Origin of the sequence: Rheinheimera sp. NSM (genome assembly GCF_052380015.1) — a bacterium.
In the GTDB taxonomy this organism is placed as follows: Bacteria; Pseudomonadota; Gammaproteobacteria; order Enterobacterales; family Alteromonadaceae; genus Alishewanella.
In genome coordinates this window covers 747522-805192 of sequence record NZ_JBQTCI010000001.1, presented here as the reverse complement: position 1 = coordinate 805192, position 57671 = coordinate 747522, and the positions used below count along the sequence as shown (strand labels likewise).

Below are 57671 nucleotides of genomic sequence, written 5' to 3'. Positions count from 1 at the left end.
ACCCAAAAATAAGCTGTCGAAAAGCGGTATTAAAATAAACAACAACCCAGCAATTAGACGTTTTTGCATTACTTTGAAGCTCCGGTTTGTACTTGGACCAAATGCTGCTTACGCAGTATCTTTTGCTCAGCGGCAGCTATACTCAACCTGGCGCTGAACTGGCGCAGTTGTTCATCGCTAAAACACAGCTGATAAAACTGCTGCAGGTAATCGGCAACCTGAGCAATATGCATAACATTTACCGGCAGCGGCGTTTTAAACTCTGCGCTTGGGCCAAACGCTACCATTGAATGCACCTTGTCGGCCCCTGTCTTATCTAAGCCAAGCGCGTATTTTACTGCCTCGGTATGTTTATAGTTTTGCCTAAGCGGGTTCATAAAGCGGTGTTTGCGGCGAAAGTGCTGCACTGTCCACTCAGCTTGCTTTTCACCGCCGAAAATCCAGCCCTGATAGTTTTTTACTTCAATTACAAAGATGCCGTAGGGGCTGACGATAAGGTGGTCCACTTCAGTTAAATCACCCTGCGCCGTTTGCAACACCAGATTACGGTAATGCCGGTAGCTTATCGGCAGCTTAGCCACAAGTACTTTATGCAGCGTCCACTCACCAACCGCACCAATAAGTTTGGCGGAGTATTTTCTTACCAATAAGGAAAGCAGGACGATAAAACTGCCAAACAACATAACATACACCAACAAGCCTCCAAACATTGCCTGCACGGGTGCAAACAAGTTCTGTAATACGTTAGCAGGCTTCAGGGGTTGAGGTGTACTAACGGTTTGTTTAGCAGGCAGTACCACTGCTGAAGCATTAACCGTTTTGCTCCTTGCCACATTTTGTGCTGCAGGTTTTGTCGCAGCAGGTTCAGCCGAGATATTGGTCAGGTTAAGCTGATGCGTTGGTGCAGGTATCGGGTTTTGGCAGTGGTTGTTCAACTCACGGCGCGCATCTTGGTAATTACGGCTATTCGGCTGGCCGAAAAAACGCTCGGTTTGCTGTTGCAACAACAAACAAGCCCCTTCGGTATATTGCTTTTGGCCAAAAGCCAGCGGGGAGATAAACAGTAATAGCGGTAAAGTAAAACGCATCCAGCGCATGTGACGTCCCTGAATTATGGAATCCCGATGCTAACAAGAGAAGAATTTCTCGGCAAGTAGCATATGTCCGATTGATCGCTGTCGCTTAACTTTTGTAGGCAGAATTCATTGGGCTTTCGCGCTTCTCAGAATATCAATCACAATGACCGGATTGATATTCTGATCATTAAATAGCCAATCATAATTTTTCCCTGCTAATCGCTTGACCCAGAGAGACTTTTATATAAACCTGACAACAAAGAATTCAGATTGTAAGAATTATTAGTTAAATTTTCTTGGTATCGACTCAAAGGTTAAAAATGGACTACAACGGTAAACTGCACTCTTTAAGGAAAAAGTTAGATAAAGACAAAACTGTCACCCTAGAGCTACCGGCTAAATTCACTTTTAAAGATCACGGTATTTTTGATTTCGAGCCTGCATTACGTTTTTTTAATTGGGACTTGGAAAATGTGCCTGTTAGAGTAGATTTTCGTCAATGTAGTACTGCCAACTACCAAGCTCTTTCCCTTCTAGTTGCCTACCTTTGGAAACTTCGTAATCAAGGTTGTAGAGTAAGTATAATTGAAAGTGAAAGCAAAAATGGTGCAAGTGAAATGTGGCGAGCAATGGGAGCAAGGGGCCTTTTTGACGTCGCAATCCATGAAAACCAGAATTTCAAATCAAACAATAGAAAGCCACTACTAGCAATAAGAAATAGTAACGATTTTAAGTTAGCCATTTCAAGAGTAGAGAAATACACCGCTGGTTTCAACGTAGAATACCTTAATACTTTAAGATATGTTCTTAGCGAACTACTCTACAATACGCTTGAGCACGGTAAAACTTTTTTCAATTTTCGCGGTAGTGACAAAAGAGTTCCGTCTTTAATTCAGTTCACTTGGTACCAAAAAGGAAATGAAATTCATTTCATCGTCGCAGATACTGGCATTGGGATCAGAAAACACATTGAACAGGCGTATCCGGGTCAAGAGTCTGATGAAGAAGCTATAAAGTTAGCGATAAAACCTCAAGTATCAGGCACTTTTGGGTCAACAGATCCTTACAAAGAGAAAAACAATGCTGGTGTAGGCTTATTTCTATCAACAAACATTATCAGAAGATTGAATGCTGATATGCATATTGTTTCTGGAAATGGGGTTCTTCACATATCACCTAGAGATATAACTGGCAAAACACTCAAGGAAAGTTGGAACGGAACATTTGTACTGGTTTCTGTAAAGCTCGAACAAGATGTTTCATTTGCTCTACATCAAATGATGCAGGAGTTTCGGATTGAGGCAAAGAAAGAGCAAGATAAAGGTGATCGAGAGGAAAAGCTCAACACCTACTATTTAAGTATAAAAAACTTTTTTGGCTCGTACGCAGAGGACAAAGAAGCAGCTATTAAGTTTAGAGACTCAAGGTTATTCCCAGAGATTAGAGAAGGTAAATCGGTCATTATCGATTTTGACGGAGTTGCTAGTGCACCACACAGTTTTTTATCAGGTTTATTTGCTTCACCCATTAAGACTTTGGGAATGAAAGCATACAAAGTCCTCAAATTTGTAAATACTTTACCCGAAATAAGAGAAACTCTTGATTTCATTCTGGATGAGAATACCGATAGCTAAGCTTAGGTACATTAAAAACAAAGGCCGCAAATGCGGCCTTTGTTTTTCTACTCACTCAGAAAAATTACTTTTTCTTCGCTTTCGGGTTTGGCAGGTCGGTGATTGAGCCTTCGTACATCTCGGCAGCTAAGCCGATAGACTCGTTCAGTGTTGGGTGAGCGTGGATGGTTAACGCGATATCTTCAGCGTCGGCACCCATTTCTACTGCTAAGCAGATTTCGCCCAGCATTTCACCGGCGTTGATACCAACAATAGCGCCACCCAGAATACGGTGGGTTTCTTTGTCGAATATCAGCTTAGTGAAACCTTCAGTGCGGGCTGAGGCGATAGCACGGCCTGACGCTGCCCATGGGAAGGTAGCGGTTTCAATTTTTAAGCCCTGCTCTTTGGCTTCTTTCTCGGTAACGCCGGTCCAGGCCATTTCCGGGTCGGTGTAAGCTACTGACGGAATGCAGCGCGGGTCGAAATAGTGCTTCTGGCCGGCAATCACTTCAGCCGCTACGTGGCCTTCGTGTACTGCTTTGTGCGCTAACATCGGCTGGCCGATAACATCCCCGATAGCATAGATATGGCCAACGTTGGTGCGCAGTTGCTTATCTACGTTGATAAAGCCACGCTCGTCTACGTTAACACCGGCTTTCGCCGCGTCTAACAGCGCGCCGTTTGGCTTACGGCCAACAGCAACCAGAATTTTGTCGTAACGTACGGCTTTCTCAGGTGCGTTTTTGCCTTCGAAGGTTACGTATAAGCCGTCTTTTTTCGCTTCTACGCCAACAACCTTGGTAGACAACATAATGTTGTAGTTGTCTTTGTTGTACTTGGTGTAGGCTTTTACGATGTCGGCATCAGCTGCTGGTACTAACTGATCAGCAAATTCTACTACTGATACTTTAGAACCCAGTGCACGGTATACGGTGCCCATTTCCAGGCCGATAATACCGCCGCCTAATACCAGCATTTCGCCCGGAATGTCTTTTAATTCCAGTGCGCCGGTTGAATCGATAATACGGTCGTCATCTTTTGGAATAAACGGCAGTGATACCGGCTCTGAGCCTGCAGCAATAATGGCGTGTTCAAACGTAATTTTAGTGTCGCCAACCTGTAAGGTGTTCGCGCCGGTAAATTTACCGTAACCGGTAACTACCTTAACTTTACGCATTTTCGACATACCGGCCAGGCCGTTAGTCAGCTGGCCGACTACTTTGTCTTTCCAGCTACGAATTTTGTCTAAATCAATTTTCGGCTCACCAAAGGTAACGCCGTGTGATGCCATATCGCGGGCATCGTCAATTACCTTAGCAACGTGTAATAAGGCTTTAGATGGGATACAACCCACGTTTAAACACACGCCACCTAAGGTGCTGCGCGCTTCAACCAGGGTAACTTCTAAACCTAAGTCTGCGGCACGAAATGCTGCAGAATAACCACCAGGGCCTGCGCCCACGACTACTACCTGAGTTTTGATATCGTTGCTCATCGTATTACCTTTTCATTGAGTCGGTGTTCTGACAGCGTCACTTTGTAGGGTACGGCTATCAGGCGAAAAAAGTGGCAGAATTTTAACATCCTGCCTGAGCGATGTCCCGTAACTTTTCAGCACGGGACACAAAATTCGCTCTTGGCGAAACATTACATAATGATCTGACGAATATCGGCCAGATAGCTGGCCAGGGTGGCAGTAAAGCGGGCTGCCAGGGCGCCGTCAATTACCCTATGGTCGTATGACACGCTCAGCGGCAACATCAGCTTAGGTTCAAACTCTTTACCGTTCCATTTTGGTTTAATGTCCGATTTAGACACACCCAAAATAGCCACTTCCGGCGCGTTAACAATAGGCGTAAACGCCGTACCGCCAATGCCGCCGAGGCTGGAGATGGTAAAGCAGCCGCCTTGCATATCAGCAGAGGTTAACTTGCCCTCGCGCGCTTTTACCGAAATGTCCTGCAGCTCGCGTGACAGCTCGATAATGCCTTTTTTGTTTACGTCTTTAACTACCGGTACAACCAGGCCGTTTGGCGTGTCTACCGCTATACCCAAATGCACGTATTTTTTCAGAATTAAACTGGCGCCATCTTCTGACAACGAGCTGTTAAAGGTCGGGAACTCTTCCAGCGCTTTGGCCACCGCTTTCATAATAAACACCAGCGGCGTGTACTTAACGCCAAGCTTTTTCTTCTCGGCCAGGCTGTTTTGCTCTTTACGGAAGTCTTCCAGCCCGGTGATATCGGCTTCGTCGAACTGGGTAACATGCGGAATACGCACCCAGTTACGGTGTAAATTGTTGCCGGATAACTTCTGGATCCGCGACAGCGGCTTGCTTTCTACTTCACCGAATTTGGCAAAGTCGACTTTGGGCCAGGCGATTAGATCAAAGCCCATGCTGTTGCCAGCGCCGGAACCTGAAGACGCCGCACCGCTTTCAGCTTGTTTTACCAGCTGCTTCACGTAGTTTTGCACATCTTCTTTTACTACGCGGTCTTTACGGCCTGTGCCTTTAACCTTGGCCAGGTTAATGCCGAACTCACGCGCTAAACGACGGATAACCGGTGAGGCATGGGCATAGGCGCTGTTTTCGACAAAGCCGTCGGCCGCTGTTGCAGAAGCAGCCGGAGCCGCTTCAGCTTTAGCTGCCGGAGCTTCGGTTTTCGTTTCAGCTTTAGCTTCTGCTTTTGGCGCTTCGGCAGCGGCTTCACCGTTGCCTTTACTATCGCCCTCAGTCTCAAAAACCATTATCAAGCTGCCGGTAGACACCTTATCTCCGACGCTGATTTTAATTTCTTTAACCTTACCGGCAAACGGCGCCGGTACTTCCATACTGGCTTTGTCGCCTTCAACGCTAAGCAAAGATTGCTCTTCGCTTACCGTGTCGCCCACTTTCACCATAATTTCGGTAACTTCAACGGCATCACCGCCGATATCCGGCACTTTAACATCCTGCACGCTGGCGGCAGCTTTGCTTTCCGTTTTGGCTTCGGTTTTGCTGTCGGCTTTTGGCTCTGCTTTAGCTTCTTCTTTCGCCGGGGCAGCGTCTTCACCTTCAAAGGTCATAATCAGGCTGCCGGTTTTAACCTTGTCGCCTACTTTTACTTTAATTTCTTTTACTACGCCGGCGTCATTGGCCGGTACTTCCATAGAGGCTTTATCGCCCTCTACGCTGAGCAGTGACTGATCAGCGGCTACCTTGTCGCCGACCTTAACCAGGATTTCGGTGACTTCAACTTCATCAGCACCAATATCCGGAACATGAATTTCAATAGTCATGTGTAATCCTCTTATGCGTACAGCGGGTTGGTTTTGCCAGCGTCGATGCCGAATTTCTTAATTGCATCTACCACTACCGCTTTTTTCAGTTCGCCCTGTTTTACCAGCTCGCTCAGTGCCGCTACTACGATATAACCGGCGTTCACTTCAAAGTGACGGCGCAGGTTTTCACGGCTGTCAGAACGGCCGTAACCGTCGGTGCCCAGCACCTTGTATGACGTAGCCGGAATAAAGGCCCGTACCTGGTCGGCATAGTTTTTCATATAGTCGGTCGCAGCAATCGCCGGCGCGTTGTTCATTACCGTAGCAATGTAAGGTGTTTTGGCTTTCGCGTCCGGGTTTAGCATATTGAAGCGCTCGCAATCCTGGCCATCACGTGCTAACTCGTTAAACGAGGTTACCGAGTACACGTCAGACGCTACGCCGTAGTCTTTGCTGAGTATTTCTGCGGCTTTGCGCACTTCATTTAAAATAGTGCCCGAGCCCATCAGCTGTACTTTACCGCGGTCGCCGTTTAAGCTTTCCAGCTTATAAATACCACGGCGAATACCCTCCTCAGCGCCTTTTGGCATAGCCGGGTGGTGGTAGTTTTCATTCATTACCGTAATGTAGTAATAGATGTTTTCCTGCGCTTCGCCGTACATGCGGTGGATACCGTCGTGCAGAATCACCGCCAGCTCGAAAGCATAGGTTGGGTCGTAGGAAATACAGTTTGGCACTGTGCCGGCCAGAATATGGCTGTGGCCGTCTTCGTGCTGCAAGCCTTCGCCGTTCAGCGTGGTACGCCCTGCAGTAGCACCTAACAGGAAGCCGCGCGCTTGCTGATCACCGGCCATCCACGCCATATCGCCAACCCGCTGGAAGCCGAACATGGAGTAATAGATGTAGAACGGAATCATCGGTAAATCGTTGGTGCTGTACGACGTGGCCGCCGCCACCCAGGACGACATAGCGCCCAGCTCGTTAATACCTTCCTGCAGTACCTGGCCGCCGATATCTTCTTTGTAGTAGCTCACTACAGAGCGATCTTCCGGGGTATAGGTTTGGCCGCCCGGGTTATAAATGCCAATTTGGCGGAACAAGCCTTCCATACCAAAGGTACGGGCTTCGTCGGCAATAATCGGCACTATTTGCTTACCGACATGTTCGTCTTTCAGCAGAATATTCAACGCCCGCACATAAGCCATGGTGGTAGAGATATCACGCTTTTGCTCTTCGAGCAGGCCGTCGAAGGCGCTCAGCGCCGGTAACGTCAGTGGCTTGGTAAAGTTAGGCAACCGCACCGGGGTGTAACCGTTTAATGCCGCACGACGGTCGTGCAGGTATTTCAGCTCCGGCGAGCCTTCCGGCAGCTTAATGTACGGTAAATCGGCTACCGCTTCTTCGCTGATATAATCTTCCAGGCCTAAACGCTTGCGCAGTTGCAGCACATGCGTCATATCCATTTTTTTCACCTGGTGGGCAATGTTTTTGCCCTCTGCCGCTTCACCCATGCCGTAGCCTTTTACGGTTTTGGCCAGGATAACGGTAGGTTTATCGGTGCATTCCTGCGCCGCTTTAAAGGCTGCATACAGTTTGGACGGCTCATGACCACCGCGTTTTAAGTCGAAAATCTCTTCGTCGGTCATATCGGCAACTAAGGCCGCGGTTTCCGGATAACGGCCGAAGAAGTGCTTACGTACATAGGCACCGTCGTTGGCTTTATAGGTTTGGTAATCGCCGTCTACGGTTTCGTTCATCAGTTGCAGCAATTTACCGGTGGTGTCTTTGGCCAGCAGTTTATCCCAACCACGGCCCCACACTACTTTAATAACATTCCAGCCGGCGCCGCGGAACAAGCCTTCCAGCTCCTGGATAATTTTACCGTTACCCATTACCGGGCCATCCAGCCGTTGCAGGTTACAGTTAATTAAGTAACACAGGTTGCCCAGCTTCTCACGGGCAGCAAAGCTTACCGCACCGCGTGATTCCGGCTCGTCCATCTCGCCATCACCCAAAAAGGCATATACGCGCTGCGCACTGGTGTCTTTTAAGCCACGGCCGTGTAAATACTTTAAAAACCGTGCCTGATAAATAGAGGCGATTGGACCCAAGCCCATAGACACGGTAGGGAATTGCCAGAACTCCGGCATTAATTTCGGGTGCGGGTAGCTGGATAAGCCTTTACCGTCTACTTCCTGGCGGAAGCTGTCCAGTTGCTCTGCCGTTAAGCGGCCTTCAACAAAAGCACGGGCATAAATACCCGGCGAAATATGGCCCTGATAATAGACCAAATCGCCGCCGTCTTTTTCGTTTGGCGCACGGAAAAAGTGGTTAAAGCAGGTTTCGTAAAACGCCGCAGAAGACTGGTAAGACGCCATATGGCCGCCTAAATCCAGCTCTTTTTTCGAGCCGCGCAGTACTATCATAATGGCATTCCAACGGATCACCGAACGGATACGTCGTTCCAGGTTAACATCGCCCGGGTAAGCCGGTTCTTGCTGCGTAGGAATGGTATTAATGTAGTTAGTGGTGACGCCGGTAGGCATGGCTACACCGTCTAACCTTGCTTGCTCTAACACTTGTTCCAGCAGGAACTGCGCCCGCTCGACCCCTTCAGTGCGAACAACCGATTCCAGCGCTTCAAGCCACTCTTTGGTTTCCAGAGCGTCGATGTCAACTTTACTGACTTCAGACATATCGAGGTTTCCTTTGGTTATGCACGCCTGTGCTATAAATGCCCATGTGCGTTAAATGAGTTATCAGCCTTGTTGGGTGCGACGTAACGAACGTTCAATACGGGAACGCTCTTTACCTACATCCAACAGGGCTTCTTCGATAAAGGCCAGATGACCATTGCTGGCCTGGCGCGCCTTCTCCGGCTCGCCGTTAATGACCGCTTGCATCAGCCGTTGCCGATGCGAGTTCAGCTGGCTGACAATGCCTTCCTTCTGCTGCAGGGTTTCCAGGTTAACCCGGATATTCTGCTCCACCAGTGGCGTTAAGCCGCGCACTAAATGCAGTAACACCACATTATGTGACGCCTCTGCCACCGCTAAATAAAAACTGCCCACCGCTTTGGCTTCCGCATCAATGTCGCACAGCTGCTGTGCCTGACATATAGCGTCATAATGTGCGGTAATCTGCGCAAAATCTGCTGCTGTGCCACGCAGTGCCGCGTAATAAGCACAAATGCCTTCTAAGGCGTGGCGAAACTCCAGTAAATCAAATTGTGACTCGGGGTGACGCGCAATCAGCTCAAATAACGGATCGGTAAGGCCAACGGCCAGGTTATCGCAGACATAGGTGCCGCCGCCCTGGCGCCGGCTCACCAAACCTTTGGCTTCCAGCTTTTGAATAGCTTCACGCAATGATGGCCGTGACACAGCAAACATTTCTGCCAGGTCGCGTTCCGGTGGCAGCTTTTGCCCCGGGGCAAAACTGCCTTCAAGCAACATGTTTTCCAGTTGCTCGACTATGCGATCTGAGAGTTTCGCCGGTTTAATTTTAAAATCTGCCATGCGCCGCCATATTTTTCTGTCTGCTGTTGTCCTGCTGCAAGACCAGCTTTCGCCCAGCTGTAAATTGGTCTTACCAATTTATTTTTAGTGGCGTTAAGGTAGCAGTTTCTGCATAACAAGTAAATAAAGCAGAGAATCTATGCAAAGGCAAAAGCAGAAAATAGTTAGAGTAATAACTCAATAATGCATGGGTATGACAGTGGCTGGAAAAATTGGTCTGACCAGAGTGGCAGGGCGATGACGATACCAGCCCGGCTGCCGGCGATAACTTCCGCTGTGCTCGCCACAACGGGCTTTCGGCAGTCCTGCCTTCAAGCTGGCGGACCGGCTACGCCGATGCAATTTGTTCCGGACAAATTGCTTATCCGCCTTCGCTTCGCGAAATGAGTTTGTGGCTGCGCTATCGGAGTTAACACCTGGTTGAAACAGCCGCAGCGAAGTGACTTTTTTGCAGCACCCTGAAACGCCCGGACGGCGTTTCAGGAGCCTACAAGGAAGTATTTACGGCGTGTGTCGCAAAAAATGTCCGCAGCGCAGGCGCGCTACGGAGTACGGTAGTTAGTAGCTTAACCAGCTGCTACCCCAGCCAGCCGCTTAACGTTAAAATGGCGGTAAAGGCTAAAAAGAACAGCATATTGCGTTTGGCTAACTGCACCATATAGCTGCTGTCTTCCAAAGTGTTTAAGCTCTCTGCCGGCAGCGGCTCTGCTGCGGCAGCAACATCCACCACCACTTGCTCGTTGTTGGCGGTAAAATCAAGGAAGTAGCCCAGCAGTGCGGTCGAAGCACGGGAGAAATGCCCTACCAGCGCAAAGCCCAAACCAAACAACCGTGCCGGAAACCACAACGCCCAGTGCGCTGTACAGTGTACGGCCTTGTTATTGTCGCCCAGGCAAACGGCATAATCGGCAGCATGCTCTTCCGCTACGGCTTCCTGCAGGTGACGTACCAGCACATAGGTAATCACACCAAAGGCACCGAGCAGTAAAAACCAAAATACCACGGCAGCGTAATAACGGAAGTTTAACCACACCAGCAACTGACCATAGCTGCTTTGCTCGCGCTGGCTGCCCATATCACTGCGTATTTGCTGCATGGTAATAAAAGCGGCTTCTTCGTCGCCCCGCTCCATCGCATTTAAATACTGCTTATACAGCTGACGGTAATGCCAGCAACCGATAGCAAGCAGCAACACCAGGGTGTTAACCACCAGACTGACTAAATGGTTATCCAGCAAACACAGCAGCAACATTACCACCGCGCCCGGCAACGCCAACCACAGGTACTGGCCCAAGCTGTGCGATGACAACTTATGCAATGCCGAGCCGGCAGTAAAGCGCACATAGGCACGGCAATAACGGCTGGCTTGCCAGGCATCGCTGCGCACAGCTAAGCGCTCAATAATTAATGCCAGCAGCATACTGATTAATGTCATACAAAAAACTCCTTTATCGCGCTTTTTATAGCATTGCGGTAGCGCATCCAGTCAAACGCGATGCCGGGGTCGGTTTTACGCCCCGGCGCAATATCACAATGGCCCACTATACGCTGTGGCGTAATAGCCGGATGTTGCTGCATTAAAAAATATGTCAGCTTAATAAGGCTTTGATATTGCTGCTCAGTATAAGGCAAATTGTCGGTGCCTTCTAACTCAATACCAATGGAAAAATCGTTACAACGCTCGCGGCCGGCAAACCGGCTAACCCCGGCATGCCAGGCACGCTTGGCAAAGGGCACATAGTTAAAAATGCGGCCGTCGCGCCAAATTACGCAGTGCGCCGATACCCTAAGCCCGGCTAAGCCGGCAAAGTCCGGGTGGGCGCTGCAATCCAGTGTGCCCATAAACAGCGCGTCGACAAAGCTTTGCTCAGGCAACAGCGCAAATTCAGCAGCCGGCAGGCTGATATTGTGGATCACCAACAGGCTGATGCTCTCGCCTTCAGGGCGGGCATCACAGTGCGGGCTTGGCCGCAATACCATAGCAGGAGATTCGACGCTCATCAGAAATTTTGCCTTTGTACGGCGGTGTCAGTAAGCTATGCGCTATTGTCACTGCCGGAGGCTGTTAATGCAAGCGCCTGAACCATCAAACAAATATGGTAAGACCTTTGCCATCATTGCCTGGCTTATTTTAATGGCACTGCTGTTTGTGTTTTTTCAGGACACCATCAGCAAACAGCTTAACCCAAACCAGCAACTGCGCAGTGTACAAGGCAGCGCTGGTGAAACCCGCACCGTGCTTATCCGTAACAAAAGCGGCCACTATGTCGGCACCTTACTGGTAAATAACCAACCGGTAGATTTTATGCTGGACACCGGCGCTACCACAGTAGCCATTGCCGCCGCTACGGCAGAAAAGCTCGGCCTGCCGTTTGGCACGGCTATCAAAGTTAATACCGCCAATGGCATCGCCGATGCGTGGCGCAGCCGCATTGCCCGCTTGCAGCTGGGTGATATAGTGCTGCACGATATTCCGGCCAGCATTGTGCCTAATCTGGGCGGCACCGAGATATTATTGGGCATGAGTGCACTTAAACAGTTAGAATTCCACCAACAAGGCAACCAGCTTACGCTGATCCAGCACAACTGACTTTTACATACGGCTGTTTTACCAAAGGCTATAGCAAATACTATGCATACTAACTTTTCGACCTTACTGCAGCAGGAAACAATCCGCGCGGTGTCTAATGCTCTGGCAGAAGACTTAGGCTTTTTGCCATTGGCAGAGGGCGATATTACGGCATCTTTGATCCCCAAAGCGCAACAAGCCAGTGCGACCATTATTACCCGCGAAGACTGCGTGGTATGCGGCACCGCTTTTGCTGATGAAGTGTTTCGCCAACTGGGCAACGAAGTGCAAATTAGCTGGCAGGTAAAAGATGGCGACAAAGTGCCGGCCAACAGCCAGCTGTGCCGCTTAACCGGCCCGGCGCGTATTCTGCTTACCGGTGAGCGCACTGCGCTTAACTTTCTGCAACTGCTAAGCGCCACGGCTACCACCACTGCCCATTACGTGCAGTTTTTACACGGCAGCACTACCCGGTTATTAGATACCCGCAAAACCCTGCCAGGCTTGCGCTTTGCACAAAAGTACGCGGTAACTACCGGCGGTGGGAAAAACCATCGCATCGGTTTGTTTGATGCCTTTTTAATTAAAGAAAACCATATTGCCGCGGCCGGCTCTATTGCCAATGCAGTAACCACAGCGCGGCAGAATTTTCCCGGTAAACCGGTAGAGGTAGAAACAGAAAACCTCGCTGAGCTGCAACAAGCCCTTAACGCCGGCGCCGACATTATTATGCTGGACAACTTTAGTCTGGCCGATATTAAGCAAGCGGTAACGCTTAATGCCGGCAAGGCCAAACTGGAAGTATCCGGCAATATTACCAGCGAGCGCTTAAGCGAACTGGCCGCTACCGGAGTAGACTATATTTCCAGCGGGGCACTAACCAAGCATGTGCAAGCCATTGATTTATCTATGCGGTTAAATATTCAGTAGCAAAACAGCAACTCGTCTGACGTCTGGTGGTTAAACTTCTGCTACAGTGGGCCTGTCTCAAGGAACGAGACAAGCCAGCAGGAATACCTAATGCAATTAACCGGTAGCGTAGTATTTTGGCGTGACGACAAAGGCTTCGGCTTTGTATTGTGCCAGCAAACGCAGCAAAAACTGTTTTTTCATATCCGCGATCAAACCGGCACTAGCGGCCGGCCACAACCCGGCGATCAGCTGCATTTCAACCTGGCAAAAGACAAGCGCGGCCGTGACATCGCTGCACCCTGGCGCTTAAGCAGCACAAAAAACGCGGCCCCAAACACAGCCCAAACCACAGCAATAGCCGTCAACATTCGCCACAGCCCCAAACCCACAGATAACAGTATTCACTATGCCAACCAACTGGCGTTGTTATTTCGTATTGCCTTTCTTATCGCCGTGCTGGCCGCATTACTATTTGGCCGCCTGCCCTATGTGCTGCCGCTGCTGTATCTGGAGGCCAGCATTTTTACCTACTGGCTGTACAAAGCCGACAAAGAAGCGGCCATTGCCCGGCATGGCAACCGGCTGGCAGAGGAAAGCCTGCAGCTATTTGCGCTAATTGGTGGCTGGCCGGGCGCTTATCTGGCGCAGCGCCAACTGGCTCACAAGCGCAGTAAGCAGTCGTTCCGGCGCGAATTCGGCTTTGTTATCCTGGGTAATGCCTTATTGGTCAGCTGGTTGTTATCGCCCTGGGGTGAGCAATTTTTAGCCCGCATGGCGTTGTGGGCCGGCTAAAACTGTCGAAAAAAACCGCAAACACCTGCTAAACTGAATGCGCTGGTTGGCGTCTGAGTAACGATAAACGGCATTCAGATTGGTTGCAGAAAAAAGTTAGAGTAACTTAACTAGTACTTTTATACTATATAGCTTGTAACAAAACCGCTCACTTACCGGACAAATTCCCTTAAAAAGCAACAATTTAGGCAAATGCGATGGAATTACTAACATTTCGCTTGCGCCAAAGGTAAAAATGCTCAAAATAACAACCAGCCTACATGGCTAAATAAAAATCAGGAGAAGTTAAAATGACTAATATGAAACGTGTACAACAAGGTTTTACCTTAATTGAGTTAATGATCGTTGTAGCAATTATCGGTATTCTGGCTGCAGTAGCAGTACCGCAGTACCAGGTTTATACCCAGCGTGCTACCTCTACCTCTCAGGTAGTATCGGCTATGCGTCCGGTGCAGTTGGCTATCTCGGAATGGGCTGCTGAATTCAATGAATTACCTACAGCTGTTCAATACAACGGCCGTGCAGCACCTGTTACAGCTGCAGGCGCAGGTACAAGAACAGGTATGATTGAAACTGTTGCTTATGACGGAGCAGGTGCAATTACAGTAACTTTCCGTAACGATGATGATGTACCTGCTGATTTACGCGGTGAAACTGTGATTATTACAGCAGCTGTGAATAACGCAGGTGCAACTTCGTTTACTGTAACTGGTGGTTCATTAGTTGCCTCTTTACGTCCACGCTTGCCTAACGCTGAGCGGGCTGTTGCGACTCCATAATTTAGAGTCTGTTGTATTGTTTAAAGTGCGGCTATAGCCGCACTTTTTATTTCGTCAGGTTTTTTGTCACACCGGGAAATGACATTCTGTGTAAAATTCACCCTGATCGCTACTAAGCGATAGACAAGACGTGTAATAGATCAGCTTTTGTTAGTAGTTAACGGCAGTGATTATCAATGACAGATGCATTTGAATATTCGTTGGAAAGCTTATCAGAAACATTTTATGAACTTTTTCTGTTAGCTTTGCTATTTTTCCTACTGAACTTATTAGTTAAAGGAAAAAAAGCTGTTAGTAATACTTGGGCGGCCTTACCAAACGGGGTGTTTAATCTTTTGCTAATGGGCCTGAATGCAGTAGTGATTCCACCGATTGTATCCGCCTTGGCAACACTAATAAACCCACATAAGGTTTCTCCATATTTATCAGAAATGTGGGAGAGTTCCCCTGCAATCTTCGTTATTTTCACTACTGTATTTGTCGGTGATTTCGTCGGCTATTGGCGTCACAGATTAGAACACACTCGTTTACTGTGGCCAGCGCACAGTATTCACCATTCTGATGACAAAATGACATGGTTGACTTTGCAACGATTTCATCCAGTAAATCGCATATCAACTTATATGATTGACTCGTTTATATTAATAGCTCTCGGATTTCCGGTTTATGCCATTATAGCGAATAACTTAGTCCGTCATTATTATGGCTACTTTATCCATGCCGATCTTCCATGGACATATGGAAAATGGGGTTTGCTCTTCGTGTCACCCGCCATGCATCGTTGGCATCATGCTGAAGAACGAATGGCCCATAATACTAATTATGCAACAGTATTTTCTATCTTTGATAGGGTTTTTGGCACCTACAGGGTTCCGGGCGTTTGCGATGTTGCTCTTGGCGTTCGAACTATTGGAACCATGGGCTTTGTTAAACAAATGCTCTATCCGTTTAAACTTAACTCTTATACCAAGCCTGCAGATTCACATCTGCCAGAAAAAGCATCAACTAAGTGAGTACTAAAAAAAGAACAGCATGTCCGCCTTTATCGCGCCCTACGGTACTATAAACTTGAATAACCGGTGTTTAATGGCATAATCAGTCAATTATGCGAAGTCTTATCAGCAAAATCAGGATGTTTGCGTTTAATGGCCGTAACTACTACCTCTACTTTATTTAAACGCTTAGTGCAGCTGGGCAGCATTAACAGCGAGCTGGCCACCAAAGCTATTACCGATAAAGGCAGCCAGTTTAAAAACCTGCCTGAGCTGTTGATCAGCGAAAAGCTGATTAGCGCTACCGATTTAGCCCGTGCTGCCGCCGGCATTAGCCAGGCCATTAGTATGGACCTGGAACACTACGACGTTATCAGTGTTCCGGAAGATTTGCGCAATGAAAAGCTGATCCGCAAAACCGATATGCTGCCGCTGGGTAAACGCGGCCGTAATATGTATCTGGCCGTAGTAGACCCGACCAATATTCAAACCATTGAAGACTTTGAATTTAACACCGGCTTAAACGCCGAAGTGGTGGTAGTAGAATACGATAAGCTGCATAAGCTGATTGATAAGCTGTTTGATAACAGCCTGGGTGGCGATTTTGATAACAGCGACTGGGATTTAGGCTCGCTGGGCATAACCCAAGACGACGACGACGAAGGTGGTGCCGGCGTCCAGGTTGATAAAGAAGACCAGCCGATTATCGCCTTTATTAATAAAATGCTGCTGGATGCTATCCGTAAGGGCGCATCCGACTTACACTTTGAGCCGTACGAGAAAACCTACCGCATCCGCTTTCGTATCGATGGTATTTTGCATGAAGTGGCCAGCCCGCCGGTGGCATTATCTACCCGGTTGTCGGCACGGTTAAAAGTGATGTCACGGCTGGATATCGCGGAAAAACGCGTGCCGCAAGATGGCCGCATTAAGCTAAAGCTATCGGCAAAAAAATCCATCGACTTTCGCGTTAGCACCCTGCCCACCTTGTGGGGTGAAAAAATTGTAATGCGTATTCTGGATTCTGACAGCGCCATGCTCGGCATTGATGTGCTGGGCTATGAAGAACAGCAGAAGCAACTGTATCTGGATGCGCTGGCACAGCCACAAGGCATGATTTTAGTGACCGGCCCCACCGGCTCGGGTAAAACCGTATCGCTGTATACCGGCTTAGCTATTTTAAATACCACTGAAACCAATATCTCTACCGCCGAAGACCCGGTAGAGATTAACCTGGCCGGTATTAACCAGGTGCAGGTTAACCCGCGCGCCGGTTTAACCTTTGCCTCGGCATTAAAATCGTTTTTACGCCAGGACCCGGACGTAGTAATGGTGGGTGAAATACGTGATCTGGAAACCGCCGAAATTGCCATTAAAGCGGCGCAAACCGGCCACCTGGTATTATCTACGCTGCACACTAACTCTGCACCGGAAACTTTAACACGGTTATTAAATATGGGCGTGCCATCGTATAACGTGGCCAGCTCGGTCTCGCTGATTATTGCCCAGCGCCTGGCGCGGCGCCTATGCAGCCACTGTAAACAACAAGAACATTTGCCGGAAGTAGAGCTGTTAAAGCAAGGTTTTAGCGCAGAGCAGCTACCCGGCATTAAAGTATTTAAACCGGTAGGCTGTGACCACTGCACCAACGGCTATAAAGGCCGTGTTGGTATCTACGAAGTAATGCCGGTAAGCAGCGTGATGGCCGATATTATTATGCAGGGCGGTAACTCGCTGGATATTGCTACCCAGGCACAAAAAGAAGGTGTAAATAACCTGCGCCAGTCCGGGTTAATTAAAGCCGCCGCTGGTTTAACCAGCCTGGCAGAAGTAAACCGGGTGACTAAAGGCTAGTGACAAGTGACAACAGAATTTGACTTTTTGCGCCACGGCGCAACAACAGGAAACCATTATGGCTCAGGCACAACAATTTAAAATAAAAGAGCTGGAAGCATATACCTATAAAGGCGTTAACCGGCGTGGTAAAAAAGTCGACGGCGAAATTAAAGGCACCAGCGCTGCCGAAGTAAAAGCACTGTTACGCCAGCAGGGTATTACGCCCTCCGGCGTAAAGAAAAAACCCAAATCGTTATTTGGTGACGGTAAAAAAATTACTGCGCTGGATATTGCTATCTTTACCCGACAAATTGCTACCATGCTTGGTGCCGGCGTGCCACTGGTGCAATCGATCGACCTTATTGCCAACGGTGCCGACAATAAAAGCCTGCGCACTTTAATGCAGAAAATTTCGGTAAAAGTACAAGCCGGTTTGCCGTTATCAGAAGTATTACGCGAACACCCGAAGTATTTTGATGAGCTGTATTGTGACCTGGTTAAATCCGGCGAGTCATCAGGCTCGTTGGACCAAATTTTTGATCGTTTAGCCATTTATAAAGAAAAAGCCGAAGCGCTGAAATCGAAAATTAAAAAAGCCATGTTTTACCCGGTAGCCGTAGTTATCGTTGCCGCTATTGTTACCTCTATTTTGTTAATGTTTGTGGTGCCACAGTTTGCCGAGATTTTTGCCGGCTTTGGCGCAGAGCTGCCGGCCTTTACCCAATTTGTACTGGGTTTGTCTGAGCTGATGCAGGCTTATTGGTGGGTAGTGCTGGGCGGTATTATTGCTACCGGCTTTGTGGTTAAAAAAGCCTATGCCGGCAATTTAAAATTCCGCACTATGATGGACGGGCTGCTGATTAAACTGCCGGTGATCGGTAATATCCTTAATAAAGCGGCGGTGGCGCGTTATGCCCGCACCTTATCTACTACCTTTGCCGCCGGTGTACCGCTGATAGAAGCGTTAGAATCGGCAGCCGGCGCCTCCGGTAACGAAGTATATAAAAATGCCATCTTATATATTCGCGAAGAAGTGTCATCCGGTAACCAGATGTATCTGGCAATGAAACAAACCGAGCAGTTTCCGGAAATGGTTATTTCTATGGTGTCGATAGGTGAAGAAACCGGTGCGCTGGACAGTATGTTATCTAAAGTAGCCAATATATATGAGCAGGAAGTCGATGATGCGGTAGATGGTTTAACTGCGCTGTTGGAGCCGCTGATTATGGCGGTGTTGGGCGTAGTAATCGGCGGTTTAATTATTGCTATGTACCTGCCTATTTTTGGTATGGGCGACATTATCTGATGCAGCAACTGGCCGAACTGTTTGGCGCTTACCCGGCGCTGTTTATTGCTGCCACGGCTTTATTAAGCCTGATTATCGGCAGCTTTTTAAATGTGCTGATTTACCGCCTGCCGAAGATGATGGAAAACGAGTGGCAGCAGGAATATCAGGCTTATTTTCAACCCGACAGCAATACAGCGCCGGCAGCTAAGTTTAACCTGGCGGTGCCGCGCTCGGCTTGCCCGGCCTGTAACACGCCGGTGTTAGCGCGTGATAACGTTCCGGTACTGAGCTGGTTGCTGCTAAAAGGCAAATGCCGCAGCTGCAGTGCGCCAATAAGCCCGCGTTATCCGCTGGTTGAAACCCTCACTGCCATTATGTCTGCCGTGGTAGCAGCGAAACTAGGTTTTGGTTGGCCGGCCGCCGTGCTGATTGTGCTTACCTGGGGCCTGGTAGCGCTAACCTTTATTGATATTGATAAAATGCTGCTACCGGATCAGCTTACCTTACCACTGCTGTGGCTGGTGCTGTTATTCAGCCTGACTGATTCAGCCTTTGTTAATCCGGCCCAGGCTATTGTCGGTGCCGCTGCCGGTTACCTGAGCTTATGGAGTGTATACTGGCTGTTTAAATTGCTGACCGGTAAAGAAGGCATGGGCTACGGCGATTTTAAATTGCTGGCCATTTTCGGCGCTTTACTTGGCTGGCAGCAGTTGCCGCTGATTATTTTATTATCCTCTGCGGTGGGCGCTGTAGTTGGCGTAACCCTGATAACGCTGCAGGGCAAAAGCAAAGCCACACCTGTTCCGTTTGGCCCTTATATTGCAGCTGCCGGCTGGATTGCTATGCTGTGGGGTACACAGATAACAGACAGCTATCTGCGTTATCTTGGCCTGTAACCGGTGTCACGCTACATTGTTGGCCTTACCGGCGGCATAGGTTGCGGTAAAAGCACCGTAACGGCGTTATTTGCCGGGCTGGGTGTGCAATATGTTGATGCCGACATTGTCGCCCGCGAGGTGGTAATACCGGGTACCGATTGCCTTAATGCCATTTGCCGGCATTTCGGTGACAGCATTTTGCAAAGCAATGGCGAGCTGGACCGCGCTGCGTTGCGGCAACGCATATTCAGCAACAGTGCCGACAAAAGCTGGCTGGAACAGTTGTTACATCCGGCAATACGCCAGCAGCTGCTGCAACAGTTGGCAGCACTGACATCACCTTATGCACTTTTAGTCGCGCCGTTGTTGCTGGAGAATAAGTTACAGCAGTATGTACAGCGTGTACTGGTGATAGATTTGCCCGAAAGCATACAGCTAAGCCGGGCCGCCGCGCGCGATAACGCCGGTGAGATACAGATAAAAGCCATTATGGCGGCGCAGATAAGCCGCAACGAGCGGCTGAAACTGGCCGATGACATTATTACCAACGACAGCAGTATTGCTGATTTAACGCCGCAAGTTGCCGCCCTGCACCAACGTTATTTGCAGCTGGCACAGGCGTACTAAGCCGGCAAGCTGTTGCAACAGGGTGTGAAACCGCAACGCGATGACAGAACTTACCTACGAACATCCGCTTAACGAAAAACTGCGTACTTACCTGCGGCTGGAACACTTGCTGGCACAGCTGCAACAGCTGAACGCCTTAGCGGACCAGTGGCAACAACAAGCCTTTTTTAACGGCCTGTTCGACTTAATCGAAGTATTAGACCGCAACGATGTGCGGCCGGATCTGATTAAAGACACCGAACGCTGCGAAACCGCACTGGTGGCCTGGGCCAAACACCCTTCGGTGTCCGACGATAAGTTAAAGCCGGTATTACAACAGGCGGTTAAGCTGCAAAGCGACTTGCTGCGCAGCGGCAAGTTTGTCGGTAACTTAAAAGAAGATAAGTTTTTAGCCCCGCTACGCCAGCGTTTTTCTATCCCGGGCGGCACTTGCTTTTTTGACGTACCACAATTGCACTACTGGTTTAACCTGCCACTGCAAGAGCGCCAACTAATGGCCACCGCTTGGTGCGCAGAGTTTAACTTATTGCAGCAAGCCTTAAGTTTTGTGCTGGGCTTTAGCCGCGAAAAGGGCCAGTTCAGTGAGCTGGTGGCGCAAAACGGCTTTTATCAAAGCAATACCGAGCAACATGAATTACTGCGCATCCGCTACCCGCTGGAAGCCGGCGTGTACCCCACGGTAAGCGGCAACAAGTACCGTTATGCCATACGCTTTATGCAATTGAGCGATGACAGCGGCCGCAGCAACAGCGGTGAAGATATCAGCTTTAAACTGGCCTGCTGTTAATACTGGTAATTTACGCAGCCCTGGTTAAACTACGCGGCAAAACACCAGCCACAGCCAGGGCCTGCCCGGCACTTTTTGTAAACTGACAGATGTGGCTGATAAAAGCGGAGATTAAACATGAACGTAAAATGCCCAACCTGCGATAAAGCGGTAGTCTGGTCGGCTGCATCGCCTTTCCGGCCATTTTGCTCTGAACGCTGCAAATTAATTGATTTGGGCGACTGGGCAGCAGAAAACCACCGCATACCGGACAAAGCCCCGATAGACGCAGCCCTGTCAGAACAATATTTAGCCGAGCTGGAGCAAGAGTTTATCGCGCAGGACAATGAGTTCTTTAAGCACTAGAACACTGAAAAAGCACAAATAAGTTACATATAATTAAACAAATAAGCTATCCTTGTGTTTTTAGAAAAGGGAGCTTTAAGCATATGAAATGCCCAACCATCGTCGATCTCCAGCTTAGCCAAAATAGCCTGGATGCCATAGAGCAGATTGCAGAACTTAGTGATTTAGAGAAACTTGGCAGAACCGCCTTACTGATTGGCCAACTTTGGTCTATTTTCGGCGGTACAGCCAATAAAGGCGTCTCAGGTTCCGGCTTACAGCAATATCAAAACAGCTTACCGTTTAAAGTAGCTGCATCTGATTCTGCACAGTCAGGCTATGCAATCTATTCAACTAATTGGGATATGTTTTTTAAAACCAACAGCGCACTAAGCGCCATTAAACTGCGTCAAATTGAAAAAATTGCCTATCAGCAGGCTAACCTTCACGTTACTCGTCCGAAGGAGTACCAGTTTTGGCGGGCCGTATATTTGGGGTGCAATTATGATTAAACGCTTTTCAGCTATTCTACTGTTGTCATTTTGCTTCTCTGCCCCAGCTGATGAGCTGAAATTCGCTATCGATTACAGCGAAAAAACCTTTCAGGCATATGACGAACGAGTCGGGGCCTGCAGGCTAATCCAACGGCAACATACAGCACCAACAGAGGCAGAATTGAAGCGCCTGCAGAGCATGCAGTACTCGCCTTACATTTTGCCTTATCTTGAGGAACGCGCATTTAATCAATGCGTTATGGCGGAAAAGGCGCAGTTTATGGAAGCACTGCTCATGCTGGAACAATTTAGTAAATCTGCGAAAAATCAAAAGTTAACAGACTACGTAAATAAGCAGAAATCTGAAAACTTCCATGCCAGCAGCCTCAAAGTATTGGCCGATTACATGATGTTACCTGAAACAACCAGGCAAACTTTTGAGTCCGTTGAAAGCTTACAAAAGCCGTTTAATGGCATTCTCATGTTAGAAACTATCTGGCCACAATATTCAGGTAACTAAGCTGTGGCGCAAACACGTTAGTAATATCAGTAGCACTGCGGTCAGTTCGGTAAGCAATACTGAAAGCTGCGCCGCTTCCGCCCGCCTCAAAACGTAAAGCAGTGTTTCCCGTGGAAATATCACCAGCGCGGATATCACTCCGGGTAGAATAAAAGTCCACATGCCGGTCACTGACAATGCGCGACCGGCCTGATATCGGTAGTCGTTGTAAATATCCAGCATTGCGGTGACGCCATGGCTACTGCAGTAAAGCGCATAACCAATAAAGACACACAACAACCCCCATTGCTTTGCTGTCAGCCTTTTACCGGTGTAACGGTACTCTTCTGTGTACCAGTAATAACCGCTTAGCAGCAAGGGGCCAAATAAAAAAAGATATAACAGGCTCTGCACGATGCTTTCATCTTATAAAGTCATTACCGGGCTGCGGCAAACTGCTGCTGAATACGCGCCACTATCGGCTGGTTAGCATCGGGAAATTCAATGCTGCCAAGCTCTGCTATATCAACCCAACGCAGTGGCTGGCCTTCACGGCCATGCGGCTCGCCGTCAAAAGCAGTTACCAACCAGATGTCCAGCAGTACAGTTTTTTCCGGATAAGCGTACTCTAACTGCATAAAGGCGCTGCTTTGTGTCACGTGAATGGCCACCTCTTCCTGCAGCTCACGGTTAAGCGCCTGCGCCACGGTTTCCCCCATCTCTACTTTGCCACCGGGAAACTCCCATTTACCGCCCTGATGCTGCTTGCTGCTGCGTAGCGCCAGCAAAATACTCTGGCCCTGCAGTATAACGCCAACGGCGACATGGATAACATTGTGCTGCATTTTACCTCCAAAAACGACAAAGCCAGCCTAAGCTGACTTTGTCTTAACCTACATCAGTGCTTAAACCAGTTTACCGTGGCACTGCTTGTACTTTTTGCCCGAGCCACAAGGACAAGCATCGTTACGGCCTATTTTGTCCTGCTCGCGAAACACAGGGCCACGCGGCGCGTCGGCCGGCACTTCACCACCCACATGCTCAGCTTCAGCATGTTGGTAATCGTGTGGTACAGCATCGGCTTTACGGCGTTGCTGTTCTACCGCTTCAACATCTTCTGCTGCCCGCACCTGCACGCGGCTTAATATGCCGACTACGTCTACTTTCAGGGTTTCCAGCATGGCTGAGAACAGCTCGAAGGCTTCGCGCTTATATTCCTGTTTCGGGTTCTTTTGCGCATAGCCGCGCAGGTTGATGCCCTGGCGCAAGTGATCCATCGCCGCCAGATGCTCTTTCCAGTGTGTATCCAGGCTTTGCAACATAATGGCTTTTTCAAACTGACGCAGCACCTGCGGGCCAACCATCTGCTCTTTATTGGCGTAGGCTTGCTCCACTTCCTGCTGAATACGCTCACGCAGCTTTTCTTCAAACAGTTTTTTATCATCCGCCAGCCACTGCACTATGGTCAGCTCAAGGTTGAAGTCAGCTTTTAAGCGCTGCTCCAGCCCCGGCACATCCCACATTTCATCTAACGACTGCGGCGGAATATACTGGCTTATCACACCGTCGATTACATCGGTACGAATAGCGCTGATGGTTTCACTGATGTCGGTGGCATCGAGCAACTCGTTCCGTTGCTCGTATACCACTTTACGTTGATCGTTGGCAACATCATCAAATTCGAGCAGTTGTTTACGAATATCAAAGTTGCGCGCTTCTACTTTACGCTGGGCATTTTCAATGGCGCGGCTTACCCAAGGGTGTTCTATCGCTTCGCCTTTTTCCATCCCGAGACGACGCATCATTGCGGCCATGCGGTCTGAGGCGAAAATACGCATTAAAGCATCATCCAGCGACAGATAGAAACGGCTTGAACCCGGGTCGCCCTGACGACCGGAGCGGCCACGCAGCTGGTTATCAATACGGCGCGATTCGTGCCGCTCAGTACCAATAATATGCAGGCCACCGGCCGTAATTACCGCATCATGCCGTACTTGCCAATCCGCTTTCGCCTTAGCGATTTGCTCAGCGGTTGCTTCGGCACCCAGTGTAGCCAGTTCCGCCTGCAGACTGCCGCCCAGTACGATATCGGTACCACGACCGGCCATATTGGTCGCAATGGTTACCGTGCCGCTTTGGCCGGCCTGAGCGATAATTTGCGCTTCGTTGGCGTGGAATTTGGCGTTTAACACCTGGTGTTTAATTTTGGCTTTGTTTAATAAACCGGATAAATATTCCGAGCTTTCAATGGAGGCGGTACCTACCAACACCGGCCGGCCGGCATCACGGGTTTTTACGATATCGTCAATAATGGCCTGGTACTTATCTTCTGCATTCAAATACACCAGATCGGCCATATCGTCACGTACCATAGGCCGGTTAGTTGGCACTACGATAGTTTCCAGACCATAAATTTGCTGGAATTCGAACGCTTCAGTATCGGCTGTACCTGTCATACCCGACAGTTTGTCGTACAGGCGGAAATAATTCTGAAAGGTAATAGAGGCTAACGTCTGGTTTTCGTTCTGAATGCGTACACCTTCTTTGGCTTCTACCGCCTGGTGCAGGCCTTCAGACCAACGCCGGCCTTCCATGGTACGGCCGGTGTGCTCATCAACAATAATAATTTCGCCGTCTTTTACCACATAGTCTACGTCGCGTTTAAACAGCTGGTGCGCGCGTAAGGCGGCATACACATGGTGCAACAGGGTAATATTGGCTGCAGAGAACAAAGTGTCGTGCTCGCCTATCATGCCGTGCTCGCGCAGCATGTCTTCCACTTTGATCTGACCTTGCTCGGTTAAATAAACCTGGCGGGCTTTTTCATCCACAGTAAAGTGGCCATCGCCGTGCGCGCCCTCTTCATCTTCTTTTTCCTGCTTCACCAGTTGCGGTACCAGCAGGTTAATTTGTTTATACAACTCTGAGCTGTCTTCCGCCGGGCCGGAGATAATCAGTGGCGTACGGGCTTCGTCGATTAAAATAGAGTCCACTTCATCGATAATGGCAAAGGCCTGGTCGCGCTGTACGCGGTCCTGCGGTGAAAACGCCATATTGTCGCGCAGGTAGTCAAAGCCAAACTCGTTGTTGGTGCCGTAGGTAATATCGGCGGCATAGGCTTTTTGTTTGTCCGGGTGCGCCATACCAGGCACATTGACACCTACTGTCATACCTAAAAAGGCAAACAGCGGTTCATTGGTTTGCGCATCGCGCCGTGCCAGATAGTCGTTTACGGTAATAACATGCACACCGTTACCGCTAAGCGCATTTAAGTACGCCGGCAAGGTGGCGGTTAAGGTTTTACCTTCACCGGTACGCATTTCGGAAATTTTGCCCTGGTGCAACACCATGCCACCAATCAGCTGTACGTCGAAGTGACGCATATCAAATACACGCTTACTGGCTTCACGCACGGTAGCAAAAGCCTGCGGCAGGATGTCATCCAGGCTGCTGCCGCCGGCAAGCAGCTGTTTAAATTCGGCGGTTTTCTGTTGCAGCTGGTCATCGGACAAGGCGGCGAACTCTGCCTCTAACGCATTGATCTGCTGTACTTGTTTTTCTAATTTTTTTAAGAAGCGGTCGTTGCGGCTACCAAATAATTTGGCAAAAAGTTTTCCAAACATTATCCAAATACCATGTTAAGTTAAAACTGCAGTGCAGCCCCGGCGGTGCTAAGCCCGGCCGGTAAAAAGTATCAACGCCTCAGCATATTACGCCAGATATGGTGCCCTATGCTAACGCTTTCAAGGTGTAACATTCTCTGAGTTGGCAGAAGCTGCTACACTGCGCGAATAAACCACATGCTGCAGGTGCACAAGGCGATGGCCCGATATACCCATAAACCTCTGGATATCAGCAAAGTACTGTCGCACAGCAGCCTGGCATCACAGCAGCAACAAGTAGGCCTGGTGCAACAATTAAACAAAGTGCTGGCAGAGGTGTTACAACTGGAGCAACTCAGCTTTTGTCAGGTTAGCTGTATTCGCGATGGCCGTGCAGTGATCTTATGTGCCTCGGCACCCTGGCTAACCCGGTTAAAAATGCAGCGCGACGCCATTCTAGACAATTTTCGCCGAAAAATCTTGCCTGATTTAGCCGGCATTGAGATAGAAGCTTCGCCGAACGGCCAGATTAACAAGCTGAATGTACCAGTGGCAGAAAAAAACAGCCATCAATTATCAGCACAGGCAGCACTAAGCTTAAGAGCTGCAGCACAAGGTAGCGAGGGCGCGTTAAAACAAGCGTTGTTAAAGCTGGCAGAAAACGCTGAGCGCAAAAAAGTCTGAGCTGCTGAAAACACAAAACCCGGTAAAAACCGGGCTCTGTTTGCTACTCTGTGTTTGCTACTGCAGCTAAATCAGGCTAGCTATTGCTACTAAATCAAGCCAGTTGCGGTGCCAAATAAGAAATAGGCATTTTGGCTTTATCTTCAAAGGTAACAAATTCCCAGTTTTCCTGGTTAGCCAATACCGCACACAGCAATTGGTTATTCAATGCATGGCCGGTTTTAAAGGCTTTAAACTCACCCAAAATACTGTAACCGGCCATATATAAATCGCCGATAGCATCCAGAATTTTGTGTTTAATAAATTCATCGTCGTAGCGTAAACCATCCTGGTTCAGCACACGGTATTCATCCAGTACTACAGCGTTATCAAAACTGCCGCCCAGCGCCAGATTATTTGCCCGCAGGTACTCTACTTCATGCAAAAAACCGAAAGTACGGGCACGGCTGATATCTTTAATAAAACCGGCGGCGGAGAAATCCAGCTGCATATGCTGAGTGGTTTCAGCAATCACCGGGTGATCAAATTCAATAGCGAAATCAATTTTAAAACCGTGGTGCGGCTTAAATTCGGCCCATTTATCGCCATCTTCTACCCGCACGGTTTTCTTAATGCGGATAAACTTTTTCGCCTGGCGCTGCTCTGCTACGCCGGCTTCGAGCAATAAATACACAAACGGATTGGCACTGCCATCCATAATAGGAATTTCAGCTGAGTCAACTTCGATCATTAAATTGTCGATACCCAGACCGGCAATGGCCGCCATCAGGTGTTCAGTGGTAGATAAACGCACGCCATTTTCGTTAATTAAACAAGTACACATCACGGTATCACCCACTAATTCAGGTGCTACTTTGAAGTCGACCACAGGATCGAGATCAACACGACGGAACACGATACCCGTGTTGTCCGGCGCAGGTCGGAGAGTAAGCGTAACCTTTTCGCCTTTGTGCAATCCCACCCCAATGGAGCTGACTGTTTTGCCGATGGTACGTTGTTTAATCATCATATTTTCCTGCTCAATTAATAAGCAATGTCAAAATGGCGGCGAAGCATAGCATAACGTGGCAATTATGCCAAATTCCACTGAACAGCAGCTTAACCCTGCTGACGGCGCAAAGCCCGGCCCAAGAGCCAACTAAGTATATACTTAATCGGCTTGTTTGCGTAAAAACGCCGGAATATCAAAAATATCGATATTCGCTTTGCTCTCTGGTTGTGCCTGTGACTTGCTCACCGCAACTTGCTCTTGCTTCACGGTTTGTGTCTCATGTTGTGGCTGCAGCGCAGCACCACCCTGAGTACCGTAAAACGGCTTTTGTGGTTCTACCGGCGCTCTGCCATGTACCAGACTGATATCCGGACGACGGTCTGCACCAATACCGGTAGCAACTACAGTAACACGCAGTTCATCGTGCATATTAGGGTCGATAACCGCACCCACTACTACAGTGGCATTTTCTGAAGCGAACGCTTTGACGGCATTACCGACAATTTCAAACTCTTCAATGCTGATATCTAACCCAGCAGTAATGTTAACCAGAATACCCTTAGCACCAGATAAATCAATATCTTCCAGCAATGGGCTGGAAATAGCCTGCTCGGCAGCTTCTTCTGCGCGATCCGGGCCACTGGCACGGCCGCTACCCATCATCGCTGTACCCATTTCGGACATTACGGTACGTACGTCGGCAAAGTCTACGTTGATCAAACCCGGCCGTGTAATCAGTTCAGCAATACCTTGCACCGCGCCTAACAGCACGTTGTTGGCCGCTTTAAAGGCGTCCAGCAAGCTGGTGCCTTTACCCAGTACTTTTAACAGCTTGTCGTTCGGGATAGTGATCAGCGAGTCGACATGCTTGCTCAGCTCCAGAATACCTTCGTCGGCATAAGCAGTACGCTTTTTGCCTTCAAACGGGAACGGCTTGGTGACTACCGCTACCGTTAAAATGCCCAGTTCACGCGCCACTTCGGCCACGATTGGCGCTGCCCCGGTACCGGTACCACCACCCATGCCGGCAGCGATAAAAATCATATCGGCGCCCTGCAGGGTTTTCTTGATGGTTTCGCGGTCTTCTTCCGCCGAACGACGGCCGATTTCCGGGTTAGCCCCGGCACCTAAGCCTTTGGTAACATTAGCGCCTAATTGCAGCGTAATGTTGGCGGATGAATTACGCAGTGCCTGGGCGTCGGTATTGGCCGCGACAAACTCTACACCTTCAATATTGCTGGCAACCATATACTCGACAGCGTTACCGCCACCGCCACCAACACCTATCACTTTAATAACAGCTTCTTCGCTGTGGTTTTCCATTAACTCAAACATAGCTCTCTCTCCGTTTCTACGCTTACTAACTTAAAATTCGCCTTTGAACCAGCTGCTGATCCGTTTGACGAAGCTGCTTACTGAATCGCGCACATCAACTGCTTTTTTCTGCTGTGTGCGAGCATCTTTTCCGTACAGTAACAAGCCCACCACACTGGCGTAGGCCGGGTCCTGTACATATTCTTTTAAACCGGTGACATGCATAGGTGCGCCTACGCGCACCGGCATTTGGAAAATATCTTCGGCAAATTCCACCGCACCTTCCATTTTGGCAGTGCCGCCGGTCAGTACTACTCCGGCAGCAATTTGCTCTTCCAAACCACTGCTGCGGATTTCTTCCAACACCAGCTCAAATAATTCCTGATAACGCGGCTCGACCACTTCGGCCAGGGTATGGCGCGACATCGACCGCGCCGGCCGTCCGCCTACGCTGGGCACTTCAATACTCTCTTCTTTGCCTACCATGCTGCGCAGTGCACAGGCGTACTGCACTTTAATCTCTTCCGCGTGGCTTATCGGTGTGCGGAAAATCTTGGCGATATCGCTGGTAACCTGATTACCGGCTACCGGAATAACGGCGGTATGACGCAGCGCACCATTGGTGTAAATGGCCAGGTCTATAGTGCCGCCGCCCATATCCACCACACAGACACCCAGCTCTTTTTCATCGTCGGTTAACACGGCAAAGCTGGACGCCAGCGCGGTAAAAATCAGCTGATCTACTTGCAGGCCACAGCGTTCAACGCATTTTTCAATGTTCTTCGCCATGTCATTAGCGCAGGTAATAATGTGCGCTTTGGCTTCCATTCTTACACCTGACATGCCAACCGGGCTTTTAATGCCTTCCTGCATATCGACCGAGAATTCCTGCGGCAGTACATGCAACATGCGCCGCTCCGCCGAGATAGGCACCGATTTGGCGGCATGGATCACATTAGCCACATCGTCTGCGGTAACTTCAGTATCGTTAATCGGCACCATGCCACTTTCATTCTGGCAACGGATATGTTTACCGGTAATACCGAGGTAAACCGACGACACGCGGCAATCGGCCATCAACTCGGCTTCATCGATCGCGCGCTGTACCGCCTGCACCACCAGGTTCAGATCGTTAACACCGCCTTTGTCCATGCCACGCGAGACGTGGGTGCCCACGCCGACAATGCTCAGCCGGTCATCTGCAGTGATCTCGCCTACTACCGCTTTAATGCGTGCGGTGCCTATATCCAGGCCGACAATCAGGTCCCGTTCTAACGACTTAGTCATGCTTTTCTCTTTTGTTCAGTGCTGTAACGCACCGCTATGCCGGTGTCGTAGCGTAGATCGACTTCTGCTACGGCGTCGGTTTTATGTTTACTGATCACCGGATACAGCTCTATAAAGCGCTGCAGCCGTTTTAAGGTATCGTCGCGGCCCAGCTGTAACGCTACGCCATTGCTCAGCTTTAGCTGCCAGGAAAAACGCTCGGTTAGCCCAAGCGCTACGGCATTAAATTTATGCAGGGCCAATAAGCCCTGCATATGGCGGAACATAGTCAGGGCATCCTGCTGGCTGCCTTGCGGGCCGGTTAGCTGTGGCAGTTCCGTTTTCAGCTGCTGTAAGGGAGCATCAAAAATATCACCCTGTTGATTAAGTAATTGCTGCTGATTCCACACTGCTACCGGCTGTTGTTCTGTTACAACCACAACCAGGGCATCAGGCCATTGTTTGCGCACGGCTACCTGATATACCCAGGGTTGCTGCAACAGGAACTGCTGCACCTGATCCACATTCACGCTGAAAAAGTTACCCACATACTGCTGCTGCAAGGTTTGATGCAGCTGCGTGGCGTCTATATGGTGAAAATCACCGTATAAGCGCACCTGGCGTACCGGAGCACTTTGTTGACCCTGTACCCAATCGGCTATCTTGAGCCCGGCCCATAACAACGCCAGCAGCGCCACAATAAAAAACACCACACCGGCGTAAAACGCCGGGCGTTGTTTAAATTGCAGTGTTGGCCAGCGCAGTTGCATACTCAGTTACCGCCCTCTGTCTGGGTTAAAATGGCCAGCACTAACTGACCAAAGCTCATTCCGGCTGCTTTTGCCGCCATCGGCACCAGTGATTTCTCTGTCATACCCGGTACGGTATTTACTTCCAGCAAAAAGTGCTGGCCGCTTTGGTCTAACATAATGTCGACACGGCCCCAACCGGATGCGCCTACGGCGTTAAAGGCTTTCAGTGCCGTATCTTGCATCGCAGCGGTTTGCTCTGCGCTAAGCGGCGCCGGGCATAAATATTCAGTACTGCTGGCCTGGTACTTGGCTTCGTAGTCATAAAAAGCCCGTGGTGTGCGCATTTCCACTACCGGCAGTACCTGACCATTTAAAATGGCTACAGTAAATTCGCGCCCGTCAATCCAACGCTCTACCAAAATTTCACTGTCGTATTTCAGCGCAGCGCGAATAGCTTGTTCCAACTCTTCGGCTGTGCTGGCCGCGCTCATGCCAATGCTGGAGCCTTCATTGGCCGGCTTCACCATCACCTTGCCGCCTAAAGCCGCCAGTAAGCCGGCAAAGTCGGTGTCATTGCTGTGCACTACAGCAAAAGGTGCGGTAGGCAATTGCTGCGCCTGAAACAGCCACTTACAGCGGATTTTATCCATTGCCAGTGCCGAGCCCAACACACCGCTGCCGGTATACGGCAAGCCCAGCTGTTGTAACGCGCCCTGCATAGTGCCGTCTTCGCCGCCGCGGCCGTGCAGCACAATAAACACCCGCTGTGCGCCTATATTAGTCAGCTCTGTCAGCGCCTGTGTTTTCGGGTCAAACGCTACCGCGTCTACTCCGGCGTCCAGCAGCGCTTTGAGCACCGCATTACCGGAGCGCAGCGATACCTCGCGCTCGGCCGACACACCGCCAAACATTACGGCGACTTTAGCCAAAGCATTTACCTGACTACTCATGCTTTATCTCCTGCACTGGCTTTTAACTGGTCAAGATTCAGCTGCATTGCGGCCAATTTTTTTACTAAGGCGCCAATATTGCCGGCGCCCTGGGTTAACAGCACATCACCATCCTGCAGCACGTCTGCCAATGCCGGTGCCAGTTCAGCCGGTTCTGCGATATACACCGGATCCAGGCTGCCACGGGCACGGATAGAGCGGCATAAACTGCGGCTGTCGGCGCCGGCTATGGTAGCTTCGCCGGCAGGATAGACCTCAAGCAGCAGCAACTTATCTACGCCGGACAGTACCCGGGTGAAATCGTCATATAAATCGCGGGTACGGCTGTAGCGGTGCGGCTGATACGCCATCACCAAACGCCGCTCCGGCCAGGCTGCACGTACGGCAGCAATAGTCACCGCCACCTCTGTCGGGTGGTGGCCATAATCGTCCAGCAACAGCACTTTACCATTGCCGGTATCAAACTCGCCGTACTGCTGAAAGCGGCGGCCTATACCTTCAAATTTATGTAAGGCGGCCAGTATCGCCTGCTCACTGATACCTTCGTCCAGCGCCAGCGCGAAAGCCGCAGTGGCATTTAGCGCATTGTGTTTGCCCGGTAAATTCAGTGCCACTTCACGCTGATTGCCGTTGCCGTCGCCACTGGTATTGTCGGTAATGACAAACCGGCTTTGGGTGCCGTTTTGGTTAAATTCGCTGATAACAAAATCGGCATCGTCGCTAAAACCGTAGGTCAGCACGGTGCGGCCAATTTGCGGGATCAACGCGCGCAGCACAGGATCATCAATACACACCACGGCAATACCGTAAAACGGCAGGTTATGGCAAAACTCCAGGTAGGTGGCTTTGAGCTTCTCAAAGTCGCCCTGGTAGGTGTCCATATGATCGGCTTCAATATTGGTGATCACCGTTGCCAGCGGCTGCAAATGCAGGAAAGACGCATCGCTCTCATCCGCTTCGGCAATTAAATAGCGACCGGCACCCAAGCGGGCGTTAGAGCCGGCAGAGTTGAGCAAACCGCCAATTACAAAAGTCGGGTCAGTGCCGGCTTCGGCAAAAATTGACGCCAATAAGCTGGTGGTTGTGGTTTTACCATGGGTGCCTGCCACGGCAATACCATGGCGGAAGCGCATCAGCTCACCCAGCATTTCAGCGCGGCGCACTACCGGAATCCGTAGTTCACGGGCAGCAGCCACTTCAGGGTTGGCAGTATTAATGGCGCTGGACACCACCACTACACTGGCACCATCAATGTAAGCAGCATCGTGGCCAAAACACACTTTGGCGCCCAGGGTGATCAGCCGCTCGGTTACCGCGTTAGGGGCAATATCAGAGCCGGATACGTTATAACCTTCGTTTACCAATACCTCGGCAATGCCCCCCATGCCGGCGCCGCCGATACCGACGAAATGAATGCGTTCTACGCGGCGCATGGCCAGTTTTTTCTGTTGCGGTGTACTAATCATAACTGCTGTCCTGTTACTGTCTGACCGACTGTCTGCTGACACAACGCTACTACCTGCGTGGTCGCCTGGTCTAAAGCACAAGAGCGCGCTTTGGCGGCCATGTGCTGTAATGCTGTTTTACTTTGCAGCCACTGCTGTAACAGCGGCAACAAGCTATGTTGGTTTAAATCGCGCTGGGCAAATTGTAAGGCGGCACCTTGCTGTGTTAACCAACGCGCATTAGCGCTTTGGTGATCGTCAATGGCGGTCGGCAACGGCACAAACACTGCCGCCACCCCGGCACAAGCCAGTTCACTGACAGTAGAGGCGCCGGCGCGGCAAATCACCACATCGGCCCAGGCATACGCCGCTGCCATATCATCAATAAAAGCACTGACCTCTGCCTGTAAATTGTCGCCCGCCAGTGCCTGATAAGCCTGCGCCGTGGGCAGCTCTGCTGCTTTGCCGGTTTGATGGCGCACATGCAGCGCCCCCTGTTGCGCCGCTTTGGCAAATACTGCCGGCAAGGTGTCGTTCAGTACCTTTGCGCCAAGGCTGCCACCTACTACCAGCACCTTTAAGCTACCGTCATAGTTATGTCCGGCTGCGGCATTAATAATTTCTGCGCGCACCGGATTGCCTACCAGCTGCTGTTTAGCATGGCCGGCAAAAGCCGCCGGAAAAGCCACCAGCACTTTTTCTGCCAACATAGCCAGCAAGCGATTGGTACTGCCGGCAACAGCGTTTTGCTCGTGAATAAGCAACGGTATGCGCTTTAACCAGGCCGCTACACCGCCCGGGCCACTGGCATAACCGCCAAAACCCAGCACCAGAGCCGGTTGCACAGTATTGATTACTTTACGCGCCTGCCACACCGACTTAAGCAGCATCCACGGCGCTTTTATTAGTGAAAACAGGCTCTTGCCACGCAGCCCGGCTACATCAATGGCATGGAACGGCCAGCCGAATTGCGGCACTAAGCTCGCTTCCATCCGTGTGGCGGTGCCCAGCCAGTGAACTTGCCAACCGGCCTCACTCAGGGCGCTGGCCACGGCCTTAGCCGGGAAAATATGGCCGCCGGTACCGCCGGCCATAATCAGGATGCGCGGTTTAGTCATGCCGGCCTCCGCTAATGGCTTGCTTGCCGTTCAGGCGCACTTCAAAGTCGATGCGCAGCAATAAAGCCGCAGCAACCAACATAATAATTAAGCTACTGCCGCCGGAGCTGACAAAAGGCAACGTTAAGCCTTTGGTTGGCAAGGCGCCGGTGGCAACACCGATATTGACCGCAGATTGAAAGCCGATCCAAATTGCCAGCGCATAGGCCAGAAAGCCATGAAAGCTCATGCTCTTTGTTAATGCGCGCTGGCCAATCCACAGCGCACGGTATACCAGCAGAAATATCAGCCCGAGTAGCAGCGCTACACCGGCAAAACCGGTTTCTTCGGCGATCACCGCCAGAATAAAATCGGTGTGGGCTTCAGGCAGGTATTCCAGCTTTTGTATGCTGTTGCCCAGGCCCTGACCAAACCAGCCGCCGCGGCCAAACGCCATCAGCGATTGGGTAAGCTGATAGCCGCTGCCAAACGGATCGGCCCAGGGGTCAAGAAACGCCGTTACCCGTTTCCAGCGGTATTCGCTGTAAACAATCAGTACACCTATCGCCATCAGACCGGTAAAAATCAGTGCAAAGAACTGCCATAACTTAGCGCCGGCTAAAAACAGCAGCGCTACCGCCGTAGCGAACATTACAATTACGGTGCCCAGATCCGGCTGCATTAACAGCAGCACGGCAAACGCAAACAGCACCAGTAGTGGTTTAACAAAACCTTTTAAGTTCTCCCGCACTTCTTCATGGCGCCGCACCAGATAGCTGGACAGATAGACAAAGAAAAACAACTTAGCCGGCTCTGCCGCCTGCAGGCCGACGGGGCCTATCGACAACCAGCGGGTACTGCCGTTAACGTTGCGGCCAAATAACAACACCGCGACCAGCAGCGCCAGCGCAGCGAACAACAGCAACATATTGCTGTTGTGCCACCACTGCACCGGAATATTCAGCACCACCAGCGCAGCAGAAAAGCCCAGCGCCAGATACACCAGATGGCGAATAGTAAAATGCAGCTCATTGCCATAAATACGCGCGGCAACCGGCACTGAGGCACTGGTTACCATCACTACGCCTACCGCCAGAATTAGCAGCAGCAGGGTTAAAAACAATTTGTCATAGGCGGCGCCGTCATCGGCACGCCACCAGTTATTTAAGCCCTGCAACGGGTTTTGCCAAAAGCTCAGTGCCAGTTGCTTCATAGCACCTCCGCCTTCACGGCTGCCGCGAATTGCTCGCCACGGTCGGCATAGCTTTTAAACATGTCGAGGCTGGCGCAGGCCGGCGATAACAACACCATATCGCCCGGTGCTGCCAGTTTGGCGGCAACCTTTACCGCTTCTTGCAGGCTTTTCACCTGAATACTGCCGGCTTTTAAAGCTGCTATCGCGGGGCCATCCTGCCCCAGGGTGATCAACTGCTGCACGTCGCGCTGCAGTACGCTGCTTAGCTCACGCACATCAGCACCTTTAGCATCGCCACCGGCAATCAGGATCAGCTTGCCGCTGACACCAGGGCGCAGGCCGGCAATAGCCGCTAAAGTGGCGCCGATATTGGTAGCTTTGGAGTCGTTAATCCAGCGCACCGCATGTTTTTCTGCCACTAAGCTGCAGCGATGCGGCAATGACACAAACTGCTGCAACGCGCTGACCAGGCCTGCACGGCTGGCACCTGCTGCCAGCGCCAAAGCACAGGCCACCAGGGCATTAAATTCGTTATGGGCGCCAAACAGCGTCATGTTATTAACCGGCAGCAAAGGCTCGCCGGCTACGTTTAACCAGCGCTGGCCGTTGTGCTCAGCAATGCCATAGTCAGAGTCTGCTAATTTAATGCCCAGCGTATGTTCTGCCTGCTCCGGCGTGGTAGCGGCATCATCCAGATTAAACACCGCTAACTGCGTATGTTGGTACACCCGCTGCTTAGAGGCGGCATAGGCGGCCATACCGGCATAACGGTCTAAATGATCGGCACTGATATTCAGGATACAGGCCGCCACACTGTGCAGGCTGTTGGTGGTATCAAGCTGGAAGCTCGACAGCTCCAGCACAAACACATCTATATCCGGCTGCGCCAGTGCATCCAGCACCGGCAGGCCTATATTACCGGCCGCCAGCGCTTTAATTCCGCTGCATTTGAGCATGGCCTCTACCAACATGGTCACAGTAGATTTACCGTTAGAGCCAGTAATAGCCACCACAGCCTTGCTGTTAAAACGGGCAAACAACTCGACATCACCCATCAGCATGGCGCCCTGGGCCACCGCAAAACGGATAGCCGGGTGGGTGGGCGACAAGCCCGGGCTCAGTACAATAATATCCATTTTTGCCAGCCGGTTAGCATCGAGCTCACCTAAGTAAATACCATCGACTTTTTCCGCGGCAATTTGCTCTATGCCGGCCGGCTTACTGCGGCTGTCCATCAGCACCGGCTTAATGCCTTTGCTTAGCAAAAAACGCACTGTGGCCAGACCCGACAGGCCCAGCCCCACTACAGCTATGCGTTTCTTCGCTAAACTTTGCATCAGTTATCTCAACTTCAGGGTGGCTAAGCCCACCAGCACAAACATGATGGATAAGATCCAAAACCGCACTATTACCCGCGGTTCCGGCCAGCCTTTTAATTCGTAATGATGATGAATAGGTGCCATGCGGAAAATACGCTGGCCGCGCAACTTGTAAGAACCCACCTGCAAAATCACCGACAGCGTTTCCATAACAAAGACGCCGCCCATAATAAACAGCACAATTTCCTGACGCACTAAAATGGCAATAACACCCAATACCGCGCCCAGCGCCAGCGAGCCGACATCACCCATAAATACCTGCGCCGGATAGGTATTAAACCAAAGGAAGCCCAGGCCTGCGCCCACCAGGGCGGCACAGACCACCACCAGCTCACCGGCATGCGGTAAATAAGGAATATTCAGATAACCGGAGAAATTCACGTTGCCGCTGGCATAGGCAATAATGGCAAAAGCCGCCGCTACCATAATGGTCGGTACTATGGCCAGGCCATCCAGGCCGTCGGTCAGGTTTACCGCGTTGCTGGTGCCGACGATGACAAAGTAACTTAACGCCAGGAACAATAAGCCCAACTGCGGCACCACATCTTTAAAAAACGGTACCAACAGTGCGGTTTCTGCCGGGCGCTCGGCGGTAAAGTACAAAAAAGCCGCGGTAGCGATGGCAAACAGCGACTGCCAGAAGTACTTCCAGCGCGCAATTAAGCCTTTCGGGTCTTTGCGGATCACTTTGCGGTAATCATCGACAAAACCAATCCAGCCAAAACTAACCAGCACAAACAACACTACCCAAACGTATTTGTTTTCCAGGTTGGCCCACAACAAAGTGCTGAGCAGCACAGCGCCTAAAATCAGCAAACCACCCATGGTAGGCGTGCCTTTTTTCGAGAAGTGACTCTCCGGGCCATCACCGCGCACCACCTGGCCAATCTGCATACGTTGTAACGCAGCAATGAGTTTCGGCCCCAGATACAGACTTAATAACAATGAGGTTAAAATACCCAGGATTGAACGAAAGGTAAGATAACTGAATACATTAAAGAAACTGAAGTATTGGGTTAAATACTCGGCTAACCAAACTAGCATGGGCTACTCTCCTGCTGACATCTTTCGAGCAAGTCCTGCACAACTAACTCCATCTTCGCGCTGCGCGAACCTTTCACTAGCAGGGTGACTTCCTGTTGTTCCGATATTATCGGCATCAGGCGTTGTAATAATGCCTGACGCGAACTGAAATGTGCGCCTTGTCCATTGAACAAGTCACTGGCGCTCTGTGATAACACGCCAAGGGTGAACAACAGATTAATAGCGGATTTTTTCGCGTATAAACCTATCTCTTCGTGGTATAAACGCGCATCTGCTCCCAGTTCGGCCATGTCGCCCAGCACTAACACACGGTAGCCGGAATATGATGCCAGTAAATCAATTGCCGCCTTTACCGACTCAACATTGGCATTGTAAGTGTCATCAATCAGCCGCAGCTGTGGTGTTACCATGTTGACATTGGTCCGGCCTTTTACCGCCTGCATTTGCGCCAGCCCCAGTTGCACATCGGCCAGGCTGGCACCCACGGCAATACAGGCTGCAGCAGCAACCAGCGCATTGGCTACGTTGTGCTTACCCGGCACCGTAAGCTGAATAAACTTATGCCCCGACGGGCAATGCAGCTCAAACCCGGCGCAGCCCTGGTTATCCAGCACTATGCTATCGGCAAAGTAGTCGGCCGGCGTTGTTACAGAAAACTGCATAACCTGTTTGTCGTCCAGCCGGCGTAACCAATAATCACGGTATTCACTGTCGGCCGGCAGTATGGCCAGGCCTTGTGAAGATAAGCCGTTAAAAATCTCGCCTTTAGCACGGGCCACACCGTACATATCACCAAAGCCTTCCAGGTGTGATGCGGCCACATTGGTAATAAGCGCCACATCCGGTTTTGCCAGTGACGTGGTGTAGGCAATTTCGCCCTGGTGGTTGGCACCCAGTTCCAGTACGGCAAAATCATGTTGTTCTGTCAGGCGCAGCATAGTTAGCGGCACGCCAATGTCGTTATTAAAGTTACCTTGGGTCGACAATACTTTGCCGCAGCGGCTTAATATGGCCGCTATCATCTCTTTAACTGTGGTTTTGCCGGCACTGCCGGTTACGGCGATGGTTTTCGGTGCCAACCGGGCTTTTAATGCCGCAGCCAGTTGCCCCAGCGCTAAACGACTGTCCGGCACAATAATTTGCGTAATGTCGCTGTCTACCGGGTGTTCTACTATTACGGCAGCGGCGCCTTTGGCTTTGACGTCTGCTACAAAAGCCGAGCCGTCAAAATTAGGCCCTTTTAAGGCGATAAACAGCTCACCGGCACTGATCACCCGGCTGTCGGTGCTAACCGACGTAATGGTAACATCCGGCCCGGTCATGGTGCCGTTAACCATGGCATTAATTTCAACACAGCTCAGTGGTATCATGCTGACATCTCCGTTACCAATTGACGAAGATAGGCGCGCTCATCGTATGGTCGCTGTTCGCTGCCAATTATCTGAATGGTTTCATGGCCTTTACCGGCAATCAGCACCATGTCGCCGGGCTGAGCGCTGACCAGGGCCAGTTTGATCGCCGCCTGGCGATCCGGCTCTATCTGATAGCTGGCATCCGGGCTCATGCCAGCGGCAATTTCTTCACAAATAGCCAGTACAGCTTCACTGCGCGGGTTATCGGCGGTAATGATCACATGGTCGGCAAACAGTTCTGCCAGTTGGCCCATTAACGGCCGCTTACCGCGATCACGGTCACCACCGCAGCCAAACACACACCACAGCCTGGCGGTACAGTGCAAACGTAACGACTGCAGCGCCTGCTGCAGTGCATCCGGGGTGTGGGCGTAGTCAATTACCGCAGTAAATTGCTGTGCAAACACAAATTGCTCCATCCGGCCCGGCACAGCGTGCAATTGGTTGCAGGCATTGACCAAACTGGTCAGGTCGTAGCCCTGCACCGTCAGTGCCAGCATCGCTGCCAGCACATTTTGAATATTAAACTCGCCCAGCAACGGCAAATGCAGGCTGTAGTCGCCGGCGTGTGAGCTCAGCTGCAGTTGATAACCGCTGGCTGTGGCCTGCACATCGGCATAGGCCAGATATCTGGCAAAACCATGGCAATCTTCTGCTTTGCCATAAGCCCATACCGGTATTTCGCATTGCGCGGCCAGTTTGCGGCCATAGTCATCCGACACATTAATTACTGCCGCACGGCTTACGCCGGCACGGAACAACAGCGCTTTAGCCGCACCGTATTCAGCCATGCTGCCGTGATAATCAAGGTGATCACGCGTTAGGTTGGTAAACACGGCCACGTCGAATTGCAAACCGGCTACCCGTTGCTGCACCAGTGCATGCGACGATACTTCCATCGCCATCAACTGCACTTGCTGCGCCACACAGCCGGCCAGAATGCGCTGAATATCAACAAAATGCGGTGTGGTATTCGGCAGTGCTGTCAGCTGTTGATAATGGCCATAACCCAGGGTGCCGATAACGGCGCCTTTAACAGCTAACTGTTCAAGCAACTGATTGATAAAAAACGTAATACTGGATTTGCCATTAGTACCGGTAACCCCGATAAGCTGTAAAGCCCGCGCCGGATGTTGATAAAACTCTGCCACCAGCGCCGGCAGTATTTGTTCTAATTCGGGCAACAGCACAATACGGCTGTCGCTGTAGTCGCCGGCATCGGTCAGCACCAGGCTGGCACCGTTGGCAAGGGCCTGGTCGATATAGTCTTTGCCATGCTGCGCCACACCGGCAATGGCGACAAACACATCGCCTTGCTTAACTTTGCGACTGTCCAGCTGAATGCTTTGCAACTGACATTGCGGCACTGTGCTGCTGTACTTTGCTAACCAGCTTGCTGCATTAACCGGCATTAGTGCCTCCCGTTACGGCTGAGAGTCGGGGTTGAGTTTTATCGTCCGGCGACAAGTTAAGCAGTTGCATCGTCGCGCCCATAATATTGGCAAACACCGGGGCGGCAATTTCACCACCGTGATAAAAATCGCCGGCCGGTTCATTAATTACTACCACGCAGACCAACCTGGGGTCTGACACCGGACCTACGCCGGCAAAAGAGGCGACATAGTCTTCGCCGTAACCGCCGGCAATAGCTTTGCGCGAGGTGCCGGTTTTACCGCCAACTCTATAGCCTTTAACCTGAGCCCGGGTCGCTGTGCCACCGGGCAGAATATTCGCTTCCATCATTTCCAGCATCGCCAACGCATGCTCTTTTGCCAGTACCTGTTCACCGGCATAGGGCTGGTCGGTTTTTAAAATAGTCAGCGGCCGGCTGATACCACCATTGGCGATAGTGGCATACACTCTGGCCAGCTGTGCCGCGGTAACCGACAGACCATAGCCAAACGACATAGCCGCTCTCTCGTGTTCAGACCAGCGCCGGCGATGGCTTAACATGCCGCTGCTTTCGCCGTTTAATCCCAGCCCGGTATCAATGCCCAGGCCCATATTGCCGTACAGGCTGATAACATGCTCTACCGGCATATCCAGCACCAGCTTGCTTACACCGATATTGCTCGACTTCTGAATAATGCCGGTAAGCCCGAGTGTTTTGTAGTTATTGGCATCACGCACCCAGCTGCCGCCGATCCGCATGTAGCCGGGCGCCGTATCGACCTGTGTATCCAGCCTGGCGCTGCCAAACTCCAGCGCACTGAGCACCGCCAGCGGTTTCATGGTGGACCCCGGCTCAAAGGTGTCGGTAATGGCGCGGTTACGAAACAGATAAGCCGGTGCATTGCCGCGGTTGTTCGGGTTAAACGACGGGCTGTTTACCATGGCCAGTACTTCACCGGTTTGCACATCGACCACGATAGCCGAGCCGGAAGTGGCACCGTGCGATAACACAGCTTTTTTCAGTTCACGATAGGTTACCGACTGAATACGTTGATCAATGCTCAGCTGCAAATTGCCCGGCTGTTGCGCTTGTGCCCGCTCTATCACTTCGATTTCACGGCCTTTGGCATCTTTACGGAATACTTTGCGCCCGGCGGTACCGGTTAACAGCTCGTCGTAGCGCTTTTCAATACCTTCTACGCCGATATCATCAACATTGGTAAAACCAAGTAACTGCGCGGCCACTTCACCGGCCGGATAATAGCGGCGGGATTCCTGGCGAAAGTAAATACCGGGCACGTTCAGTTTTTTCACATAATCCACAACTGCCGGGTTTACCTGACGCTGCAGATAGATAAAGCGTCGCTGCGGGTTATCGCCGACTTTTTGCAGTAACTGCGCCGGGGTCATTTGCAGAATATCGGCCAGTGCATGCCAGCGCCGCTCATCTGCCGCCGCATGGCGCTCAATCACGATTTTAGGATCGGCCCAAATGGCTTCTACCGGCACACTCACGGCCAGCTCTTGACCATGGCGATCGACTATCATGCCGCGCAGCACAGTGTCGGCTTCAACGCGCAAGCTGCGCATATCGCCCTGGCTAACTAACATTTCCGGCTCAACCACCTGTAGCCAGGCCGCCCGCACTACCAGTGCAGTAAACACGCCAGACAGCGTCAGCAACACAAAGGCAAAACGCCAGCTCAGTACCGACGGCACTGTTCTGGCTTTGGCTTGCGGCGCTTTACGCTGGCGGCTCATCGGATGGTCACCGCGACATCCTGCTCACCGGCAGGGCGTACCATTTGCAGCCGCGAACGGGCTATATCTTCTACCCGGCTGTGTTCTGCCAGCGCCCGTTGCTCCAACAGCAAATTGCGCCATTCAATATCTAATTGATCGCGCTGCTGATACATACCGTCCTGAGCTATCGTCAACTGCCGGTTCAGGTGGGCAAAATGCACCACCGTCAATGCAGACGCCATGCACGCCAGCAGCATAAGCGCCAGCCACTTTTGCCGGCGCCAATCCTGGCCAATCAGACGATGCAGGCTGATATTATTCATGCTGCTGCCTCTGGGCGATACGTAGCACGGCACTGCGGGCTCTGGGGTTTTGCTGCAGTTCCTGCTCTGACGGCATAATGGCTTTGCCAATCAGTTTTAATTCTGTGCGCTGGTTCATTTGCGCTGCCGTCAGCGGTATGCCGCGCGGTATCGGTTCGCCTTTGGAATAACGGCGCATAAACTGCTTAACCAGCCGATCTTCCAGCGAATGAAAACTGATCACCACTAAGCGACCACCGGGTTTTAATACTTGCATAGCGGCATGCAAGGCCTGGTTCACTTGCTCCAGCTCACTGTTAATGTAAATACGGATCGCCTGAAAGCTGCGTGTCGCCGGATGCTTTTTCTCTTTATTGCTTTTGGGCACACTGGCGCTGATTAAGGCCGCCAGCTGCGCAGTGCGGGTAATTTTTGTCTCAGCACGCGCGGCCACTATGGCCTGGGCAATACGCCAGGCAAATTTTTCCTCACCGTATTCGCGCAGCACAAAGCTGATGTCTTCAACATCGGCCTGCGCTAACCAATCGGCGGCACTGATACCCGAGCTTGGGTCCATCCGCATATCCAGCGGGCCGTCACGCATAAAACTAAAGCCTCGATCAGCGTCGTCTAATTGTGGGGAAGACACACCAAGATCAAGCAAAATACCGTCCAGTGCACCGTTGATATGCAACTGTTCAGCAATAGACGCCAGGGCGGCAAAGGGGCTGTGGGTGATATGAAAACGCGGGTCTGCCTGCAAAGGCGCGGCAGCTGCTATCGCGGTGGGGTCGCGATCTATAGCAAATAAACGGCCTTTAGGGCCAAGTAAGGATAAAATGGCACGGCTGTGTCCGCCACGGCCAAAGGTACCGTCGAGGTAACAGCCGTCGCTGCGTATTGCCAAACCGTCCAGCGCTTCTTGCAGCAGAACGGAGATATGTGCCGGTGCATTCATTTACAGTGCAAAGTCCTGTAATCGTTCTGACAACTCCACATCACCGGCCTGAGCCTGTTCCAGCGCAATATCTGCCGCTAAACGCTCATGCCAGGCAGTTTCATCCCAGATTTCAAATTTATTTAACTGACCAACCAGACGGATGCCTTTAGTCAGGCCGGCGTGTTGCCGCAGCGGAGCAGGCAGTAAAATGCGGCCGCTTTTATCCATGTCACAGTCGGTGGCGTTACCCAGCAGCACGCGCTGTAAGCGGCGTTCCTGCGGGTTTAAGCTGGACAAGCGTTTGAGTTTTTCTTCTATTTCTTCCCACTCAGCCAGCGGATAAAGCAATAAACAGGGGTCGTGCAAATCAATGGTGCAGATCAGATGGCCCTGACAATCAGACAGCAGAAATTCACGGTAGCGCGCAGGTAGTGCTAACCGTCCTTTCTCGTCCAATGTCAACGTAAATGAGCCACGAAACATAAGCTTCCTGTGCAACTGATTTTAAAGCTTTAGCTTGCAGGTAAAGCAAAATGATCCACTTTTACCCACAAATCCCCACAACGATACAGTTTAGGGCGCAGCTTTAGCCATTGTCAAGGTAAAAACAGCCTGTTCGATCGATTACGATCTCAGTAAAAATAAGCGCTGCAGCAAAGATAACGATTTTGGTGGGAAAAAGTGGAGACAGATCAAAAGCGATAGAGAATAACCCTGTTTATATGTACAGCACCCTGAATTGTGCTGCTTTTTTCTGCGCTTAACTTGCCAACGCAGAATAAATTATTCAATACTGAGCTGGTATACTAATAACAAATTCTTACACCCGCTTTAAGCAATACAAGGATCGGGCTTTATGGTGTGTTTACTGAAAATCCGCGGCATGCTGGAGCAAATGTCGGTTATCGAGCGCAAGCTGGCAGATTTTATTCTGGATAACGCCCATTTACTACGGGATTATTCCTCACAGCAATTAGCCGATGCCGTCGGCACCAGCCAATCCAGCGTGGTAAAGTTTTGCCAAAAGCTGGGTTATAAAGGTTATCCTGACTTAAAACTGGCGGTAAACGAAGCGGTGATCACCGCCACCACGCTGAACCGTGACAATAACGAGCACGGCCCGGCGCAAAACGATTTGGTTAACCTGGTCGAGCAACTGCAATTCAGCCTGCAAAGCCATCTGCGCGGCATTTTGGAAATTAACAGCGAAAAAGCACTGCAAGACAGCGCGGATTTGCTGGCACAGGCCGATAAAGTACTGATAGCCGGCTTTGGTAAATCCGGCATTGTCGCGCACGATATGCAGTTTCGTTTATTGCAGTTGGGTAAGCTGGCCCTGCTGCACAGCGACCCGGCCATCGCCTTACAACTGGCCAACACGCTAAGCAGCGACAGCATTTTGTTGCTGGTGTCGGAATCCGGCCAGAATGCCGATCTGTTAAAACTGGCCAGGTACGCCAAACAACGCCAGATCCGCATTATCAGCCTGACCAGCTATAAAACCAATGCACTGAGTGTGGCCGCCGATGTAGCGCTGTTTGCGTTGAGCGGCGATGAAAATGTCCGGGTTAACACCATTTTGGTGCAACTGGCACAGCAGCACCTGTGCCATATTTTGTATTTACTGTTGTGCCGCCGGCAAAATAACGATCACCAATTAGAAGAAAACGCTAAGCTGCTGGACTTACTGGAGCAGCCCTGAGCCAGGCAAAACAGCCCTGAGCCGGGAGAACAGCCCTGAGCTAGTTGAAAAAGCCCTGAGCTGCGGCGTCAGCCCAATATCTCCAGCCCCTCAATGGCGGTTATGCCAAGCCCGGGTGCATCGGCAATGGTAATGTCGGCATCGTTAAAGCTTACGCTGCTGCTTACCGGGTCAAATAAACACAGCGACGGGCCGTCCAGATCAATCTTGGTGATCACATCTGATTTTGCTACCGCCACATGTACCGCCGCCGCCACGCTGATACTGCCCTCCAGCATACAGCCAATCATGCACTGCATATCGTAGAACGAGCAAATATCGGCAATCTTAATGGCATTAGCAATGCCACCGGTTTTCATCAGCTTAATATTAATAATGTCGGCCGCACGCATCTTAATCAGCTCTATTACCTCGCGCGGACCAAAGCTGCTCTCGTCGGCCATTACCGGGGTATGCACGCGCTCAGTAATGTATTTTAAGCCTTCAAGATCATAGGCTTTTACCGGCTGTTCAACCAGTTCCAGCCGCACCCCGGCATCTTCCAGCTTACGCAGCGCATACACCGCTTCTTTGGCGGTCCAGCCCTGGTTGGCATCCAGCCGGATCAGCGCCTTACCTTCTACAGCGGCGTAAATAGCTTTTACCCGCTCTATATCGACACCGATATCTTTACCCACTTTCACTTTCAGGGTTTCAAAGCCGCGGTCGATGGCACTGAGCGAGTCGGCTACCATTTTGTCGATATAGTCGACACTGATAGTAATATCCGTGGTTATTTTCGGCACACCGCCACCGAGGATCTTATACAGCGGCGCCTTATATAGTTGCGCAAACAGATCATACACCGCCATTTCTACTGCAGCCTTAGCGCTGTAGTTTTTCATGATGCAGCCCTGGATCAGGCGGATAATATGGTTTAAATCGGCAATATCCTGGCCCAGTAGCTTAGGTTTTATCACTGTACGAATGGCTTCAATAATAGAGCCATGAATATCACCGGTGATCACCGCCGTAGCGGGCGCGGCCCCATAGCCGGTATTGCCGCTGTCGGTTTCCACCATCACCACCACATCTTCTGTGCTGCTCACCGTGCGCAGTGCGGTTTTAAACGCCGTTTTCAGAGGCACCCGTAACATCCCCAGCCGAATATCGGTTATTTTCATAGCTACCTCTGCTAGCGCAATGACTTAATGGCGTACATTGCATCAAAATAGGATTGTTGCTCTGTTGCATATAATGGCAGCAGCGGCGTAACCGCTACACCATTAAGAGTACCGCGGTAAATACTACCGTCGCTGTGCGGATACAGCAGCGTATTAACATCATGGATCATAAACGGCTGGCCGTTTACCGTACCCAGATACAAGCCAACATGGCTCGGGAAATACAATAAATCCCCCGCTTGCAATTGTGCCAACGCCGCTTGTTTATCCGCTACAGTGCTGTCGGTGCTAAAACGGATATTGCGGCCATAGTCACCATTACCCTGTTGGCCGGAGTTGCGCGGCATAAGCAAGCCAAAGCTGCGGAAAATCTCAGAGATAAAGCCGGTGCAGTCGCGGCCGTTATAATCATGGCCCCAACCGTAACGCTCGCCAAGAAACTTAAACGCCTGCGCCAGAATATTACGCGGCGTATAGGCCAAATAGCCCTGCTGCACATCGGCGCTAAGCGGCAACAGCGCCGGGCTAAAGCTCAGGCTGCCATCGGTTTGCCGCAATGGTAACTGCACGATATAACTGGCAACAGGGTTTTGCCCGTGCACATTAAAGCCCAGCTCAGCGGCACTGAGTAGCGGCAAGCGCACGCCCATATCCAGTTGCAGTTCAGACACCGCCGCCTGCTGCGGGTTAAATGCGGTGTGAACCTTTGCCCCGGTTACCACAATAAACGGCTGTTGCTCTGTGTAAGCCAGCACCTGTTGTTTGCTGCCAATAGCTACATCAGCAGCTTGCACCCAGCCGGTGTAATTAAAGCTGCGTACCAACAACCACTGTTTGTCAGCACTGCGGTGTAACACCGCGACCGCATCGGCGGGAAACAGCGCCGTTTCAGCAAAGCGATCCAAATCGGCGTTGTGCTGCTCATTCACTACCCTGTCGTGGCTTGGAAAGGCGCGCAACGCCGTGCGTTTAACCACCAAAGCAAAACGCAGCGGGTTTACCGCCTGCACCTGCTCCAATGCCAATAAGCTAAGGTAGTGCTGCCAGTGCTGCGGCGTTAAGGCCGTGCCGTCAGTATAAAAACGCGCTGTGGTTGCAACCTTACTAACGCTTTGAATAATGCCGCTCAGTTCCGCCTTATTATACTGCGGCGGTAAGCTGTGCAGGCTTTGCATCTCACTTTGCAGGGTAAAGGTTTCGTTATTGCGCTGTGCTATCTGAGCCGGTGTTAACAGCAACTGATCCGGCGCAGCTAATTTCGTCTGCCAAAACCGTGGGTTCATCTGTTCTGCCTGCAGCAGGGGCACATCAGAACTAAACTTTACTGTTGTTTGCGCCGCTAACACTAACGGCCAGCAGCATAACAACCACACTATTTTCTTCATGCCGGCTCCTTCAGCAGCGCTTACTCTCTGGCGTTAACAGCCACTCTCTGTATGCCAACATAGCGCCTTGGAATGAAATATTCCAATTATTTTCAAAATTCAGCATAAATTATTTTCAAAAGAAATAAAATATTGCTATGTTAATTTTGTGCAGAAAATAAACGTTTTGCATTTTCAGAGAAAACGGGCGATCAGACCCGGGTAACGGATAGCCATAAAAACAGAATAACGCAACTCCAGGAGAGATAGTGATGAAGTTGAATAAACTCATTCAGGCCCTTACCCTCGCAGGGCTGAGTACACAAGTATATGCTCAGGACGTCGCTCAGCAAGCAGACGACTCAGCAGCAGATGCCAAAGTAGAGCGGATCCGTGTAACCGGTTCCAGTATTAAACGTACCGCACTGGAAGGTGATTTACCCATTACGGTGTTCAGCCGGGCAGATATTGATGCGGCTGGTATCACCTCAGCCGAGCAGTTATTGCTGCAAATGAATATTGCCGGTAACTCGTCAGATAACCTGGCCAGTAACGGCGGCATAGTGTCTGAGGAACAACGCGGCAATAACGGCGTGTCCGGCGCTAACCTGCGCGGCCAGGGAGCAGATGCCACCCTGGTATTATTAAACGGCCGCCGCGTGGCCACGCACGGTTTAAAAGGCCGCGCTGTAGATTTAAATGCCATTCCGTTTGCGGCGCTGGAACGGGTTGAAGTACTGCGCGACGGCGCTTCAGCGGTATACGGCACCGATGCTATCGGCGGCGTAATTAACTTTATTACCAAACGCGACTATACCGGCACCGAAGTCTCAGCCTTTGCCGACCACACCGAAGCCGGCGGCGGTAATATCTACCGTACTAACCTGCTGCTTGGTACCGGCGACATTAATAAAGACGGCTGGAATGTGTTTGGCACCCTGTCGTATAAGAAAAATGAACTGCTGGCCGGCACGGACCGCGATTTTTCCACCACCTTTCAGCCAAATCGCGGCTTGTCACCCGACACCCGCGGCACCCCTTTTGCAACGGTGTTTAATCGTGGCGCCGATGCTAACCTGATTGGAGCCGGCCTGGTTGACCCACTGGACGGCCAGTCTGTTACCGCCGTAAACATCCTGGATTTACCCGGCGCTGACGGCTGTGCCAGCGGCGGCGATTTGATGGGGCCTTATGATCATCAATTATGGAGCTCTGAGTCATCACGTTATGCTTGCGCCTGGGATTATCCGGCCGCGGCGCGCATTCAGCAACCGCAGGAGAGTGTCGACTTTATCGGCCGCGCCAGCATTAAACTGGCAGCAGATCATATGGCAACCTTTGAATTCGTTGCCTCTCAGGTTGATGTCAGCAAAGCCTTTGAACCCTACCAGATTTCTCCCGGTTCAACCTTTGGCCCGGACACCTGGTACCCAAGCACCGGTGCATCCTACGACCGGATTTACGATGCGCTGGCCGGTTACTTTGGTGCCGATCAACTGAATTACGGTGAGTCCATTGCGTATCGTTGGCGCTGTATGGCCTGTGGTGGCCGTGAAATTGACACCACGACCAAGTCTTACCGTTTGCTGGCGGCTTTTGAAGGGGTGGTGGCCGATTGGGATTACAACGTCGGCATTTCACGTGCATCCAGTGAGTCTGAATCTGAACTGGGCAATGGCTATTACTTTACGGATGCTCTGCAGCAAGCGCTGGGCAGTGGCCTGATTGACCCGTTTTTACTGCCGGGACAAAGCCAGTCAGACGCCGGCATGGCAGCACTGAATGCAGCTTCCGCACAGGGCGTAAAACTGTATGGTGGTGAATCCATCATGACCCAAATCGACGCCACCGTCTCCGGTGAGCTGCCATTTGAATTGCCCGGCGGCAATATTATGATGGCACTGGGTACCGATTTACGCCGCGAAGAGTTTAAGTTTAACGGCGACGAGCGTGCCGACATGCGTGCTGTGTTCCTGGCACCGTTCGACAATGCCAATGTGCTGGACAAAGTAAGCCGTGATATCAAGGCGGTATTTGCCGAAGTATACCTGCCGCTGCTGGATAACCTTGATGTTACCCTGGCCGGCCGTTACGACAAATACGACGGCTTTGGCAGCACCACCAACCCTAAAGTGTCTTTCAGTTACCGGCCAATGGAAGAGCTGATGTTCCGCGGCGCGTACAGCACCGGCTTTAAAGTACCGTCGTTTAATCAGCTGTTTAACGGCCTGACAGAAGCACAATATACCGGGCTGGATTTAGCTGATCCGGCGACCTGTCCCGGTGGCGTTGCCGATGAAAATGTCGCCGGTTGCGAGCTTATTCAGCCGGTGGAAATTTTCGGTGGTAAAACAGATCTGGACCCGGAAGAGTCGGAACAGAAAAGTCTGGGCTTTGTTGTTGTACCGGTAGATTACTTTAATATCAGTGTCGACTGGTGGGAAATTGAGCGCACCGATACCATCCGTTCAGCACCGCGCGATGTGCTGATTGACAACTACGATCTGTTCGCCGCAAACTGGCTGCGTAACGCCGACGGTGATGTAGTGGCAATTGACCGCCGTTACATTAACTCAGGTGGTACCCTAACCCGCGGCATTGAAATTGATGCCAACCTGACCGGCGAGCTGGCAGGCGGCGCGTGGCGAATTAACCTTAACGGCAGCTATATTGATACCTTTAAAACCAAAGGCCTCGACTCACTGCCCTACAGCGAAAACCTGGTGGGCGAGTATGTGCGTTACTACAACCTGCCGATCAAGTGGAAACACACGCTTAACGCCAGCTATGCGCTGGGCGACTGGAGCCACAGTTTAACCCAAGTGTATCGTGACGGTTATACCGACGAAGAGCCGGTAAGTGTAGCCAACGGCAGTTATGTGCCGGCCGGCTGGAACCCGAAAGTTGACAGCTATGTTACCTACAACTATAGCGTAAGCTATAGCGGTATCGACGCCATGACGGTTACCTTTGGTATTAAAAACCTGTTTGACGAAGACCCGCCATTTACCGCGCACCAAAACGACTTTGCTGCCGGCGCCGGCTGGGAAACCCGTATAGCCGACCCACGCGGCCGTGCCTATACGTTATTGCTGGAATATAAATTTATGTAAGCCTGACTTACCTACATAAAAAAAGCCGTGGTAGTTAACTACCACGGCTTTTTAAACTAAACCGCTTTAGTCACGCAGTAATACACCGCTATAACTAGATTCAACTTTGCCATCTGTCAGCGTAACTAAATTAAAAACAATTGCATCACCGCTGCTTTGCTTAACACCAGCCACTACGCCATTGAAATCACCAGTGACACTGCACCCGGTTAAAGACAACTGCATATCAGCAATTGATGCCACATAATTTGTTACCGAGCCGCCGGTGACAGTACAATCATCTACAGTGCCACTGACAGTGCCATCTTCAGCGATAGTTAAGTTGCCCCAATTGCCGGCTATATTAGCTAACAAAGACGACTGGGCAACTTGTTCCAGACCGGAAAATGACTCTTCAATATCATTTGATAACACAATGTTGCCACTAAGCTTATGGTCCTTACTGTTTGGTACCGGCATAGTCAGCGACGCAGCAACCAAATTATTTGATGGCAAGCTTATGCCTGAACCGTCAGCATCTAATACGGCTACAACTGCAGGCGCTGTATAAGAAAACACATAGTTTCCACCTATTACACCGCCGCGATAGTAAACTTTATTACCTTTACTGATCAATGAACGACCAATTGCACCAATATATAATGCAGGTTGTAATTCACCGTTAAGTGCCAGAGCGTCTTGCTGTGAAGTGAAATCATCAACAATACCGGTAACAGCGTTGTCTTCGCTATCTAAGGCAAACCACTTCAGATAAGTTACACCATCAAAGCTGTAAGACCATAACACGCCTTCGTATTGCCCGGCTGTATCACAGTCAGCATAGTTTAATGAGGCAGCAAAAACGTCATTGTCTTGTAAGGTCAGGGTACCGCTGATTTTACAGTTATCTTTATCAACCGCAGTCAGGTTTAAACCGGCATCAATATTAAATTCGCTGAAGTTTGCCTCCGCCGACCAGCCATCATTCATAGCGCTGATATCAACAATGTTGGTTACTGTGCTCAAGGTGCCACTGCTTATTACCAATTGGCTACCTGCGCCACTTGTACTTTCCAGTGTCAGGCTCGTCATACTGTTTACTGTATTGCTGCTTACTGTCAGCTCAGCACTGAATTGGCCGGCTTTTAACGCTGTATCAGCAGGCATTTTATAAAAGCCGGCTGCTTCGACAATTTTACCATCCACAATATGTTCGTTAATTTGGGTAAAATGCCCCAGCAAACTGCCTTCGTCAGAAAGACTAACGTAGTATAGGTCATCGCCAAGCAACACCACTTCAGTAAGCTTACCCAAATTCTCACGCACATAGGTTGCTGAAGCAAACTCAGGTAACACCACTGTAGGTGGAGTCGGAGTTGTTGGCGTAGTAGGTGTAGTTGGATTTGGCACTGCAACCGGCGCTTCCGTACCACTGTCAGATCCACCACCACAGGCTGTCAAACCAGCCAGCGTTAACGCATACACTACACTCAGGGCTAAGCTCTTTTTCAACATCTTTATTACTCTCCGTACAAAAAAACATCGCCCGATGCGCTTTGGCATCAATGGCAAATAAAATGAAGAAGTCGCAATGGCTGCGCCCCGCGACGAATAAAGACAGACGGCATAGATAGGCATAATCAGACAACGGCAGAAATGCCGTTATGATTGACATCAAACAGATGTGACTAAGCTAATGCAACCACTGCCATCATTAATGTTCATAACGAACATCATTAGACCAGCGGCTTTGCGTCCTGACCTTTCGGTACAGTTTGCCTTTTAATTGTCTTAGCTTAAGACGAAAACGCTATTGCATTAACGCAAGCTGAACGCGGGCAAGATATACAAATAATTACAAATTAACAAGTTATTTTTTAGCCAATTTTGCAACAAGCTTTACAAACTAAGCGCTAAGTAGTAATGATTTTTCTGGGAAAAGGAAAAACAGAAAAACAGGCGGGATTCACAACAGAACAGTGGCACAACAGGTTGCGCCACTGCTGATATTTACTTGATGCTGCGAGTTATAACATTGCATGCGAGGGCTAAACTCATGGTCAGAGGTTGGAGTTAAAACCTATTTAGGGTATACAACTTCCCCTGTATCAAAATCACTTATAAAGGTTTTAATGTTAATCTGGTGCTCACTTCCGCCGGGAGCACCTTTAATACTGCTACTGCTTTGCCAATTAACCAGATAGTTTTTTCCCGGTTCAAATAGCACATCTTTCGCTTTGAAGTTACATTTTGCACCACCGCTGCCAAGCGCATTCATTGATACCCAGCAGTAATCCAGAGTGTGGATCCCTGCAGGAACTTTAATAGCCTGATAACCATTTACATCAAGCAACGCATGCCTTCCCGCCCCCTTAAGCACCTTTCCATTAAGGCCTGTCGCTAACAAAAGCCTGTGGAAGGCAATGCCCATAGTTCTGTATGTTACTGAGTTAAAATAAATAACTGATGCTGCATCACCATCCTGAGACAAATCAAGAATTGGAGTATTCCCCTTATCAATAGTGGCTTCATATTGCTTGTATTGATACGACGAGCATGAAGTGAGAAACAGTATTAATAAGCATGATGTGAATAGTGTTTTTTTAAGCATAATCGCCCCTAATCTTTCCGTAATAGTTATAAAATGTAGTATTACCAGACGCCGAAAATGCTCCGCACTGATCTCATACTTTTTAGCTAATAGTTTTGTAAGTGGCTGCAGGCTCCGCCCCGCTTTTCATCATCATTGTCGTCCTGATACCAGTTAAATAATTACCAAGGGCAGAATAAGCGACAACCACTTAGCCGGATGTCGCTAAATTTAATGCTTACAGTTTGCGAACAAACTTACCGGCAAATTCACGCACTTTATAGGTGTATGCATTTTCGGCGAGGTCAGCTAAAACAGCTTTGTACTTAGCATTGCCGGAGCTACCCAGTACCCTGCAACTCCAGGCATGGAAATCAGAGTAGCCGGCGTAGCGGTTACGCTGCACCTTGGCTTCGCGTTGCAGAATGTCGCTTAGTTCATCCAGTAACCGCTCATTATTGGGCTGCTGTTTATAAATAATTTTTACTGCGTTAAGCCGTAACGAGCCGTCACTGCTGTTCAGCATATTCATCAGTTGGTTAGTTTGCCAATCCAGTTCAGGGTACATTGTTGAAACATCATGGATCACTTGGGCCTGTTCCGAACGCACAGTCATCGTCTCAAGGTAGTTTGTAACATAGCCCTGCAGCTTTTGCGGTGCATCACTGGCCATTACTGTATCCAATGTTGACCTGTAACGCTCTAAACCTGAATAAGCTAACGCTTTGGTTGCCCAAGTCATTTCTTCTACGTCCGCAGCAGCGGTGCTTTGGTAACCCGCTAATACCCTGGTGTTAATAGCGTCATACACAGCAGTGCTGTTATTCCATTCAGAGATCAGCTGTTTATACAGCTCAATGCGTGTAGCGGCATTACCCTGCGTTAACGACAGCAGATAACTTTGCACCAGTTCTTCAGGCAGGTATTGCTCTGATGCTAAACCGGCCGGTTTAGCCTTGGTTAGTATCTCTTTTTTGGTATACCGACGCTTCTGCTTTATCTGCTCCGCGGACATACCGGCAGTTATTGCGGCAAACGCATTCTTGTCATATTGGCTGACGCTATTCAAGCGCTTCATCAAGCTGTTGGCAATGGCTTGCGCGGTTTTGTGTTCAAGCTCAATATTGTGAGTGGTGAGGCCGTTAAATGCATCCTCAAGTGCCATGCCGCTGGTAACTTTGCTGCGAATAACCACATCGCCTAAGTAGCTGCTCTCATGCAATGCAATTATTGGCGACACCATTTTTTCTACCGGAAAAGGGGTACCATCGCCGACAAAACGACGGGAATAATCAACAAAGATGTCCAAATCAACTACGTTGATATCGCCTTCTGCTGCCAGCAGGTTTTGCTCTTTCAGCAGGTTGATAAACTGTTTTCTGATTATCGTTTCAAGCTGCTCACGGCTAAGATAGTTGCCTTTAAACTTCGGTACTGACTGAATTAAGTCTGCTTCAAAATGGCGAACTGCATATTTAATTTCAATGTCGCTGTGCGGATAGCTTTGTACCGGAGGTTTACTTTGTCCCGGAGATTTGCTTTGAGCGCATGCACTAAGCAGTATTATGCTTAGGCAAACCAATAAGATCTGTTTTATATATTGAGTCATATGCTTCACACAATTGCTAAGCGCAATTCCTATATCCTGCAATGGTCTGGCAGCAGCTATGGCTGCCGATAAGTAAGGAAAAACCACATAGAAAGTGCAGGCCGGACGATGTAAACAGCAACGCTGGCTACTTCGGCATATGCGACTAAGCTAATGCAACCACTGCCATCATTAACATCCGTAACGAACATTATTAGACCAGCGGCTTTGCGTCCTGCCCTTTCGGTGCAGTTTGCCCTTTAATTGTCTTAGCCTGTGAGAGGCGCTTAAAAAATGAACACAAGCTGAACAGGCGCAAGATATACAAATAATTGCAAACTGACAAGTTATTTTTCGGTCAGTTCTGCAACAAGCTTTACAAATCAAACGTTAAGTAATGATGGCTTTTCCAACAGAGTAAGCAGTAAAACCGCAGAGCGCGTAAAACAAAAAACCGCAACCTGTTACAGCTGCGGTTTTTGTGGTGTTTGGTGTGAGCCGGCCGTTAAGCCGGGTTCTGTGCTCTGTTGCCAGAGTGACAATCATTCCTCTAGGACTTAAGTCGCCTTAAGCCTCAAGCAATCTACCCGCCCCCAACGCGGGCCGCGCCAAAGGGGGCCTATTTGATCTTGCTCCGGGTGGAGTTTACCGTGCCACGAACTGTTGCCAGCCGCGCGGTGCGCTCTTACCGCACCCTTTCACCCTTACCTGATCCCACTTGCGCGGGCCATCGGCGGTTTGCTCTCTGTTGCACTGGTCGTAGGCTCACGCCCCCCAGGCGTTACCTGGCACCCTGCCCTGTGGAGCCCGGACTTTCCTCCCCCTGCTTGCGCAGGCAGCGATTGTCTTGGCCAACTCACGGCGGCAATTATACCGGTTTTATTCAGTTTCACCAGACAATTGCAGTGCCACTTTATACAGGGCGTTTTTCTTGCCGCCATGAATTTGTGCCGTTAAGGCGGCGGCCTTTTTCAGCGGCAACTCGGTTAGCAACAGTTTAAGGGTGCCAAGTTCGGCATCGCTTACTTCACTTTCTGCTTTTGGTGTCGGAGCTATCATCAGCACCATTTCGCCCTGGCAGCGCTGCGGATCGGCTTCCAACCAGGCGGTAATTTGCGCCGCGGTACCGTATTCCAGATGCTCAAAGGTTTTGGTCAGCTCTTTGGCCAGCACCAGCTCGCGCTCTGGCCCAAACACAGCAACCACATCCTGTAGCGTGTCTTTAATCCGCCTGGCGGTGTCGTAGCAAATAATGGTGCCGACCCCGGCCGGAATGTCGGATAGCTGGTTTTGCCGCTGTTGGCTTTTCGGCAATAAAAAGCCGATAAAATGGAATTTGTCGGTGGGTAAGCCGGCGGCGCACAAGGCAGTAATTAACGCACAAGGGCCGGGAATGGGAATAACCCGCACCCCGGCGTCGCGGCACTGGCGTACTAAGCTGTAACCGGGATCGCTGATCAGTGGCGTACCGGCATCAGATACCAGTGCAACATGCTCACCGGCCAGACATTTTTGAATAATGCCGGCGGCGCGTTGCTTCTCGTTATGGTCATGCAACGCCAGGGTTTTGGCGTTAATACCCAGATGCGACAGCAAGCGCCCGGTGTGGCGGGTGTCTTCTGCTGCTATCCAATCGACCTGCTGTAAGGTGCTGATAGCGCGCTGGCTGATGTCGTCCAAATTACCAATCGGGGTGGCCACTACATATAAAAAACCGTTTTCTTTTGCCATTTGATGATTAATGTACGCTATTTGTTTGAGCTTAACCGGCAGTCTCAGTAAGATAAGACCATTGTTTCGCTATGGTACTGCGCATTGTGACTTCCAGCAAATTAAAGCCTCTGTTATTTATCGGCCTGTGTACGGTGCTTGCCGGCTGTGCCCAAAGCCCGGTAAAACCGCCGCTTAGCGGCCAACCAACCGCTACAGACAGTACAGCACAGCAAACTGCGGCCGTGCCGGCACGCCAGCTATACCGGCTGGCGGCGAATTATCAGGCCGAGCCACAGCATTATCATTTACTTAAAGCTGCGCGCCAGGCTATAACCGAGCAAGATTACCTGCTGGCGCTGGCGATCAGCGAAAACCTGAAACAAAGCCCGTATCCGCTGATCCAACGGCAAAATAAACTGGTGTTGCTGCAGGCTTATCTTGCCACTGAGCAGCAAAACAGCCTGCTACAATTGCTCGACAATACAGCGTTGTCTGACATAGACCCGGGCGACAGAACCGATTTTCTCTGGCTTAGCAGCCAATACCTGACCCAACAACAACGTTATCTGGCGGCCAGCCGCAACCTGCTGCAGCTGACACAGCAAAGCGACGCCGTGCAGCGTTACCCGCAGCACAGCGATATGTTGTGGCAAAACTTATCTGCCCTGAGCGACAGTCAGTTAGAAACACTGCGGGTAGGTGC

The 57671-nt window shown here is 50.5% G+C and carries 50 protein-coding genes, 1 other RNA gene and 2 riboswitches (2 of these 53 cut by a window edge); of the genes, 18 read left to right on the top strand and 33 right to left on the bottom strand.

Annotated features, from left to right (window positions below; genetic code table 11):
- Positions 1 to 69, bottom strand: partial view of a hypothetical protein gene (locus ACTZWV_RS03550; RefSeq protein WP_444785213.1) — the 5' portion only. It extends 483 nt beyond the left edge of the window; the window shows 69 of its 552 coding nt (coding positions 1–69); the start codon lies at positions 67 to 69; its stop codon lies beyond the left edge, outside the window.
- Positions 69 to 1097, bottom strand: a complete 1029-nt coding sequence (locus tag ACTZWV_RS03545) for a nuclease-related domain-containing protein (protein WP_444785212.1) — start codon at positions 1095 to 1097, stop codon at positions 69 to 71. The genes ACTZWV_RS03550 and ACTZWV_RS03545 overlap by 1 nt, the downstream gene beginning before the upstream one ends.
- A 299-nt stretch (positions 1098 to 1396) precedes the next feature.
- Between ACTZWV_RS03545 and ACTZWV_RS03540 the strand changes: the two genes are divergently transcribed.
- Positions 1397 to 2710 (top strand): STAS-like domain-containing protein, encoded by a 1314-nt coding sequence (locus tag ACTZWV_RS03540; RefSeq protein ID WP_444785211.1) that lies wholly within the window; start codon positions 1397 to 1399, stop codon positions 2708 to 2710.
- Positions 2711 to 2774: 64 nt separating this feature from the next.
- On the opposite strand, the gene lpdA is transcribed toward ACTZWV_RS03540, so the two are convergent.
- The 6 genes from lpdA to ampD form a co-directional block, all read right to left on the bottom strand.
- Positions 2775 to 4187 (bottom strand): dihydrolipoyl dehydrogenase, encoded by a 1413-nt coding sequence (gene lpdA, locus ACTZWV_RS03535; protein ID WP_305552380.1) that lies wholly within the window; start codon positions 4185 to 4187, stop codon positions 2775 to 2777.
- A gap of 152 nt (positions 4188 to 4339) precedes the next feature.
- Entirely contained in the window at positions 4340 to 5971 is a 1632-nt protein-coding gene (gene aceF / locus ACTZWV_RS03530) for a pyruvate dehydrogenase complex dihydrolipoyllysine-residue acetyltransferase (protein ID WP_444785210.1), read from the bottom strand.
- Between the two features lie 11 nt (positions 5972 to 5982).
- Positions 5983 to 8649, bottom strand: coding sequence for a pyruvate dehydrogenase (acetyl-transferring), homodimeric type (aceE, locus tag ACTZWV_RS03525; protein ID WP_444785209.1), 2667 nt, complete (start codon positions 8647 to 8649; stop codon positions 5983 to 5985).
- 63 nt (positions 8650 to 8712) lie between these two features.
- Positions 8713 to 9471: a pyruvate dehydrogenase complex transcriptional repressor PdhR gene (pdhR, locus tag ACTZWV_RS03520; protein ID WP_444785208.1), complete on the bottom strand. Its 759-nt coding sequence runs from the start codon at positions 9469 to 9471 to the stop codon at positions 8713 to 8715.
- 577 nt (positions 9472 to 10048) lie between these two features.
- Positions 10049 to 10906 (bottom strand): regulatory signaling modulator protein AmpE, encoded by an 858-nt coding sequence (gene ampE, locus ACTZWV_RS03515; protein WP_444785207.1) that lies wholly within the window; start codon positions 10904 to 10906, stop codon positions 10049 to 10051.
- A complete protein-coding gene (ampD, locus tag ACTZWV_RS03510; RefSeq protein ID WP_444785206.1) occupies positions 10903 to 11472 on the bottom strand; it encodes a 1,6-anhydro-N-acetylmuramyl-L-alanine amidase AmpD in 570 nt (189 codons plus the stop codon). The genes ampE and ampD overlap by 4 nt, the downstream gene beginning before the upstream one ends.
- Before the next feature lie 67 nt (positions 11473 to 11539).
- On the opposite strand from ampD, the gene ACTZWV_RS03505 reads away from it, so the two are divergent.
- The 13 genes from ACTZWV_RS03505 to ACTZWV_RS03445 all read left to right on the top strand — a co-directional run bounded on the left by ACTZWV_RS03505 (position 11540) and on the right by ACTZWV_RS03445 (position 22269).
- Complete coding sequence (locus ACTZWV_RS03505) at positions 11540 to 12061, top strand: retropepsin-like aspartic protease family protein (RefSeq protein ID WP_444785205.1); 522 nt, start codon at positions 11540 to 11542, stop codon at positions 12059 to 12061.
- A 42-nt stretch (positions 12062 to 12103) separates the two neighbouring features.
- Positions 12104 to 12970 carry a carboxylating nicotinate-nucleotide diphosphorylase gene (gene nadC, locus ACTZWV_RS03500; RefSeq protein WP_444785204.1) on the top strand — a complete coding sequence of 289 codons (867 nt, stop codon included), beginning with the start codon at positions 12104 to 12106 and terminating at the stop codon, positions 12968 to 12970.
- 90 nt (positions 12971 to 13060) lie between these two features.
- Positions 13061 to 13744: a DUF1294 domain-containing protein gene (locus ACTZWV_RS03495; protein WP_444785203.1), complete on the top strand. Its 684-nt coding sequence runs from the start codon at positions 13061 to 13063 to the stop codon at positions 13742 to 13744.
- Between the two features lie 290 nt (positions 13745 to 14034).
- On the top strand, positions 14035 to 14523 hold the full coding sequence (locus ACTZWV_RS03490) for a pilin (protein WP_444785202.1): 489 nt from the start codon (positions 14035 to 14037) through the stop codon (positions 14521 to 14523).
- 176 nt (positions 14524 to 14699) lie between these two features.
- Entirely contained in the window at positions 14700 to 15536 is an 837-nt protein-coding gene (locus ACTZWV_RS03485) for a sterol desaturase family protein (RefSeq protein WP_444785201.1), read from the top strand.
- A gap of 132 nt (positions 15537 to 15668) precedes the next feature.
- Positions 15669 to 17369 carry a type IV-A pilus assembly ATPase PilB gene (gene pilB / locus ACTZWV_RS03480; RefSeq protein WP_444785200.1) on the top strand — a complete coding sequence of 567 codons (1701 nt, stop codon included), beginning with the start codon at positions 15669 to 15671 and terminating at the stop codon, positions 17367 to 17369.
- A 58-nt stretch (positions 17370 to 17427) separates the two neighbouring features.
- Complete coding sequence (locus tag ACTZWV_RS03475) at positions 17428 to 18657, top strand: type II secretion system F family protein (RefSeq protein WP_444785199.1); 1230 nt, start codon at positions 17428 to 17430, stop codon at positions 18655 to 18657.
- Entirely contained in the window at positions 18657 to 19535 is an 879-nt protein-coding gene (locus ACTZWV_RS03470; RefSeq protein WP_444785198.1) for a prepilin peptidase, read from the top strand. The genes ACTZWV_RS03475 and ACTZWV_RS03470 overlap by 1 nt, the downstream gene beginning before the upstream one ends.
- Before the next feature lie 3 nt (positions 19536 to 19538).
- A complete protein-coding gene (gene coaE / locus ACTZWV_RS03465; protein WP_444785197.1) occupies positions 19539 to 20144 on the top strand; it encodes a dephospho-CoA kinase in 606 nt (201 codons plus the stop codon).
- A 40-nt stretch (positions 20145 to 20184) separates the two neighbouring features.
- Complete coding sequence (gene zapD / locus ACTZWV_RS03460; RefSeq protein ID WP_444785196.1) at positions 20185 to 20931, top strand: cell division protein ZapD; 747 nt, start codon at positions 20185 to 20187, stop codon at positions 20929 to 20931.
- A 117-nt stretch (positions 20932 to 21048) separates the two neighbouring features.
- A complete protein-coding gene (gene yacG, locus ACTZWV_RS03455; protein WP_305552360.1) occupies positions 21049 to 21276 on the top strand; it encodes a DNA gyrase inhibitor YacG in 228 nt (75 codons plus the stop codon).
- An 83-nt stretch (positions 21277 to 21359) separates the two neighbouring features.
- A complete protein-coding gene (locus ACTZWV_RS03450) occupies positions 21360 to 21767 on the top strand; it encodes a hypothetical protein (protein WP_444785195.1) in 408 nt (135 codons plus the stop codon).
- Positions 21760 to 22269, top strand: a complete 510-nt coding sequence (locus tag ACTZWV_RS03445; protein WP_444785194.1) for a hypothetical protein — start codon at positions 21760 to 21762, stop codon at positions 22267 to 22269. Before ACTZWV_RS03450 ends, ACTZWV_RS03445 begins: the two co-directional genes overlap by 8 nt.
- A 416-nt stretch (positions 22270 to 22685) precedes the next feature.
- On the opposite strand, the gene mutT is transcribed toward ACTZWV_RS03445, so the two are convergent.
- Positions 22686 to 23093, bottom strand: coding sequence for an 8-oxo-dGTP diphosphatase MutT (gene mutT, locus ACTZWV_RS03440; RefSeq protein ID WP_444785193.1), 408 nt, complete (start codon positions 23091 to 23093; stop codon positions 22686 to 22688).
- Between the two features lie 60 nt (positions 23094 to 23153).
- Positions 23154 to 25871, bottom strand: a complete 2718-nt coding sequence (gene secA / locus ACTZWV_RS03435) for a preprotein translocase subunit SecA (protein WP_444785192.1) — start codon at positions 25869 to 25871, stop codon at positions 23154 to 23156.
- 198 nt (positions 25872 to 26069) lie between these two features.
- Here secA and ACTZWV_RS03430 point away from each other — a divergent pair, with 198 nt between their 5' ends.
- Positions 26070 to 26534 (top strand): DciA family protein, encoded by a 465-nt coding sequence (locus ACTZWV_RS03430; protein WP_444785191.1) that lies wholly within the window; start codon positions 26070 to 26072, stop codon positions 26532 to 26534.
- 94 nt (positions 26535 to 26628) lie between these two features.
- Here the strand turns inward: ACTZWV_RS03430 and lpxC are convergent, their stop codons facing one another.
- The 16 genes from lpxC to mraZ form a co-directional block, all read right to left on the bottom strand.
- Entirely contained in the window at positions 26629 to 27540 is a 912-nt protein-coding gene (lpxC, locus tag ACTZWV_RS03425) for a UDP-3-O-acyl-N-acetylglucosamine deacetylase (RefSeq protein WP_444785640.1), read from the bottom strand.
- Positions 27541 to 27684: 144 nt separating this feature from the next.
- Positions 27685 to 28860, bottom strand: coding sequence for a cell division protein FtsZ (ftsZ, locus tag ACTZWV_RS03420; protein ID WP_444785190.1), 1176 nt, complete (start codon positions 28858 to 28860; stop codon positions 27685 to 27687).
- Positions 28861 to 28890: 30 nt separating this feature from the next.
- Positions 28891 to 30126: a cell division protein FtsA gene (ftsA, locus tag ACTZWV_RS03415; RefSeq protein WP_444785189.1), complete on the bottom strand. Its 1236-nt coding sequence runs from the start codon at positions 30124 to 30126 to the stop codon at positions 28891 to 28893.
- On the bottom strand, positions 30123 to 30875 hold the full coding sequence (locus ACTZWV_RS03410) for a cell division protein FtsQ/DivIB (RefSeq protein ID WP_444785188.1): 753 nt from the start codon (positions 30873 to 30875) through the stop codon (positions 30123 to 30125). Before ACTZWV_RS03410 ends, ftsA begins: the two co-directional genes overlap by 4 nt.
- A gap of 2 nt (positions 30876 to 30877) precedes the next feature.
- Positions 30878 to 31807 carry a D-alanine--D-alanine ligase gene (locus tag ACTZWV_RS03405; RefSeq protein WP_444785187.1) on the bottom strand — a complete coding sequence of 310 codons (930 nt, stop codon included), beginning with the start codon at positions 31805 to 31807 and terminating at the stop codon, positions 30878 to 30880.
- Positions 31804 to 33273 carry a UDP-N-acetylmuramate--L-alanine ligase gene (gene murC / locus ACTZWV_RS03400; RefSeq protein WP_444785186.1) on the bottom strand — a complete coding sequence of 490 codons (1470 nt, stop codon included), beginning with the start codon at positions 33271 to 33273 and terminating at the stop codon, positions 31804 to 31806. The genes ACTZWV_RS03405 and murC overlap by 4 nt, the downstream gene beginning before the upstream one ends.
- Positions 33270 to 34370 (bottom strand): undecaprenyldiphospho-muramoylpentapeptide beta-N-acetylglucosaminyltransferase, encoded by a 1101-nt coding sequence (gene murG, locus ACTZWV_RS03395; protein ID WP_444785185.1) that lies wholly within the window; start codon positions 34368 to 34370, stop codon positions 33270 to 33272. Before murG ends, murC begins: the two co-directional genes overlap by 4 nt.
- A complete protein-coding gene (ftsW, locus tag ACTZWV_RS03390) occupies positions 34363 to 35562 on the bottom strand; it encodes a putative lipid II flippase FtsW (RefSeq protein ID WP_444785184.1) in 1200 nt (399 codons plus the stop codon). The genes murG and ftsW overlap by 8 nt, the downstream gene beginning before the upstream one ends.
- Positions 35559 to 36881 (bottom strand): UDP-N-acetylmuramoyl-L-alanine--D-glutamate ligase, encoded by a 1323-nt coding sequence (gene murD / locus ACTZWV_RS03385; RefSeq protein ID WP_444785183.1) that lies wholly within the window; start codon positions 36879 to 36881, stop codon positions 35559 to 35561. Before murD ends, ftsW begins: the two co-directional genes overlap by 4 nt.
- A gap of 3 nt (positions 36882 to 36884) precedes the next feature.
- On the bottom strand, positions 36885 to 37967 hold the full coding sequence (mraY, locus tag ACTZWV_RS03380; protein WP_444785182.1) for a phospho-N-acetylmuramoyl-pentapeptide-transferase: 1083 nt from the start codon (positions 37965 to 37967) through the stop codon (positions 36885 to 36887).
- The gene (locus tag ACTZWV_RS03375; RefSeq protein WP_444785181.1) at positions 37961 to 39337 is read right to left on the bottom strand and encodes a UDP-N-acetylmuramoyl-tripeptide--D-alanyl-D-alanine ligase; all 1377 of its coding nucleotides are present in this window, start codon (positions 39335 to 39337) and stop codon (positions 37961 to 37963) included. Before ACTZWV_RS03375 ends, mraY begins: the two co-directional genes overlap by 7 nt.
- A complete protein-coding gene (locus ACTZWV_RS03370; RefSeq protein ID WP_444785180.1) occupies positions 39334 to 40791 on the bottom strand; it encodes a UDP-N-acetylmuramoyl-L-alanyl-D-glutamate--2,6-diaminopimelate ligase in 1458 nt (485 codons plus the stop codon). Before ACTZWV_RS03370 ends, ACTZWV_RS03375 begins: the two co-directional genes overlap by 4 nt.
- Entirely contained in the window at positions 40781 to 42532 is a 1752-nt protein-coding gene (locus ACTZWV_RS03365; RefSeq protein ID WP_444785179.1) for a penicillin-binding transpeptidase domain-containing protein, read from the bottom strand. The genes ACTZWV_RS03370 and ACTZWV_RS03365 overlap by 11 nt, the downstream gene beginning before the upstream one ends.
- Positions 42529 to 42837: a cell division protein FtsL gene (gene ftsL, locus ACTZWV_RS03360; RefSeq protein ID WP_444785178.1), complete on the bottom strand. Its 309-nt coding sequence runs from the start codon at positions 42835 to 42837 to the stop codon at positions 42529 to 42531. Before ftsL ends, ACTZWV_RS03365 begins: the two co-directional genes overlap by 4 nt.
- The gene (gene rsmH, locus ACTZWV_RS03355) at positions 42830 to 43774 is read right to left on the bottom strand and encodes a 16S rRNA (cytosine(1402)-N(4))-methyltransferase RsmH (RefSeq protein ID WP_444785177.1); all 945 of its coding nucleotides are present in this window, start codon (positions 43772 to 43774) and stop codon (positions 42830 to 42832) included. Before rsmH ends, ftsL begins: the two co-directional genes overlap by 8 nt.
- Positions 43775 to 44239, bottom strand: coding sequence for a division/cell wall cluster transcriptional repressor MraZ (gene mraZ / locus ACTZWV_RS03350; RefSeq protein ID WP_068233371.1), 465 nt, complete (start codon positions 44237 to 44239; stop codon positions 43775 to 43777). It lies immediately after the preceding gene.
- Between the two features lie 373 nt (positions 44240 to 44612).
- Between mraZ and ACTZWV_RS03345 the strand changes: the two genes are divergently transcribed.
- Positions 44613 to 45458, top strand: a complete 846-nt coding sequence (locus ACTZWV_RS03345) for a MurR/RpiR family transcriptional regulator (RefSeq protein WP_444785176.1) — start codon at positions 44613 to 44615, stop codon at positions 45456 to 45458.
- 68 nt (positions 45459 to 45526) lie between these two features.
- On the opposite strand, the gene ACTZWV_RS03340 is transcribed toward ACTZWV_RS03345, so the two are convergent.
- Positions 45527 to 46621, bottom strand: a complete 1095-nt coding sequence (locus tag ACTZWV_RS03340) for a dipeptide epimerase (RefSeq protein WP_444785175.1) — start codon at positions 46619 to 46621, stop codon at positions 45527 to 45529.
- Positions 46622 to 46632: 11 nt separating this feature from the next.
- Positions 46633 to 48006, bottom strand: coding sequence for an NlpC/P60 family protein (locus ACTZWV_RS03335; RefSeq protein WP_444785174.1), 1374 nt, complete (start codon positions 48004 to 48006; stop codon positions 46633 to 46635).
- 251 nt (positions 48007 to 48257) lie between these two features.
- Between ACTZWV_RS03335 and ACTZWV_RS03330 the strand changes: the two genes are divergently transcribed.
- A complete protein-coding gene (locus tag ACTZWV_RS03330; protein WP_444785173.1) occupies positions 48258 to 51098 on the top strand; it encodes a TonB-dependent receptor in 2841 nt (946 codons plus the stop codon).
- A 66-nt stretch (positions 51099 to 51164) separates the two neighbouring features.
- Here the strand turns inward: ACTZWV_RS03330 and ACTZWV_RS03325 are convergent, their stop codons facing one another.
- From ACTZWV_RS03325 to rsmI, 5 genes are all read right to left on the bottom strand, one after another.
- Positions 51165 to 52592 carry a hypothetical protein gene (locus tag ACTZWV_RS03325; RefSeq protein WP_444785172.1) on the bottom strand — a complete coding sequence of 476 codons (1428 nt, stop codon included), beginning with the start codon at positions 52590 to 52592 and terminating at the stop codon, positions 51165 to 51167.
- A gap of 179 nt (positions 52593 to 52771) precedes the next feature.
- A riboswitch (cyclic di-GMP riboswitch) is annotated at positions 52772 to 52867 on the bottom strand.
- A 290-nt stretch (positions 52868 to 53157) separates the two neighbouring features.
- Complete coding sequence (locus ACTZWV_RS03320) at positions 53158 to 53688, bottom strand: hypothetical protein (RefSeq protein WP_444785171.1); 531 nt, start codon at positions 53686 to 53688, stop codon at positions 53158 to 53160.
- Between the two features lie 217 nt (positions 53689 to 53905).
- A complete protein-coding gene (locus tag ACTZWV_RS03315) occupies positions 53906 to 55276 on the bottom strand; it encodes a hypothetical protein (RefSeq protein ID WP_444785170.1) in 1371 nt (456 codons plus the stop codon).
- A gap of 151 nt (positions 55277 to 55427) precedes the next feature.
- A riboswitch (cyclic di-GMP riboswitch) is annotated at positions 55428 to 55523 on the bottom strand.
- Between the two features lie 222 nt (positions 55524 to 55745).
- An RNA gene (rnpB, locus tag ACTZWV_RS03310) (RNase P RNA component class A) lies at positions 55746 to 56114 on the bottom strand.
- A 20-nt stretch (positions 56115 to 56134) separates the two neighbouring features.
- Positions 56135 to 56986 (bottom strand): 16S rRNA (cytidine(1402)-2'-O)-methyltransferase, encoded by an 852-nt coding sequence (gene rsmI / locus ACTZWV_RS03305; protein ID WP_444785169.1) that lies wholly within the window; start codon positions 56984 to 56986, stop codon positions 56135 to 56137.
- Between the two features lie 86 nt (positions 56987 to 57072).
- Between rsmI and ACTZWV_RS03300 the strand changes: the two genes are divergently transcribed.
- Positions 57073 to 57671: the start of a penicillin-binding protein activator gene (locus tag ACTZWV_RS03300; protein WP_444785168.1), read on the top strand. The gene runs 1234 nt beyond the window's last position; the window shows 599 of its 1833 coding nt (coding positions 1–599); it begins with the start codon at positions 57073 to 57075; its stop codon lies off the right edge, out of view.

Excerpts from the sequence above, each read along its gene's own strand:
- secA (WP_444785192.1), bottom strand. The coding sequence starts at position 25,871 with ATGTTTGGAAAACTTTTTGCCAAATTATTTGGTAGCCGCAACGACCGC.
- ftsW (WP_444785184.1), bottom strand. The coding sequence starts at position 35,562 with ATGAAGCAACTGGCACTGAGCTTTTGGCAAAACCCGTTGCAGGGCTTA.
- ACTZWV_RS03320 (WP_444785171.1), bottom strand. The coding sequence starts at position 53,688 with ATGCTTAAAAAAACACTATTCACATCATGCTTATTAATACTGTTTCTC.
- ACTZWV_RS03545 (WP_444785212.1), bottom strand. The coding sequence starts at position 1,097 with ATGCGCTGGATGCGTTTTACTTTACCGCTATTACTGTTTATCTCCCCG.
- ACTZWV_RS03490 (WP_444785202.1), top strand. The coding sequence starts at position 14,035 with ATGACTAATATGAAACGTGTACAACAAGGTTTTACCTTAATTGAGTTA.
- ACTZWV_RS03445 (WP_444785194.1), top strand. The coding sequence starts at position 21,760 with ATGATTAAACGCTTTTCAGCTATTCTACTGTTGTCATTTTGCTTCTCT.
- ftsZ (WP_444785190.1), bottom strand. The coding sequence starts at position 28,860 with ATGTTTGAGTTAATGGAAAACCACAGCGAAGAAGCTGTTATTAAAGTG.
- ACTZWV_RS03450 (WP_444785195.1), top strand. The coding sequence starts at position 21,360 with ATGAAATGCCCAACCATCGTCGATCTCCAGCTTAGCCAAAATAGCCTG.
- nadC (WP_444785204.1), top strand. The coding sequence starts at position 12,104 with ATGCATACTAACTTTTCGACCTTACTGCAGCAGGAAACAATCCGCGCG.
- ACTZWV_RS03540 (WP_444785211.1), top strand. The coding sequence starts at position 1,397 with ATGGACTACAACGGTAAACTGCACTCTTTAAGGAAAAAGTTAGATAAA.
- ACTZWV_RS03365 (WP_444785179.1), bottom strand. The coding sequence starts at position 42,532 with ATGAGCCGCCAGCGTAAAGCGCCGCAAGCCAAAGCCAGAACAGTGCCG.
- ACTZWV_RS03410 (WP_444785188.1), bottom strand. The coding sequence starts at position 30,875 with ATGCAACTGCGCTGGCCAACACTGCAATTTAAACAACGCCCGGCGTTT.
- ampD (WP_444785206.1), bottom strand. The coding sequence starts at position 11,472 with ATGAGCGTCGAATCTCCTGCTATGGTATTGCGGCCAAGCCCGCACTGT.
- ACTZWV_RS03330 (WP_444785173.1), top strand. The coding sequence starts at position 48,258 with ATGAAGTTGAATAAACTCATTCAGGCCCTTACCCTCGCAGGGCTGAGT.
- ACTZWV_RS03470 (WP_444785198.1), top strand. The coding sequence starts at position 18,657 with ATGCAGCAACTGGCCGAACTGTTTGGCGCTTACCCGGCGCTGTTTATT.
- murD (WP_444785183.1), bottom strand. The coding sequence starts at position 36,881 with ATGCAAAGTTTAGCGAAGAAACGCATAGCTGTAGTGGGGCTGGGCCTG.
- murC (WP_444785186.1), bottom strand. The coding sequence starts at position 33,273 with ATGATTAGTACACCGCAACAGAAAAAACTGGCCATGCGCCGCGTAGAA.
- ACTZWV_RS03335 (WP_444785174.1), bottom strand. The coding sequence starts at position 48,006 with ATGAAGAAAATAGTGTGGTTGTTATGCTGCTGGCCGTTAGTGTTAGCG.
- zapD (WP_444785196.1), top strand. The coding sequence starts at position 20,185 with ATGACAGAACTTACCTACGAACATCCGCTTAACGAAAAACTGCGTACT.
- ACTZWV_RS03475 (WP_444785199.1), top strand. The coding sequence starts at position 17,428 with ATGGCTCAGGCACAACAATTTAAAATAAAAGAGCTGGAAGCATATACC.
- ACTZWV_RS03370 (WP_444785180.1), bottom strand. The coding sequence starts at position 40,791 with ATGCCGGTTAATGCAGCAAGCTGGTTAGCAAAGTACAGCAGCACAGTG.
- mutT (WP_444785193.1), bottom strand. The coding sequence starts at position 23,093 with ATGCAGCACAATGTTATCCATGTCGCCGTTGGCGTTATACTGCAGGGC.
- ACTZWV_RS03345 (WP_444785176.1), top strand. The coding sequence starts at position 44,613 with ATGGTGTGTTTACTGAAAATCCGCGGCATGCTGGAGCAAATGTCGGTT.
- rsmI (WP_444785169.1), bottom strand. The coding sequence starts at position 56,986 with ATGGCAAAAGAAAACGGTTTTTTATATGTAGTGGCCACCCCGATTGGT.
- ftsL (WP_444785178.1), bottom strand. The coding sequence starts at position 42,837 with ATGAATAATATCAGCCTGCATCGTCTGATTGGCCAGGATTGGCGCCGG.
- ACTZWV_RS03495 (WP_444785203.1), top strand. The coding sequence starts at position 13,061 with ATGCAATTAACCGGTAGCGTAGTATTTTGGCGTGACGACAAAGGCTTC.
- yacG (WP_305552360.1), top strand. The coding sequence starts at position 21,049 with ATGAACGTAAAATGCCCAACCTGCGATAAAGCGGTAGTCTGGTCGGCT.
- aceE (WP_444785209.1), bottom strand. The coding sequence starts at position 8,649 with ATGTCTGAAGTCAGTAAAGTTGACATCGACGCTCTGGAAACCAAAGAG.
- lpdA (WP_305552380.1), bottom strand. The coding sequence starts at position 4,187 with ATGAGCAACGATATCAAAACTCAGGTAGTAGTCGTGGGCGCAGGCCCT.
- pdhR (WP_444785208.1), bottom strand. The coding sequence starts at position 9,471 with ATGGCAGATTTTAAAATTAAACCGGCGAAACTCTCAGATCGCATAGTC.
- ACTZWV_RS03505 (WP_444785205.1), top strand. The coding sequence starts at position 11,540 with ATGCAAGCGCCTGAACCATCAAACAAATATGGTAAGACCTTTGCCATC.
- pilB (WP_444785200.1), top strand. The coding sequence starts at position 15,669 with ATGGCCGTAACTACTACCTCTACTTTATTTAAACGCTTAGTGCAGCTG.
- ACTZWV_RS03485 (WP_444785201.1), top strand. The coding sequence starts at position 14,700 with ATGACAGATGCATTTGAATATTCGTTGGAAAGCTTATCAGAAACATTT.
- ACTZWV_RS03375 (WP_444785181.1), bottom strand. The coding sequence starts at position 39,337 with ATGATACCACTGAGCTGTGTTGAAATTAATGCCATGGTTAACGGCACC.
- ampE (WP_444785207.1), bottom strand. The coding sequence starts at position 10,906 with ATGACATTAATCAGTATGCTGCTGGCATTAATTATTGAGCGCTTAGCT.
- mraY (WP_444785182.1), bottom strand. The coding sequence starts at position 37,967 with ATGCTAGTTTGGTTAGCCGAGTATTTAACCCAATACTTCAGTTTCTTT.
- ACTZWV_RS03430 (WP_444785191.1), top strand. The coding sequence starts at position 26,070 with ATGGCCCGATATACCCATAAACCTCTGGATATCAGCAAAGTACTGTCG.
- mraZ (WP_068233371.1), bottom strand. The coding sequence starts at position 44,239 with ATGTTTCGTGGCTCATTTACGTTGACATTGGACGAGAAAGGACGGTTA.
- ACTZWV_RS03315 (WP_444785170.1), bottom strand. The coding sequence starts at position 55,276 with ATGACTCAATATATAAAACAGATCTTATTGGTTTGCCTAAGCATAATA.
- ftsA (WP_444785189.1), bottom strand. The coding sequence starts at position 30,126 with ATGACTAAGTCGTTAGAACGGGACCTGATTGTCGGCCTGGATATAGGC.
- murG (WP_444785185.1), bottom strand. The coding sequence starts at position 34,370 with ATGACTAAACCGCGCATCCTGATTATGGCCGGCGGTACCGGCGGCCAT.
- ACTZWV_RS03325 (WP_444785172.1), bottom strand. The coding sequence starts at position 52,592 with ATGTTGAAAAAGAGCTTAGCCCTGAGTGTAGTGTATGCGTTAACGCTG.
- aceF (WP_444785210.1), bottom strand. The coding sequence starts at position 5,971 with ATGACTATTGAAATTCATGTTCCGGATATTGGTGCTGATGAAGTTGAA.
- ACTZWV_RS03340 (WP_444785175.1), bottom strand. The coding sequence starts at position 46,621 with ATGAAAATAACCGATATTCGGCTGGGGATGTTACGGGTGCCTCTGAAA.
- lpxC (WP_444785640.1), bottom strand. The coding sequence starts at position 27,540 with ATGATTAAACAACGTACCATCGGCAAAACAGTCAGCTCCATTGGGGTG.
- rsmH (WP_444785177.1), bottom strand. The coding sequence starts at position 43,774 with ATGAATGCACCGGCACATATCTCCGTTCTGCTGCAAGAAGCGCTGGAC.
- ACTZWV_RS03405 (WP_444785187.1), bottom strand. The coding sequence starts at position 31,807 with ATGAGTAGTCAGGTAAATGCTTTGGCTAAAGTCGCCGTAATGTTTGGC.